The following is a 54,230-nucleotide window of genomic DNA, read 5'->3' as shown; positions in this document are numbered from 1 at the left end:
ACCATTTTCCGTTAAAATATCAAATGTATATTTAGCATCGCGGTTTAATCCCTCCAGCATTTTTTGTGATATTTCAAACTGGATAAAACCAATTTTCTTTTGTCTTAATAGTTCAATACTTCCCTGTAATACATCGCTTTCTGCACCTTCAACATCTATTTTTAAATAATCTATTCTGTCAATATTATTGTTTTGACAAAATGAATCTATATTTATTGCTTCTACAATTTCTGTATTCACAATAGGAACATATTTCCCAGAATCTGTAGGATATAGCATTTGTGTTAAACCAATACCATTCCACTCAGAAAACTCATCTGGAAATTCGTGAAATTCTATTTGTGTGTTATGCGAGAAAACGGCTTTCTGATATGAGTTAATGTTATGAGAATCTAAGTTTAGTAATCTTTCTTGTAGTTTATTGAATGTACGTAAAGTTGGCTCAAATGAATATACCTTTCCAGAAGCCCCTACCAACTTACTAAATAAAACTGAATAATTTCCTATATTAGCTCCTACATCAAACACTATCATTCCAGGTTTAACGAGTCTATTAACAAGATTTTGTTCAGCTATTTCATGAGCAGATAAACAAGTTTCTGGATAGTCAACTTTTTTAAAAATCGAATATCCATTCCTGATAAAACTATTTTGAATAACTAATTCATAATTTTTATCTGTCAGTAGCTCTTGATGGTTATGATAATTTTTAAAGGTTGTAATATCATCTAAAAAAATATATTTTGCACCGTAAACCTCACATAATTCGGCAATACCAGTAAATTCCGAACCATCAATTAAGACAACATCAAAATTTTCAATATTATTTTCTTGTTTGATTTTTCTGATGCCATTTCCAGAAAATCCACATTCTTTTACATAATCAATATCTTGCTCAAGCCAGCCAATAACACGATCCAATGGATAAATTTTAAGATTATTATCAGTATTGTAATAAAAATCTATAACTTGTTTTTTATCGGGAAAGCTTTCTACTGGCACAGATGATATATTATAAACTTTAACAAAATCGTCATTTTTATATCTATTTTCTAACTCCTGAAATCTAGGTTTTGATACCTCCATACAAAACAAAATAGGCTTGTTGGGATTTTGCCGCATTCCTGTAACAAAAGCTTCAGTGCTTCCTTCTCCTGAAGATGAACCAATCTCTAAAACTGTTTTAATATTTTCATTTCTAGCAATGCTCTGAATCACCGCATAGAATTCATCATTTTTAATTTCAGGAGCAATTAAGTTATTTAAGTCAGAATCAGTGATGGGATTATTCATAATTTCTAGTTTATGTAAGGTTTCTGATTATTTGAAATATTTTATTTTTCTCGTTTCTTTATATCTGCCAAAATAACTTGATAGTCTTGTCTATCAGGATGTTGCTTTACCAGTTTTTCTAATATTTCTCTTGCTCCTTTAAAATCTTTTAACTGCACACGTATTAATGACAACTTTTCTAAAGCAACTTGGTTGTTCGGTTCTCGCTGTAAAACTAATTCGTAGCCTTTCGCTTGTTCTTGTAGTGAAGGTTCAGCAGACTGAGTTGGAGTGACTTGTGGAGGATTCTGTATAGCACGTTGGATAGTTGAAACAGCCCCAAACGCTATAGAACCGAAGAAAGAAATAATTGACACTGTCGTCCAAATTCTTTTTTTTCGTTCAATCTGTCTTTTACGCGTCTCTAAATAGTCATCCCCTGATCTAGCCATGTTTGAATCTGAGTTGTGGTAAATACTGAGTTACAGCAAGCTTCTAGATAAGAGATTACCCATTACTTCACAGAAACTAACACCTCAATTAGATTTTTTTGATGCTGGTATAAAGCCAAATATTAAGATGTATGAATTTTGGGGGAAATAAAAACTTATTGATTACGGTTAATAAAATATACAAAACACAAATAGCTAATTACTTAAGTATTTACTTAGTTATCTGGTTTTTCAGGCTCAACATCAATAAAATTGATTTTGGCTAAACTTCTAGAGAAAAATTAAATATATATTAAGATTTGCCATAATGCGATAAAATCTCTGATGTTTGCGTTATTGTATATAATCGTTTGGATCTACAGAGAAAATATTCTGTCAGTGTTGTTTCAACATCTTGAATTAGCCAGTATTTTATGGGCTTGATAAAAGTTGTAAAAATTCTTGTAGATACGAAAAATAAGTCTTTACAGGCTGTTTTTCCTAGTATGCTGACTGCAAACTTGAAGGCGATCGCTCACCCCGTTTTGCATTGACTATAGTTGCTTGGCGCGGTTCAGGCTTTGTGGAGTAATTACCGTACAAAACCGAATTGACAAGCAAATTTATCGAGTTTGTTATGGTATAGTAAAAAAGTTAAGACTTGCTTTACCAAATACACTCTACGCGTTTTTGACAGTTGCAAAACGGAAAGCAGTTTTGATTAAGCATTTACCCAATAAAATTTTGAATTGAATCGAGGTTATGACTCAGCAAGTAATTCACCCAATGGTGAAATTGCAGCGTAACGTGCAATCACTCGTTGAATCCAATATTATCAAGCCAAGCGATAGCATTTGGAAAATTGCGCTGCTTTATGGAAACGATTGGCAGCATTGGAAACAGGAACTCTTAGACTTTGGTTTCACTATGCAAGATCCAATAGGGGATTTGCTAGCGGTGGAAGCATGGGATGAAGAATAGGGCATTGGGAATGGGGAATTGGGCATTGGTTATCATTCATTTTGATTTCTTATGACCTACTATTTATTTTCCAGTCCCCAATCCCCAATCCCTCACTGACAATTAGCCAAGGCTTGGGCGAGTTCTTTAGACGTTTGATAGCGATCGCGCGGTAAAGGTTCTGTGACACGCTCAATAATTTCTCTCAATTGGGGTGTGACAGTGGGGATTTGGCTAACATCGAAGCGGAAACCGCGCCCTTTTTGGCGATAAAACTTAAAGGGATTTTCGCCTGTCAGTAGAAAAATTAGTGTCGGGCCGATCGCATATAAATCGGATTGCGTCAGGGGCTGTCCCCGTTCTTGTTCTGGCGCGCAGTAACCTTCTGCACCTATGCGAGTACCTGGGGTTGTGCCAATTTCCTTGACTGCACCAAAATCTAGCACCACTATTTGATTATTGGCATTCCGCACCATCAGGTTAGCGGGTTTAATATCACGGTGAATTAATGGCGGTTCTTGAGAGTGGAGATAATCAAGAATATCGCAAGTTTGAATCATCCAGGCGATCGCTTGTTGGGGGATGACGGGGCCATAAGTATAGATGCGTTTTTCTAAATCTTGGCCGTGAACTAGTTCCATTGCCAAGTATTTCTTACCGCCTTCGACAAAAAAGTCATAATACTTAGGAATTCCCTCATGATTTAGGGATTTGAGGGTATGCGCCTCCCGATCAAATAATTCCTGAGCCTTAGCAATTTTCGCCATATCAGCATTCATTTGCTTCAGCACCAATAATTGCGGGTGTCCAGCAATCAACCCGGCTGCATCCCAAGCCAGATAGGTAGTACCCATACCTCCCTGTCCCAAAGTCCGTAAAACTTGGTAATAGCGGATAGTCTGCTGTACCGAAAGCGGTTGTCCACAATGGATACAAAATAAGTTTCCTGGGGAATTGCCCTCATGAGTGCAACTAGGTTGAGCCGCCTTTCTTTGTGAGGTGACTGGTAGAGGCAAATTTTCTGACAAACCACCTAATCCTGGTGACGGTAAATTAGGAGTTGGTGCTGCTTCCTCCTGAATTTGAAACTGTAAGATTGGCCCTCCCTGCGCTAGTTGCAGCAGGGAATTATGGGGTAATGAACTCTGAATTACTAGCACCCCATCAAGGAAAGTGCCATTTGTGCCTTTACTGATGATTTGCCATGAAGCACCATTCTTAGCAGAAGTGACTTGCCGAATTTCTAAATGATGCCTAGACACTAAACTATCAGTTAACACAACATGATTATCCGTCGCTCGACCAATCCGAATGACGGCGGAATTTTCAAAGCACCACTGTTTGATGGGCGTTTTTTGTTGCGGTTCTAGCAAAATCAGAGTAACCACAATACAACCTGGATGATATGGGGACTGGGGATTGGGGACTGGGGATTGGGGATTGGGGATTGGGGACTGGGGATTGGGGACTGGGGATTGGGGATTGGGGAAGAAAATTTCTCTTCTTCTCCCTGCCTCCTGCCCCCTGCTTCTTACTCCCTACTCCCCGTATTGGGGCGGACTTTTGCCCGGATAAGTATAGCAGTAATGTTGTCATGACCGTTGTATTGATTAGCCAAATCAATTAATGTTGTCACGCCTTGTTCTAAATTATTAGTAAAACTCAATAAAGGCAAAAGGTGGTTCTGCCAGTGAGTTTCTAGTAAATCATTATCGGAAAGACCATCTGACACCAGCACAAAAAGACTATCCTCATTAATGTGGAAAAATTCCACATCAGGATTAATTGCACTGTCATCACGCGGCCCCAATGCTTGAGTTAGTTGGTAAGCGTCTGGACGCGCGTAGGCAATACTAGCTTCTACACCTCTGCTAATTTCTCGTTGTCCCACTTCATGATCTAAAGTTAATTGTTCCAAACCCCGCTTCCGCGTCAAGCGGTAGAGGCGACTATCCCCCACATGAGCAACGGCGGCTTGATTACCTTGAATAAGTAACATTACCAAAGTAGTACCCATCCGTCCTACCCCAGAACGGGCATCTTGTTGATTTTTCTCGTAAATTACCCTGTTTGCTAAATAAACAGCTTCTCGAATCTTGCTTTCTGAGGGAAACTGATTACTATCCCAGTTTTCTTGAAAATACTGCCTGAGAGTTTGGACTGCTAGTTGACTAGCTACCTCACCACCGGCGTGTCCACCCATACCATCACAGAGAATATACAAACCTTGGGCTTGGAGAATTCGGTTTTTGGGCAAGTCTACCTTTTCGATTTTAGTCACAATGCCAAAGCAATCCTCATTATGCTGTCTTTGACGACCAACATCGGTAGAGCCAGCATCTTCTAAATTGCTTAACTGCATTGACAGTACAACAGTTGGTAAATCATCCCCTCTAGCTAAAGTATCTTCTGAATCGTCTATCTGTAAAAACGTCGGTGAAGCAGTGGGTAATACTGATTCAGCAAAAATGGGGGAAGAGCCAACTTCTAATTCTGTGGCGACATCTTGTAAACGCGATCGCAACTGTGCGATCGTCGGAATATTACCTTGCTCTAAATCTTCTAAAACTTGGATTAATGAACCAAATTGAGTACGCTGTGAACTTCTAAATAGCTGTTGCCAAACTCTACCTAAAGGTCTCAGAATAAAAGCCTCGGCTGAAAATTCCTCAAATGTTGCCGTTGTATCTGGCAATTCTGTTTCTATTGGCTGTAAATATAATCTCTGTAGTCCTAGAGTTTGGTCTTCATCCAACCGCAGATTCGATATATCTAACAAACTGTAATGACAATTCAGTGGTTCTAGCAAAGTCCACAGTTGAGTCATTTGATAACACCAGTGCAGAATCTGCAACGAACTGGTTGTTTCCTGTTTCCACGCATCTAGTAAATATTGCCAATGAGAACGGTCTTCAATCAATACAACCTGCATCTCATCATCTTCCCAAGCATCATGAATCTTGGGAATTTCTGGGTGATGGGGGGACTGTAGCGCAATGTAAGCTTCAGCAATTTTGGGAATCCCACTGATTTCATTCATAGATGCCATCACTCCCTGCTTCTGATTGGCTAATATCGCCTCAATTGGGGAAATTTGATAAGGTTGACGGTCTAAAACCCTAGTGGATACTTCCCCATTCTCAACTAATGGCGATGCCAAAAACTGATAGCGTTGTTCCTTCCCTAAATAAGTACCAATAGACAATTTGGGGGGTAAAGTCGGCGCATTATCAGGCGTTGGTTCTTGAGCATCGGGCATTGGGCATTGGGTATCGGGCATTGGGCATTGGGCATCGGGCATTGGGGATTGGGGAATATTCTCCCCTACTCCCACTACTCCCTCATCTCCTGTACTTTCCTCCTTCCCAATCCCCAATCCCCAGTCCCCAGTCCCTTCTACCCCCACAATAGCCCACCAAACAGTGCCACATTCGGCACCGCAGTTATGGCACTGTAGCAAATCTACACTCACATCGGTACTACATTGGGGACATACCTTGTGGGTTAGGGAAGTACCACATTTTTGACAGAAATTGTTACCGTTAGGATTTTCAAATTGACACTCAGGACAAATCAGCATGGTGGAAGTTCCTTAATTCCCGTTCCAAGGTGCTTCTAGCCACTAATATCCAAAGTGCCACAATCGGCCGCCCCTGCCTACAGTAGACCTACAAAAAATTGTGGTTTCACCCGTGAATTTTGGTGGCAGTATTAATTGTGACGCATATTAGCTAAATATTTCAGACATCGGCAAGGGAATTTATTAAATTTGGGGATTGGGGATTGGGGATTGGGGACTGGAAGGTAGACAAGGTAGATTTGTTTTTTATGCCCTATGCCCTATGCCCCATGCCCTATGCCCCATGCCCTATGCCCCATGCCCTATGCCCTAATGACCATTGACCACTAAAGTAAAACAAGTACGGTTTGACTGACTCTCAACAGTGATTGTTCCGCCTAATTGCTGGGTTAATTTCTGCACTAATGTCAATCCTAAGCCTGCGCCGCCTTGCTTGGTAGGATCATTGCTGGGGATGCGATAAAATTTGTCAAAAATGCGCGGTAATTCGTTGCTTGGAATCTCTACGCCGAAATTAATTACCTGGAGAAAAATTTTATTCCCTTTGAGTCCGACAGAAATAGTAATGGCTGCATCTGGAGGACTAAATTTACAAGCATTCGTGAGTAACTCTATCACTATGCGTTCTAAACTCAAGGAATTGCATCTAAGCGGTGGCAGAGGGGACGCAATTGTCAGACTGAGATTTTGCTGGCAAAGCCGAAAATGCTGCTGTTTAAATTTCTCTACTACTTGCCATAACCACTCATCAATGTGAATTGTTTCCAATAACCAAGGTTGGGAGTTGGTTTCTAGACGTTTTAAATCAAGAAAATTATTAATAAGATTTATTTCGCGATCGCACTCATTATTTAAAATTTCAAAATAGCAAGCCACTTTAGAGTTTTCTGTATTCCCTAAAAGTTGATTCTCCTTACGCAGTGCGATTCCCAACATCTGAATCGCCATTTTCATATTAGTTAAAGGTGTGCGTAATTCATGAGAAACCGCACTGATAAATTCTTCCTGTATATCTCGTTTCTTTGTTATTAATACTTCCTCTTCTAACCTCTGTTGATCGTCACTCACTAAATTGGGTATGGGACTTGATAACTCTTCCCAATTCCCAATTTCCAATTCCCCATGACCAATATAATTAGTCACATCTTCACACACCATCAAAATCACTGGGTCTTGGTAATCATCCGATATCAGTCTCCAGAGGATTTTGACCCATTTTATTGAACTATGAGGACAATCTAAGCGCACATCTGCACACTCGGACATATCCTTGCTTTTATTTGTCAATAAGTTTTTAAACTCATCAATCAATCTTGGTTGTTCCGACTGGGCAAATAATTGGAAAAATGGCTGTTTTACCAACTGTTCTGGTGTGTAACCCAGACTGCTAGCACCAAATTGGTTAATAGATAAAATTAATCCTGTGACATCTAAACTCAAACACACAGATGGAAGATGGTCATACAGCATCCCATACTGTGATAGTTTTGCTTTGTGATCAACTAACTGCTCATCCGTTTTCGTTTCTGAATCTAAGACTCCTTCAGACACACATTCCCAACAGGGAAATTTTTTAGACAAAATGTTGAGTTTGTGGTTTGGGGGAAGTGCTGTCTGACGACAATCCACTTCCCGTCTACGTTGATTCAGACTCATAGGTTTTAAACTGGTACTCCCAGGTTGACTTGGACTAATTGCTCAGAAAAAACGAAACGATACTGTTTTTAACTGCTTTTACGAAAAAATCAGTAAATCAAAAAGTTTTCTGTTTTTTCACCCTGGGAAACTTTTCAGCTTGGTATAGCTATGCTTTTTTGGATTTGACGGGTAAGTGATTGAGAAGTTTCACCTCTGATGGTGTGAGATCCCGCCATTCACCCAAAGCTAAACCATCCAAACGTAAATTAGCGATACTCACTCTAATTAAACGCAAAGTCGGAAACCCCACCGCCGCAGTCATGCGCCGCACTTGTCTGTTCTTACCCTCTGTTAACGTCATTTCTAACCAAGCGGTAGGCACATTTTTGCGAAATCTAATCGGCGGATGGCGATCGCCCACAGGTGGATCTTCTGGTAGTAAACTAACTTTGGCTGGTCTGGTGCGGTAATCTTGAATTTCTACCCCTGTTTGTAATCTGGTTATAGCATCTACATCTGGAATTCGCTCTACTTGCACCCAATAAGTTCTTTCATGGCCAAAACGCGGATGTGATAAACGATGCTGTAACCTCCCATCATTGGTTAACAGCAATAATCCCTCACTATCCCAATCTAACCGCCCCACTGGATACACATCCGGCACATTAATATAATCCTTGAGCGTTTGGTGTTTGGGGCTTTCCTGAGTAAACTGACTCAAGACACCATAGGGTTTGTGAAAAATAATGTATTTGTAGTCATTAGTCATCATTAGTCATTAGTCATTAGTCATTAGTTATTCTCTCCTGTGACTCTGCTAACTTGTCTTAGTGATGACTCGATTTTCAGCTTTTGTGATCTTGACACTCTCCGAAATTAAATTTCGGGGATTTTCAGCACCCTTCAGAAAGGCTACGTAGTATCAGTTGAGTTGGGTTTTAAATCCCCGACTGCAACTGTGTCGAATTTTAAATTTTGTAGCTTTAGCTTCCCACAGAAAATTTTGAATTTTGTAGGCGTAAGCCTTCCCGTAGGGTATTTTGAATTTTGAATTGTTAACCCCCTTGTTCCCAACCCCAAGCAAAATGGTAGAATCAACATCCATGCTAGGGGTGCTTGCACTAACAGGCTGAGATTACACCCTTAACACCTGAGTCTGGATAATACCAGCGAAGGGAAGCTGTTTATTGAGGAAATTTCATATGCGGAAAGAATGGGTTGCTAAACGGCGTGGACAAAGCAATGTAACTCAAATGCACTACGCACGTCAGGGTGTCATCACCGAAGAAATGCACTACGTCGCCCAAAGAGAAAATCTACCTGCTGACTTAATTCGTGAGGAAGTAGCACGGGGACGGATGATTATCCCCGCTAATATTAATCACACTAATCTAGAGCCAATGTGTATTGGCATCGCCTCCAAGTGCAAGGTAAATGCTAATATCGGTGCTTCACCCAATTCTTCCAATCTGCAAGAAGAAGTTGATAAGCTCAATTTGGCGGTAAAATACGGTGCTGATACCGTCATGGACTTGTCCACAGGTGGCGGTAACTTAGATGAAATTCGTACCGCCATCATTAACGCCTCACCCGTTCCCATTGGTACAGTCCCCGTCTACCAAGCTTTAGAAAGTGTCCACGGGAAAATTGAGAATCTCACACCAGACGATTTTCTCCACATCATCGAGAAACACGCCCAACAAGGGGTAGACTATCAAACCATCCACGCCGGAATTTTGATTGAACATTTACCCTTGGTGAGAAGCCGCATTACTGGAATTGTTTCCCGTGGTGGCGGTATCTTGGCGCGGTGGATGTTACATCACCACAAGCAAAACCCCCTCTACACCCATTTCCGCGACATTATTGAAATTTTCAAAACATATGATGTCTCCTTCAGTTTAGGGGACTCTCTGCGCCCCGGCTGTACCCATGACGCATCTGACGCAGCCCAGTTAGCAGAACTCAAAACCCTCGGACAACTGACACGCAAAGCCTGGGAACATGATGTACAAGTCATGGTAGAAGGGCCAGGACACGTCCCAATGAATCAAATTGAGTTTAATGTCAAAAAGCAGATGGAAGAGTGTTCTGAAGCTCCTTTCTATGTGCTGGGTCCATTGGTTACAGACATTGCTCCTGGTTATGACCATATCACTTCTGCGATCGGTGCAGCAATGGCTGGCTGGTATGGTACTGCTATGCTGTGCTACGTGACACCCAAAGAACACTTAGGATTACCCAACGCAGAAGATGTTCGCAATGGTTTAATTGCTTACAAAATAGCAGCCCACGCCGCCGACATCGCCAGACACCGCCCAGGCGCAAGGGATAGAGACGATGAACTCTCTAAAGCCCGTTATAACTTCGACTGGAATCGTCAGTTTGAATTAGCACTCGACCCTGAAAGGGCTAAAGAATACCATGATGAAACTTTACCAGCAGATATTTATAAAACTGCTGAGTTTTGTTCTATGTGCGGGCCAAAATTCTGTCCTATGCAGACCAAAGTCGATGCTGATGCGTTAACTGAACTAGAGAAATTCTTGGCAAAAGAGACTGTGACATCAGCTTAATTAATCTGATGTGATGGATAAAAAAAAGCCTGCGATCGCAGGCTTTTCTATGAAGAATATTTATAATATTGAATCGAAAAATAAAATCTAACTAGCCATGTCAATATTGCTACTATTTTCATCTTCATTTAGCTCAAATCTTGCATACAATTCACTAACAGATTGAGGCATGACAGTTTTTAATTTTGCTCGTTGTAAAGCTGTGAATAGACGCGCCGAATTAGCAGGAAAGCGCAGTAAATAAAGTGTTTCCAGTAAGCTTTGTAATTCAGTTTCAGCAATTAGAACAACATTATTACCATCCGGTCTGCTAATTTTTACTACTTCACTATTTTCAATAACATTACTACAAATATTTTCCAGATTTTTAGCGGCTTCTGCTATAGGACTCTCAATTGACATAATAATTGCAAACTCCACGCTAATTTTTAAATTTCAAAAATATTCCTCAATTTACAACTGTATTCGCAGCTTTATCTTGGGAGAGTCGCTAGGCGACCCTAAATTTCCCAATTAACTAGCTAATTCCCGATACCGTTCTTGAATGTCCTGAATGGTATAAACTGCCTCAAACCGTAAACCCAAGGACTGGTAAAATTCTGCGCCTCCTTGTTGTCTGTCTACTAATGAAATTACCTCATTGACTACATAGCCAGCAGCCCTCAGTCGGTCAACAGCCTTCATTGCTGATTGTCCAGTGGTGACGACATCTTCTAACACCACCACTTTTGCACCTTCAACTAAATTTGGCCCTTCAATATATGCTTTGGTTCCGTGACCTTTAGCTTCTTTACGAATAATCAAAGCGGGAATTGGTTGATTTTCATAGGCGGAAACTACACTCACGGCTGTCACAATGGGATCAGCTCCCAGTGTTAAACCTGCTACAGCTTGAGTATCTGAAGGTAGCAAAGATAAGAGAATACGCCCAATAGCTAAAGCACCTTGGGGATGGAGTGTTACCTGTTTACCATTAATGTAGTAAGAACTGGGTTGTCCTGAAGAGAGGACGAAATCACCCTCTTGATAGGCAAGTTGGCAAAATAAATCCAGTAGATTTTGACGTAGAGTGGCAATATCAGCACTAGCCGCCCACATATCCGATTCAGTAAGGGTTTCAGTAGAATACGTCATTACAAAACAGTGAAAGTTATGCTACACCAAAGGGTGAACTCATGAGAGTTCTGAACTTAAGCATAAGTTAAGTTTTGCCCAAAAATTGAGGAGCAACCAAGATGGGTATCAAATTTAAGTCCATTAGTGGATTATTAGTGATTTTAGCTACTGGTATTGTTATGCCTGCGATCGCTCATGCTGAAGAAGTACCCAATTATGAAAGTACGAGTGATACGTTTGAGCGTGCTTATTTCCGCCATGATCGCAACTTTTATCAAAATAACACTCCCAAGCGTCAGTTAGACTCATTATTAGGTATTGGTTCTAGTCCTCGTGACTCTTTTGCAGATAATGAAATCACTAGTGATGCAGAGTTGGTCAACACCCTTTATCACGATGTCCTCACACAACAGGCTATGAATGACCCTTATCTGCGGACACCTGATTTACCAAATCCTTACAATACATCAATACTGATGTCCCCTCGCTTGAATGCCAACAAGTTCAGAACCGGAACAGAATTCCGTTTCGATACTTCCCTATCTCGATAAAAGAGGAGTGCTGAGTGCTGAGTGCTGAGTGCTGAGTGTTAAACGCTGCACTACCGCTAACAGCACCGGCTAAACGCCACGCTACGGCTAACACAACTTAATACCTACAACTCAGCACTCATTAGAATCCAGGGTGCAGGAGTTGAACCTGCCTTGGGCGAATTATGAGTTCGCTGCCTCAACCGCTCGGCCAACCCTGGTTAGAATTAGATTGTATCCTATGTTTGGGTGATCTGTACAATCCTCAACATACTTGTTGACTTTTATATTACACAATTTATTTGTGCCACAGAGCGAACTATGATTATTTAAGTTATCTTAAAGTTTTCGGCATATAGGTTTAACACTCTTAATATACTCCAGCTAATATAGACCAGCATGATTTTGATAGTAGCTGATTAGCAATGAAAATAAATTCTACTGTAATTCTTACTCTAATTTTGTTAATCCTGATGTTGGGGTCGGGTTCTGTCAGTGCCTTTTTAGGATTTAACTTGGGCAGTTCGGCTCTCAAAGGTGTCACCACGCCAGATGGTCGTCCCACTAGCAAATTTGCCAGTGCTAAGTCCAATAGCTCCCAATCAGGAGAAGTGACCCTTTTAAAAGAGGAAGACATTCTCAAAACCGTCAAAGCACGAATTGAGGGGAAAGCTAAGGCTGCTCAATCAGATAAGTTAGCAGAAGACGACGAAGACATTGACGAAAATAAGCAGCAACAAAAGGAAAAAACCCAGAAAGTAGTCGAAGAAAAACCACAACCAGGCTTTCCCAAAACATCTGAAAGTGAAGGTGTAACCTTTGCGGTGCAATCTGCACGCTATTCCGGCGGTGATTTACTCCTGAAAGTGAAAATGCAAAATCAAGGTGCAGATTCTGTGCGTTTTTTGTATAGTTTCCTAGATGTCACTGACGATAAAGGCAGAACCCTCAGTGCTAGTACAGAGGGATTACCCCCAGAATTACCCGCTAATGGCTCATCATTTTCGGGTACTATCAGTATCCCAACAGCTTTACTGGATGATGTGAAGAAAGTATCTCTATCCCTCACAGACTATCCTGATCAGAAATTAAAGTTAGAGGTAGCAAATATTCCAGTCGATAAAAAGGACTAGATGAAGAGGCAGAGGAGCAGGGGGCAGAAAGTAGAGGGCAGGGGGCAGGGGGCAGGGGGAAATTTCCTATGCCCAATGCCCTATTCCCCATTCCCTATTCCCCATTCCCTATTTAGTAAGCGTATGAGCTGTGACGGTGAATGAATTTCCTAATTTGAGCTTGACTGATGTGGGATTGCGGTTATTGTCAGTATTACTACTGATAGTAATTAACGCCTTTTTTGTCACGGCAGAATTTTCTATGGTGACTGTGCGTCGATCGCGAATTCATCAGTTAGTAGAGTCTGGTGATATTCCGGCGATCGCAGTCGAAGCACTACAGCGTAATATTAACCGACTCCTATCAACAACTCAGTTGGGAATTACCCTTTCTAGCCTGGCTTTGGGGTGGATTGGAGAAAGTTCAATTGTGGTGGTTATTGGTTCATGGCTGCAAAATTTGCCCTTAACCGCCAAAATTAGCCATGCGATCGCCCATTCCCTAGCAATTCCTATTGCTTTTTTCTTAATTGCCTATCTGCAAATAGTCTTAGGAGAATTGTGTCCTAAATCAGTAGCAATGCTGCACTCTGAGCAGTTGGCGCGATTTTTAGGGCCTTTAGTCAAAGCGATTATCCGTTTTTTCAGTCCCTTTCTTTGGATTCTCAATCAATCTACTAGTTATTTGTTACGGCTATTTGGCATCAACTATACAGGACAAGGTTGGCGACCCCCCGTCACACCTGAAGAATTACAGTTAATTATCTCCACAGAACGAGAATCTACTGGCTTAGAAACCACTGAAAGAGAGCTACTCAATAATGTGTTTGAATTTGGTGATGTCACAGCCCAAGATGTTATGACTCCCCGTACTAGCATCGTCGCCTTATCTAAAGACGCTACTTTTGAGAACCTGCTGCAAGAGATGATTTCTACCGGACATTCCCGCTATCCCATTCTTGGGGAATCCCTAGACGATATGCGAGGAATTGTTTACTTTCGAGATTTAGCCAAACCCCTCGCCACCGGACAACTCACTTTAGACAGCCATATTCAAGCCTGGATGCGTCCCATTCGGTTTGTACCAGAAATTACCCCACTTAGCGAACTCTTGCCCATGATGCAGGCAGAAAAGCCAGCTATGGTCATAGTTGTAGATGAATTTGGCGGCACAGTCGGACTTTTGACTATTCAAGATGTAATTGCGGAAATTATTGGTGATGTGGGTGCATCTCCTAACAGTAACGACTTACTGTTTGAGATGATTGACCCCCAAACATTTTTAGTTCAAGCCCAGGTGAACTTAGAAGACCTCAACGAAGTTTTACACCTCAACTTACCTCTCGCCAAAGAATATCAGACCCTAGCTGGATTTTTACTTTACCAATTGCAGAAAATGCCCAGCATCGGTGAAATTTGCCGCTATGAAAATCTAGAATTCACAATTGTTTCCGTAGAAGGGCCACGCCTGCATCAGATTCAACTGCGACGTTTGGGGGAGTAAGCTGTTAAGCATATAAGAAAGCACATTGAGGCCGCAGAGGGGCAGGGGGCAGGGAGCAGGGGAGAGGGTTTACAGCTTTTGTCAGTATGAAAATGATGCAATTTAAATGACGATTAGCTTAAGAAGGCAAAAGGCAAAAGGCAAAAGGTATAAATAAGAGAATCTTTTACTTTTTTACTTTTTCCTTTTTTAAGCATAGGGTAGTGGGTCTTCTAGCCCTAATTCAGCGAAAGCAGCTAATCTCAAGCGACAAGAATCACAAACACCGCAGGCGACATCAGCACCGGCGTAACATGACCAAGTTAATTCCCAGGGTACTCCTAATGTGTTCCCAAGTTGGATGATTTCGGTTTTTTTCAGTTCTAGCAGGGGAGCAATAATTTTAATCGGTTCTCCTTCCCGCCCTTGTTTAGTTCCCAGTCGAAAAACTTCTTGCATCGCTTGGATATAATCAGGGCGACAGTCAGGATATCCTGAGTAATCTAGGGCATTGACTCCGATATAAACTCGCTGGGCGGCGATCGCTTCTGCATAGGCTAGGGCAAAACTTAAAAAAATTGTATTCCGTGCAGGTACGTAGGTGACAGGAATATTTTCTGACATTTCACTCAAAGAACGGGCTTGAGGTAGAGCGATCGCATCATCAGTTAAGGCTGAACCACCCCACTGTCTTAAATCAAAGTTCACTACCTGATGTTGTGCAACTCCGGCATTTTGCGCCACACGTAACGCTGAATTTAACTCGCGCCGATGTCGCTGTTGATAATCAAAGGACATCGAGTAACACTCACAGCCATCAGCCTTTGCGTGGTAAAGAATTGTAGAAGAATCTAATCCCCCAGACAACAAAATTACAGCTTTCATTTTCGTCGCAAATTTTCCTTGTAAATCACCAAATCCACATCGCTCTTAGCAAGTAGATGTATCACCTACCAAAGACCCACTCACAATCAAAGAAACACTTTTTCTTCCCCCATACCCTGACACTCCCACATTTCCATATACCGATGTTTCTTTAAAGTATCGTATTTTGGATGAGCATCCGTAAAAATCATTGGTCAAATCTATTTAAGGATGCCAATAATCAGGCAAGAATAATTTAAGTATGACCATAGTCACAATCTTAGAAAAATCTTTTTTTATGTAAGCGTTCCAGTATGATATTGTTATCAATCAATCTGTAATTTTCCTCACAATGGGATCGCTAATCTTTAACTCAGATAATTTATTGTCATATTATCTTTTAAACATTTCCACATAAAACCACTAGATTTTTCTAGGTCATAGAAAGGTGAATTTTAGTTTGTGTAGAGCAGAAACAACCGAGCAGTTAAGTAACGTCTATACAAAAGACAGCCAAATTACGGGAACTGATCGTAAACTTTGAAATTCTTCATAAACAAGGCCTCTATGTTACCATCTGGATGGTTTTAGACGGAACATAATTGGCTGTCAAGTATAAACGCCAACGGCCATAGCGTCTCTAAATTTGGTGGTTGAGGAGAGAACAATAGTGCAAAATAGCATGTCAGTGGCAGAAGCAAATTCATATACACAGCGCAACCAGCCACGACCGATTCGTATAGGTGTAATCGGCGTAGGTAACATGGGACAACATCACACCCGCACACTCAGTTCCATGAAAGATGTTGAACTAGTAGGCGTGGCAGATATTAATGTCGAACGAGGCTTAGAAACCGCCAGTAAATACAAGGTGCGTTTTTTTGAAGATTACTGTGACCTGCTCCCCCATGTAGAAGCGGTGTGCATAGCTGTTCCCACTCGCTTGCATTATGCTGTGGGCATTAACTGTCTTTTGGCAGGAATTCACGTTTTAATCGAAAAGCCCATTGCTGCTAGTATTTCTGAGGCGGAATCCTTGGTGAATGCGGCGGCTGAGTCTCAATGTATTCTGCAAGTCGGTCATATTGAGCGATTTAATCCGGCTTTCCGTGAACTGCACAAGGTGCTGCAAACAGAAGAAGTTCTAGCACTAGAAGCTCACCGCATGAGTCCCTACTCTGACAGAGCTAACGATGTTTCGGTGGTGCTGGATTTGATGATTCACGACATCGATTTATTGTTAGAACTAGCAGGCTCACCAGTAACAAAATTAACTGCTAGCGGTACTCGTTCCTTAGACTCTGGTTATTTAGACTATGTAACCGCTACCTTGGGATTTGCTAACGGTATTGTGGCAACTCTGACAGCCAGTAAAGTCACACACCGCAAAATCCGTCGCATCGTCGCCCACTGTAAAAACTCATTTACTGAAGCAGATTTTCTCAAAAATGAAATTTTAATCCATCGTCAAACACCTGCTAATTCTCATAACGATCATAAGCAAGTGTTATATAGACAAGATGGTTTAATTGAAAAAGTTTATACAACTAATATTCAACCTTTGAGTGCAGAATTAGAGCATTTTGTCAACTGTGTCCACGGTGGCAATCAGCCTTCCGTGGGTGGAGAGCAAGCACTGAAAGCTTTGAGATTAGCTAGTTTAATTGAGCAGATGGCTTTAGAAGACCGAGTGTGGAATCCATTAGATTGGCAATCTGAACCCAGAGTACAATCATTGACTCCCACAGTGTAAAAACATAAAAGGCAAAAGATCAAAGGTAAAAGGTAACAGTCAAAAGCTGACTTTTACCTTTTTTCCGTTTTGGAACCCCTAAACCAATAAGAGACTTCTAGCTAAAAAATATACAATCGCTTTGGGAAGCAGGGGAAGCAGGGGAAGCAGGGGGAGCAGGGGGAGCAGGGGAGGAAGAATACAATGATCATGTTTGCTCTGACCCATTGAATGATTTATTTTCTGGAAGTCTATAAGTTGAACTTTAAAATTGGGAAGGCGGACAACATGAAGTTAAACTGGGTAACGAAAACTGTCCAAAGTCATAATCACTAAATTTCATGTCATCGGATTGGATCAAAAATATTATTGAATCCTTGGGCTATTGGGGAATAGGACTGTTAATGTTTGTGGAAAACTTATTTCCGCCCATTCCTTCAGAGTTAATCATGCCCTTGGCAGGATATACCGCCAATTTACCAGGATCGAAGCTGAATATTGCGGGTGTTTTTGTCGCTGGGCTTTTAGGTTCTGTGGTCGGTGCGCTGATCTGGTATTATCCAGGAAAACTTTTAAGTGAGAAGCGTTTAAGAGAATTAGCCGATAAATACGGTAAGTGGATTACCGTATCTGGCAAAGATATTACCAAGGCTAAACAGTGGTTTGATACTCAGGGAAATAAAGCCGTTTTAATTGGTCGCCTAGTTCCAGGTGTTCGCACATTAATCTCCGTACCTGCTGGTATGAGCAATATGCGGTTGCTACCTTTCCTATTTTATACAACTATAGGTAGTGCGGCTTGGGTGGGTTTGCTAACATACTCAGGATACGCCTTGGGTAGTCAGTATGAGCTAGTGGATAAATATTTAGCCCCTGTATCCAAAATTGTACTTGGAAGTTTGGTTTTAGGATTTGTCTTTTGGGTACTCAAACGTAGGCGCAGAAATACCAGAAGTTGAAAAACAATTACCTTCAGTCAGCATATGGGGGTTACATTTGGTAAAAATTCGCCTACACTATGCCAAATAATGCTGAATAAGCGATCGCCTAAAATTTACTAAAATTTTAAAACTGGGCGTATTTGTAGTTACACTTGACGAAGCCCATAATTTCTGGTATCCCGCATATTTGTACAACAGGCATGGTAACTTTTTACAGTTAAGTAAGGACTAGGAGCTTGTATGACCGACCAACCTTCCGCCGCTACCCCCATGAATGCTGCCGCCATACCTCTAAACAGGGTGTCAGCATCTACCCCCATCAATAGCACTACCCCCCCTAAACCCACAAACGGTGTAGGGAAAGCAATTCTGAGCGTGGATTTGGGCAGAACCTCCACAAAAACTTGTGTGAGTCGTGAACCCAATAGCGTGATCTTCATACCCGCCAACGTTAAGCCAATGTCCATAGAACAAGTACGTGGCGGTGTGTTTGAAGCCCGCGCCACCGACCCACTGATGGACTTATGGCTAGAATATCAAGGACTAGGCTACGCCGTAGGTCAACTGGCAGCAGACTTTGGGGCTAACCTGGGAGTTGGCCAGTCCAAAGTGGAAGATGCACTGATTAAAGTTTTGGCCTCTGCTGGCTACTTCAAACTCAGAGACGAAATTTCCGTAGTTTTAGGCTTACCTTTCCACTCCTTAGAGCAATTTGAAAAGGAAAAAGCCCAATTAACTAGTCTAGTCACCGGGCCTCATGTCCTCAACTTCCGAGGCGAGGCTTTGTCCTTGAATATTTCCAAAGTTTGGGTAATGCCAGAAGGCTATGGCAGTTTGTTATGGTCAGAAGCACAACCCAAAAAGAGTGGTAGCACCCCAGATTTCACAAAAATCTCTGTGGCGATTGTTGATATCGGACACCAAACTATTGACTTTTTGATGGTAGATAACTTCCGGTTTGCCCGTGGTGCTTCCAAGAGTGAAGATTTCGGAATGAACAAGTTTTATGAATTGGTAGCAGCTGGAATTGAAGGCGCAGATAGTCAATCTCTGGCTTTAATTTCGGCTGTAAATAAACCCAAAGGCGATCGCTTCTATCGTCCCAAAGGTGCTAGCAAACCCACCAACTTAGACGACTTTCTCCCTAACCTCACTGAGCAATTTTCTCGCGAAATTTGCAGTCGCGTTTTAGCTTGGTTGCCAGAACGGGTCACAGACGTAATTCTCACCGGTGGTGGTGGAGAATTCTTCTGGGAAGACGTACAACGTTTACTCAAGGACGCTCAAATTAACGCTCACCTATCAGCTCCTTCCCGACAAGCGAACGCTTTGGGGCAGTATATTTATGGAGAGGCGCAATTATCCGCCAGTCGCTCTTCTAGGGCTTAAAAAGAATGTTCCAATGGTCAAAAAAAGTAGTTAAATCGGTTACGTTCAACCCAGAGGTCGCTGATGAAAGTTTGTTAGCGGTTGTAGAAAACTATCTAGAAAAACAACCGGACAAAACTTTCAGTGACCTCTGCAAAGAAGCCTTGTGGCAAACTTTATGCGTACCGGAATCTGTAAAACCTGGTCTCAAAACAGCAGCGACAGGCGCGGTTGAACAAAAAATCGATGACCTGCAACGTCAAGTAGCTGACCTTGAGGAACGTTTTTTTGCCAAAGAATCGAACCGCCTGGAGGGACTAGAACGCCAGGTATTGCAATTAACGCAGCAATTGGCGCATCTGGCAATCATGGTGACAGAAAGACCCGTAGTGTATTCTTCACCTCCACCCGCACCAACAGTAGAAGCAGTCAATCCTACTGCTTCTACTTCTCCTCCCCCTCCTCCTCCTAGCTATCCTGTGAATCCTCCAGAAGAGGTTGATCCTTTAATTAGTCGTTTGAGCCAATATCTTGATGATTTTTAACAGAAAATCATCAAGATTGAGCATTAAATGCTCCTATGAATGTTCCTTAATAGCCGAGACTATTAAGGAATATTAGTATTTGGTCAATAGTCAATAGTCAATAGTCATTAGAGAACAGGGAACAGGGAACAGGGAATAGGGAATAGGGAATAGAATTTTGAATTTTGAATTTTGAATTGATAAGTCCCCAGTCCCTTTTATTACCTGCCCAACTGTGCAAATGCTAGAATCCTCAAGTGTACTCTGAGGATACCTGAATGCCAGTTATAGCTAGTCCAATCAAGTTCGGCACAGATGGCTGGAGAGGCGTAATTGGTGATGAATTCACCTTTGAACGTCTAGCTTTGGTCGCGCCAGTTGCAGCAAAAGTATTATATGATACTTATTTTTCAACGGTGGGTAGCCGCACAATCATTGTGGGTTACGATCGCCGATTTATGGCAGAAGATTTTGCCCGTGTTGTGGCTAATGCTGTCACCGCCATTGGTTTTGATGTACTGCTGAGTGATAGCTATGCCCCGACTCCGGCTTTTAGCTGGGCGGCAAAACAACTCAATGCTTTAGGCGCGTTAGTCATTACAGCTAGTCATAATCCAGGAGCTTATTTAGGATTAAAAGTTAAAGGTTATTTTGGTGGTTCAGTATCGCCAGAAGTCACAAAAGATATAGAAGCACTATTATCAGTAGGCGTACCAGCAGCAGCCACTCCAGGTAAATTAGAGAATTTTGACCCTTGGCCGAGTTATATCCAAGGCTTAGAAGCAAAAGTCAATATCAACAAACTCAGAGAAGCGATCGCCTCTGGTAAACTCAACGTATTCGTTGATGTCATGCACGGTGCAGCTGCTAGCGGTTTGGGCAGATTATTAGGTGAAAAAGTCCAAGAAATCAATAGCAACCGTGATCCTTTATTTGGTGGTGGTGCGCCAGAACCTTTACCGAAATATCTGGATGAATTATTTGATTTAATTAAAGCTCATCGCGATCGCCATCCGTCAGATTTAACTGTGGGTTTGGTGTTTGATGGAGATTGCGATCGTATCGCCGCCGTTGATGGTAGTGCTAATTTCTTGAGTTCCCAAGTCTTAATCCCCATATTAATCGACCACCTCACCCTCAGACGCAACTTCACAGGCGAAATCGTCAAAACTGTCAGTGGTTCAGATTTAATTCCCAAGGTAGCAGAACTACACAACCTCTCAGTATTTGAGACACCAGTAGGATACAAGTATATAGCTGACAGAATGTTAGCTGCACCAGTATTGTTAGGTGGGGAAGAATCTGGTGGTATTGGTTATGGTAGCCATATTCCCGAACGCGATGCCCTTTTATCAGCATTGTATGTCTTGGAGGCGATTGTGGAGTCTGGGCAAGATTTAGCAGACTATTATCGCCATCTCCAACAACAAACAGGCTTTAATTCTGCATATGATCGCATCGACTTACCCCTAGCCAGTATGGAAGTCCGAGCGCGACTACTGCAACAACTAGAAACTCAACCCTTAACAGAAATCGCAGGTAAAGCCGTAATTGATTGTAAAGCGATTGATGGTTACAAATTCCGCCTTGCTGACAATAGCTGGCTAATGATTAGATTCAGTGGTACAGAACCAGTTTTGCGCCTCTACTGCGAAGCCTCCACCATTGAGGAAGTGCATAAAACCTTGGCATGGGCTAAAGACTGGGCAGAGTGAAATTTAGTCAATAGTCCATAGTCCATAGTCCATAGTTGTATTGACTGTTGACTATTGACTGTTGACTGTTGACTAATGACTAATGACTAATAACCAATGACAATACTAGTAGTAGCGACGAGTAACCCTGGTAAATTGCGGGAAATGCAAGCTTACCTTAAAGATACTGATTGGGAATTACAACTCAAGCCTGAAGAATTAGAAATAGACGAAACGGGAGAAACCTTTGCGGAGAATGCCTGTTTAAAAGCTTCCGAAGTAGCTAAAGCTACAGGACAATGGGCGATCGCAGATGATTCTGGTTTACAAGTCGATGCCCTTAATGGTTCGCCTGGTGTATATTCTGCCCGTTATGGTAATAGTGACGCTGATAGAATTGCCAGATTATTAAAGGAGTTAGGTAGCGAAGTTAACCGCAAAGCTCAGTTTGCATGTGTAGTGGCGATCGCTTCTCCCGATGGTAATATTGCTATGCAAGTCGAAGGTCTTTGTCCTGGCGAAATTCTTTATGCGCCCCGTGGTGATGGTGGTTTCGGCTATGATCCCATTTTTTACGTTCCAGAGAAGCAATTAACCTTTGCTCAAATGACACCAGAAATCAAAAAATCAGTTAGCCACCGAGGTAAAGCCTTTGCGGTTTTACTTCCTCAAATCAAAACATTGCTGAGTCCTGAGTCCTAAGTTTTGAATTGGGAGAGACGCTTTGAGTAATCGTAGTGAAGAAATATCACATTAACATTTCTTCACACCTTCCTTCAGACGAACTCAAAATTTCACCGAATAATACCAATTCTCCAAAATTAAGCAACAGATGGAAAGCTGGAAACCCAGATGGTATCTGACTTTCTGAATTGCGTTAGCGTAGCGGGACGTTAGTCCATTGCGAATTGCGAATTGCGAATTGCGAATTGCGAATCGGTATAACTTTATTTCTCTCTCAACTACTTCCACCCAGCACTCAAAACTCAGCACTCAGCACTCACAACTCACAACTCAAACAGCTTCTGTATTCTTTTCGCCAGTCCGAATCCGAACTACTTGCTCTACAGGGGAGATAAAAATCTTACCATCACCGATTTCGCCAGTACGGGCAGCAGCGATGATTTTATCAACCACCATATCGACTTGGTTGTCCTCAACTACGATTTCCACCTTGAGTTTTTGCAAAAACTCAACAGTATACTCAGAACCGCGATAGCGTTCTGTTTGTCCTTTTTGTCGTCCAAAGCCTCGAACTTCAGAAACTGTCATCCCCACAATTCCTGCATTGACTAAAGCAATTTTCACTTCGTCTAGCTTAAATGGACGGATAATTGCTTCTACCTTTTTCATGTCATCGACTCCTAATTTTTAGTAAGTGCGTTTATATATCTAACCAGATCAAATGTCTCATGTTTTCACAATTCATCTTAGTTTTAAGATAGATGTGAGAATTTGATGTTTTATAACTGCATCTGACCCAGATAAGCATTTATCAGATTAGCAGTAGAACCTATAAATTAATTGCTTAGTTCTTAAAATTTTGATATTAAGCTACTGTAGTGAAACACGCTGCAAAATTATGGTTTTAAGCCATTAAAACCACATAAATGTCTAATTTGATTAAATATGCTCAAAAATTTCCTAAGTGAGTGGTGAGTGATGAGTGCTGAGTGCTGAGTGGTGAGTGCTGAGTCATTAGTTGCTTCCCCTGCCTCCCCTGCCTCCCTCTTGTATCTCCTCTAACGGCTTTGATGTTGAAACAGGGGACGCACGACTAAGTACCCAGCCCCAAAAGCTGTCAACATAATCAACAGGATGCTGATTGCTAACCACCAACCATTCATTTCTTTAGGCTCTGGCTTGGAGTTAGGATAATAACTTACCTCTTGTTCTTCAATCACAACTGTTTCTGATGTGGGAGAGGTGATTTCTACTATAGGTACAGAGAAATCAGTGTGACTGACTTTGCTGGTTGCAGGTTCAGGTATGACGGGTTGACGAGAACGAGTAGCTTGTGGGCGTGGTTGTTCTTTAGGGGGTGCATCAGGGCTAGGAATATTACTGACTTCAGGGTGAGAAGTGGGGGTATGAGTAAAGTTTGGTGTAGAAGGATAATCTACTAATTTTTGTAGGTGTATAAAAGATTTAACTACTTGAGTAATTTCATGGCGCAGACGTTGGTTTTCTTGTGCTAATTGTTGATTTTTCGTAGTCAGCACATCTAACTTTGCCTGTGTTGCTTTTAATTCCGCCGCTAATTCCCGATACACGTATAATGGTACGGAAGTCGGATAATTTTGGGATGTTGCTTTTGGGGGATTGCCTGGAACAGAACCAGTGGTTGTTCGCATTGGTGGTTTGGTATAAAAATGAGTTTAATTTAGAGTATGAGCAATGTTATCAAAAGATAGTTGGCTTGGAAACAGGCAATTGGTGATTGGGCATTGGGAATAGGGAATTGGGTATGGGATATAAAATTCGCCAATGCTGAGTTTTGATTGAGGGTTATCCTGCCTGTATAAATGTTAGTTTGATAACAAAGGGTAAAAGTGTCCTACTGGGCCTTGACCTTTGCCTATATCTAAGGCGTAAGTGAGTGCATTAGTAACATATTTTTTGGCTTGTTGTACAGATTGCCATAAATCTTCACCTTTGGCTAAATTGGCAGCGATCGCAGCTGATAAAGTACAACCAGTACCATGAGTATTATGAGTATCTACTTGCTGTGTGGTTAAGGTTTCTAACTTCTGCCCGTCAAACCAAATATCAACACCACGGGCGTTACCTGATATTCCACCACCTTTGACTAGCACAACTGTCGCCTTTAAATTACGATGAATTACTTGTGCTGCTGCCCTCATATCATCTAACGTATTTACCGTTAAACCGCTTAAAATCTGAGCCTCGTAGCGATTGGGTGTAATAATAGCAGCTTGAGGTATGAGTTGTTCTCGGAGAGTTTTCACAGCGTCATCATCAATTAACTGCGCCCCTGTGCGTGATACCATCACAGGGTCAACAACTAAATTAGGGATTCCTAAAGCCTCAACTTGTTTAGCGACAGCAGCGATAATTTCTTGATTGAGTAACATTCCCGTTTTCGCTGCTTGTACTCCAATATCCTCAAATACGGCTTGAATTTGGGCTATAATCGCCTCTGGTGGCATAGCATCAACTCGCGCTACTCCCAACGTATTTTGAGCCGTCACGCAGGTTACAGCACTAGTTCCGTGGACACAATGAAAAGCAAAGGTGCGTAAGTCAGCTTGAATTCCTGCACCACCACCGCTATCTGAACCAGCAATAGTTAATGCAACTGGTATTTTGGATTTTATCTCAGCATTCATAAGCAAAAGTTAATTGAAATTACAGCTAATGCAATGGATTTATTTACTGTTAACACACCAATATCACCAGCCGTACCAATAGTTGCTAATATTCCCCATAGTGGGTTAAAAATTCCGGCAAATATAGCTCAACATCTTTCTCAAGCATATCTCCCTAACCAAGATTGGCATTTAGATAAACTGTATGATTTTCTCCCTCAATTGGGAGTAACAGTCATGCAAGCTAATTACAGTCGATATGTGGTTGATTTAAACCGAGAATTAAAAGAACCGATAGCAGGAAACTTCTGGTCATCTGTTGTACCTTTACAAACAGCATTTGATCAGGCAATTTATCAAGATAATCATAGTCTAGAAGACATACAAAATCGTATACAGAAATATTATCTTCCCTATCATCAAAAATTAGAAAACTTACTGAAAGAAAAAGTCCAGGAGTTCGGAAAAGTCTATTTGCTAGACTTGCACAGTTTTGGAGGATTAATTGATGATCAAATATGTTTGGGAAATTCTAACGGAAAAAGCTGTAAGGATTTTTTGATGTTAACAGTCGAATCGAGTTTTACAGATAGTAATTACCAAGTGGTAAAAAATAAAGTTTTTACAGGTGGTTATATTACTCGATTTTATAGTCAAATATCAGGAGTTGAAGCACTACAGATTGAGTTAAAATATCCCGTTTATTTAGATAAAAACCAACTAGATAAACCACAATTTCCTGATTGGGATATACCCCATTTCCATCAAGCCAAGGATAAATTTAGAGATGTCTTTGCTAAAATCACCAGTTCATTAAAAGGCTAAATATTATTAATTGAAACAGTATTTAAATTTAAATATTATCTCTTTCCTCTTCCCTATTCCTTCGTGATATTTTGCAACGCACCTTGTAAAAACTTACCCCATTCCGCCGCTAAAGAAATTTCTGTGAACGGAACTTTTACTGATTGATTAGCTTCATTAAAGGTAAATTCTAGCTCAATTGTCCGACCCTTCTGGGGAAGTGCATTTATATCTGTAACTTTTCCATCTATCAGCAGGTGAATATTTTGAACATCTAACAGTGAGAAAGTTTGCAGTTGGATCAGTCCCTTGGCTGTGGGTTTGCCCCAGGTGATGCTGTTGTCCTTTTGACCCAAGACAGCGTAAATATCGTATTTAGCGCGATCAAATTGCTCTGCCCAAGTACGATAAGCTTCGACCTTTTGATACTCCTTTGAGCCTTGCCAAGCCAGCCAGAAAAATATGATTAATAGGGGCAACCAGAAAAGACCACGTTCCATTGTTTAAATATTCCTCAGTCAAAGATTTAACTAAAAAAGGTGTAACTTAATTGCAAACTCAACCAACTAGGGGTGTAGATAAGTTATCGTAGTGAGCAAACTGGCAAAAAGCGGTGATGAGTTGGTATGAAAAAACTGATAATACTTTGCTTGTTTGTCGTCGGGTTGATATCTGCTGTGTGGGGGTTTCTGAGTTTTCAGGGACTAGCAGCAAAAGGTGAATTCGAGACAATTTTAGTGGATTTTCGGGAAGATATTCCCGCAGATGCGATTCAGAAAGATTTACAAGCGATCGCCCAAAAATACAACGTTACTCCTCAATTAGATAATAAATTCTCAGCGCAAGATAATGTTTATATTATCAAGGGCGATCGCGATCGGCTCAAAGAACTGCGGAAATCTCCCTTTGCTCAAGCTACAGAATTATTGAACCGAATTACGTCTACAAGCTAATTGAGCCGACATCTCAAGCAACTTGGTTAGGCGAAATTCTACGACCCCAAGAAGGTGAAGATTTTCAACCTTCATTAACTGCACCCAATGACGAATATTACAGCAAACAGTGGAATCTCCACAAAATCGGCGTGGAAGGTGCATGGAAAGAAACCAAGGGTAGCGGTGTCACCGTCGCAGTAATTGACACAGGCGTTACCAAAGTCCGCGACTTATACGAAACTAAATTTGTTAAAGGTTACGATTTCGTCAACGACAAAGAAGATGCTAGCGATGATAACGGACACGGTACTCACGTTGCTGGTACAGTTGCCCAAGCCACCAATAATAAATATGGTGTAGCGGGAATTGCTTACGAAGCCAAACTCATGCCCCTCAAAGTGCTGAGTGCTTATGGTGGAGGGACTGTAGCTGATATTGCCGAAGCCATTAAATTTGCAGCCGACAAAGGCGCAGATGTGATTAATATGAGCTTGGGGGGTGGTGGAGAAAGTCAACTCCTCAAACAAGCCATTGAATATGCCCATAGAAAAGGTGTAGTCATCATCGCCGCCGCCGGTAACGAAAATGACAGTTCTGCCTCATACCCTGCACGTTATCCCCATGTCATTGGGGTTTCAGCTTTTGGCCCTGATGGTGAAAAAGCCCCCTATTCTAACTTTGGTGCAGGTATTGATATTTCTGCCCCTGGTGGAACTGATGCCGGTGCAATTCTCCAAGAAACCATCAACGAACAAGGACAAGGCGTATTCTTAGGACTCCAAGGCACCAGTATGGCTTCTCCCCACGTTGCGGGTGTAGCAGCCTTAATTAAAGCCAAAGGTGTTCAAGATCCAGAGGAAATTTTAAAAGTCCTCCAACAGTCAGCACGGGTAATTAAAGAAGATAGTTTAAACTACTACGGTGCTGGACAACTCAACGCGGAAGCCGCAGTCAAACTCGCCACCCAAGGACAAATCAGTTTCCAAGATTTCTTCCGGTGGTTACGGGATAATGGCTATCTTAACCCTGGTTTTTGGATAGATGGTGGTGCAGTCGCCCTATTGCCAAAAGTCTTAATGGTACTAGGTTCCTATCTTTTAGCCTGGTTCTTGCGGGTTTACTTCCCCTTTGCTTGGAGTTGGTCATTATCTAGCGGTCTAATTTTTGGTAGTTCTGGGTTATTCTTCCTCAAAGGTATCTACATCTTTGACTTACCCCAGTGGCCATTCCGCGTTTTGGGCAGTTCCATTCCCGAATTAGGCAACAGCATACAAGGTACCGACGCTCTCAACCCGATTTTTGCTAGTGTATTAATTCCGGTAGTGCTAGTAGCATTATTACTAGGTCATCCTAGCTGGAAGTGGTTTGCGATCGGTTCCACTCTGGGTGTAGCCGCTTGTTTAGCAGTCAGTGCAGTTTTAGACCCAGTAGTTTGGGGTTTTAGTAACGATAACTTAGCTAGAATCTTCCTCTTTACTAACGCCTTACTCTGTTATGGACTAGCCAGATTAGCATTGAAAAACGAAGGACAAACAGCGTAAATGGGAATGGGGCATTGGGCATTGGGCATAGGGCATAGGGCATGGGAGTAAAATCTCCCAGTCCCCAGTCCCCAGTCCCCAGTCCCCAATCCCCAGTCCCCCGTTCCCCATTCCCTAAATCTTATGAGCATCACAGTCACAGGAACAATCGAACGCCGTCAACTCGGTATGGGTGCATGGGCGTTGGTTAGCGATGAGGGTGTCACCTATGAAATCCTCAAGGGTGCAGACCAAGAATTACTCAAGGCTGGACAAAAAGCCAAAGTTATAGGACAGGTGCGTGATGATGTCATGACGATCGCCATGATTGGCCCTGTCCTCGAAGTAAAATCATTTGAGGTACTTAGTTCTAATTAGTGTATTTACGAGTCATTACTAAATGGTGGAAAGGTCAATCTTTTTTAGAATAAATTGCACCTCCATAAACAGCAAAACCACCATAGACAAAAGCTGGGGTGATCAGAACAATCCACCATTTTCCTAACAGCCACCATTGATTAATCGGCATCTCTGGTTCAATACCTTGAACAATCAGAACACCTAAAGCCGTTGCTAAACCGCCCAGCACATGAATATAAATAGGGCATTTTAAGCCAGATTTCCACCACGCTACTAAAGCAGATATGACGATAAAAGCAACAACAACTGCTCGTATTGGACTCATATTTGGGTATCCACACCTTGAGTATTTCAAGCATCTTCAGCAATTTCAATAGTGAAATGCCTCATTTGGTTGAGTTGATACCTTATTAGTATTCCCAATTTCAATTAACCTGAATTCAGCTTATACTTAGAAAAGTTACGTGATGCAATGGAAATCGTTCTCCTTCAAGCAGCGTCCTAATTACTCCGACTACGGCTATAGTTTCAAAATACCCTGGTCAGCATCAAGGGTGGCGTACATTCCTACGGGAAGAACGGCGTTTTCTTCACCGTGACCAAAGGGTAAGTCTGAAACGATAGGAATATTTAAGCCAGCCAAGCGATCGCGCAATACTTCTTCTACACTAAAACTAGGTACATTAGCCGGGGGTTCACATTTGGTGAAGCTACCCAAAGCGATACCTTTGACTTTAGTTAACACACCACTTAAACGCCACTGAGTAAGCATTCTGTCAATGCGGTATGGTGCTTCGGTGACATCTTCTAAGGCTAAAATGACACCATTAAAGTCTGGTTGTAGGGGTGTGTGTAAAAGATGGGTAGCCACAGTCAAATTTCCTGGTAGTAATAAGCCACCGACTACACCACCACCCCAACCGCAACCCTTAAGAGGTGCAATAGGTCGTCCTTCCACCCAATTAAATAACCGTTCAATTGACCAAGAAGGTTCACTGGCTAGGGTTGTCAGCACAGCACCATGTAACCCGGATATACCTGCGTTGTAAAGACTCCACAACAAAGCTGTAATATCAGAAAAGCCAATTAGCCATTTGGGAGTCGATAAATTAGTGTCCCAAGACCAGTTTTCTAAGATGCGGGTACTACCAAAACCACCCCTAGCGCAGAGAATACCGCGACATTCTGGGTCATGCCAAGCCTCTGCTAATTGATGACGGCGATTTTCGTCTTTATGGGCAAGATATCCCCAATTGTAGTTAAGAGTATCGCACACTTCAACGCGATAACCACGCGATCGCCAAATTTCTATACTTGCTTGGAAAGCGTCAAATTCCCGCAATGCACCACTAGGGGTAATAACTTTGAGTAAATCTCCAGGTTTGAGAGGCGCAGGTAATGTTTTAGATTTCATTAATATCTAATATTAATTCTCGATTTTAAAAGTACAAAGTTGACTTTGCTTCCCATACAAAAGATTCTCCTCTGGATAGGGTAATGTTAGTAGCAGTTCTACATTATGTACATTAAAAGGTGGTTGGTCTAAAAACACTGCCGAGTTTTTCTCTAATCTAATTTCTGCACCTGTAGATATATCGATGTTAGGTACAGTATCTGTTAAGTTTTCAGGATAACTTTCCGTCACAAATACATATTTATATTGAGATATTTTAGCTAAAATGTTGTTAATATGTTCGTTAGATAAGTGCTGTAATACTTGGCGAATTAAACAGATATCTCCAGGAGGTAAATCTGATTCTATGGCATCAATACATAAAAATTCTACCTGAGCATTAGCAAATTTATGATTATGGTTTTCTATTAATTGGGGTACTATGTCTATCCCTGTATATTGATATCTAATTTGCACATTCTCTAAAGCTTGTAAAAGCTGCTGCCCTACACGAAAATCACCACAGCCTAAATCAACAATTTTGATAGGATTTAACTGTTTTTCGACAACAAACTTAACAATTAATTGGCTATAGGGAATAGCAAAAATTTCATCTGAGCCTTTACCAGAAAAAAACTCTCCTGTATTGCCGCCCCAAACGTTATTCACATAGATATTAGCGAAAACATCACTAGTAGATGTTTGACTATCTTGCACCATATAAAGTAATAAATACTCAGTGAATAACCTAAAATTTACACTGAGTATTTAACTTTGTCTAGTTATTTGCCAATTAAATCCAGCCTTGCTTGTGCCTCTTTTAAACTGGCTTCTGGGGGTGCGCCTAGCATTGTAGCTTCAATAGCGCGTCCCAGACTATCAGACAAGCGACTGTAACCAGGAATAATTGGTCTTGTATTTGATACAAACAATTGCTCTAAAAAGGTTTTCATCACTGGTTTTTGTTTGATGTATTCCTGATAGGCTTGACTTTGGGCAGACTTTAAATTGATGGGTAAAAAACCGGAACCAATACTCCATTCAGTTTGGAATGGTTCACTAATGACGTATTCTAAAAATTTCCAAGCTGCTTTTTCTCGTTCGGGAGTAGTTTTCATAATGAACATATTGCCACTTGCAAGTACAGTTGCAGGGTGTCTATTCATAGGGATGGGCATGACATCAAAATCAACTTGACTTTTCATGATGAATGTCCAAGGCCCTGTTAATTGCATTGCGACACGACCAGCAATAAAATCATCTTCTTCATATCCCCGTTCTGGTGCAGAGAATTTAGTTGAGCCGTCTTTAATTAAATCTTGCCAAAATTTTAAGGCTGCGATCGCACTCTCATTCACTAAATCAGGTCGTCCATCTTTAACTACTGTGCCATCACTACTAAAGAGAAAGGGAAACCAAATAGAAACCGTCCACTCTCCTTTCCCTAAAGGCATTGATAGACCATACTGATCAGGACGTTGATCACCATTGCGGTCTATGGTAAGTTTTTTCGCCGCTTCTCGCAATTCTGACCAAGTTTTTGGGACTTGACTAATTCCCGCAGCTTGAAACAAATCTGGTCTGTAAAAAAGTCCCACATTCCCCACAAACAGAGGAACTGACCAAATATGACCATCTAACTGCATCTCGCCAAAGCAGTTAGGGACAATTTCTGATTTCAGGGGTGATTTGTCTAGCCATTCATCTAAAGGTCGAATAGCCCGATTTCCACAAACTGACCTGTAATTTGGGGATAAAAAAATAAAATATCTGGTGGTACATTCCCGGCGACTGCTGTGAAAACCTTGGGTAATTGCTGGTCTAGTTGACCTGCATACAGTGATTCTATCTGAATGTCAGGATGGGTTTGATTAAAACGGTCTACTAATTTTTGAAACACATCCCTGTTAGGGGGTGGGTTGACAGCGTGCCATAGGGTAAGATGAATGACATTATTGTTAGTTGGCGGGACTGTTTGACAACCACCGATAGTCAGTAAACATAGACTCAATAAAATACTCAAAGCAGCAGAAATAACTTTCATAGTTTAGCCAGCAATTAATATCAAAAATTAAGCCAAAAACTAATTAATAATTAATGTTTCCCCATTCCCCATTCCCTATTCCCCATTTTCCACTTTCAAAATTTTAGTTAACAAATGACTGAAATTTTGCGCCACAATGGGAGCAGCAAATTCTGCCACCTTCGTGCGTCCAGCTTGACCCATCGCTGCGGCTTTAGCTGGTGATAATAATAATTCACACAGTTGACTCGCTAAATCTTCTGCATCCAAAGGAGTCGCTAGCAAACCTTGTACACCATGTTCAATTACTTCTGGTGTGGAGGAAGCACGACTAGCAACGATGGGTTTAGCAGTAGCCATTGCTTCAGCAAATACTATACCAAACCCTTCTTGCAGACTGGGTAAACAAAAGACTTGACAGCGAACATATTCCCGCACTAAATCTTCGCGGGATACGTAGCCCAAAAATGTCACGTTTTCCTGTAAATCTAGTTGTTGAGCCAATTGACGCAAATTTTCCCATTCTGGCCCCTTACTCGCAATTCGCACTTCCACATTGGGTATTTGACGGCGGACTATGGCGGTGGCGCGAATGAGGGTAGCTACATTTTTACGCGGATACTGTACCCCCACACACAACACCGTCGGACGTTCACTGACTATGTTATCTGTGGTTTTGCAGATATCCGCCACTGCTGCATCCCATTGCTGTAAATCTATGGGTGGTGGTACAGGGTGGATTTGGCCATTATATTTATAAAGTTGAGCGAGTCTATTGACAGAGTATTGGCTAGTTGTCACCACTATCTGGGCGCGATGCACACTCACGCGTTCTGCTTTTGACATTAACTCTAAAGATTGACGCACCAAACCCTGCTCAAACTTAGCCTCATCGGCAATAATACCGTGAATATAAGCGACAAAAGGTGGTTTTACACGGTGGGCGATGGTGTAACCATCCATATCTAATCCCACGACGACATCATAGTTATCGAAGCTAGAGGGGTTAAGTTGCCAATTCCACCAGAAACGATGCGCCACATAGCTGAAAGTCCCCTTAGACATCTGTGCTGGGGCAAAAATATCAACTGTGTGACCTTGCGATCGCAAATTATTCACAAGGTGAATATTACCAACAAAAGTACCACTGCCTAGTTTGACATTCTGGGGCGTGGCTGTAATAAACGCTAGCTTCATCTTGTACCGTGGGCGAATCATCTTGCTGCACTACAAGATTATCGCGCACCAGATGCCTTCTCTACTCCTCTAGGAATCCAATTTAATTTGGCTCCCGGCTCTCCTGCTTTTTAATTATGCTGTATCAATCTGTTTTTGAGCAGTAAATTTGAAATTCACTACTACCTTTTAACAGCAAACAATTATGATCGACACTATTGATGTTTATTAAATTATTATAGGTAATATTAGATAATATTTTGAACAACAAGCAGATTGATATAGTAATAGATATCATGAAGCTGACCTTGATAACTGTATGATGAGCATATCTTTGCGGATTTTCGATAGATTTTGACTGCATACACACAGTTTTAGGCAACCAGAAATGATTATCAAAGTCATAGTAACTCATGGGAACTTATCCATTAACTCAGCAAATCCCAGCCGGGGAGATGGCAAAATTAATAAAAATAGGGAAAGAGTTAACTTTCCCTGAATTAGTGAATAGCTTTTAGCTATATTCAATTGCCACCCAATACGATTAAAACTCTATATGTAAAATTATACTTCCTACAAAAGTCACAAATTTATCCATGACTAAAGTCATGATGTCAGATCCCACTTCCTTAATCCCCCTGGCAGGGTTAGAGTATGGTTTACTACCAATATCTATAAATTCAAAAACCTGTACTCAAGCTGACTTTCTTAATTGTGATTATTTATCAATAATCCGTAAGTTGTGGATAGTGGAGAATTGGCATTACTTGATCTATCCATTTTGTTCAGTTATTCACTTAGTCTGGGATACTATTATTCATGAATGATGCAAAATGACCATATTTGGGAACACTAAACCTGGAAGTCATCAAGATTTTATGAATATGTTCAATATTCCGGGATATCATATCAGCGAACAAATCTATAATGGTTCTAAAACCTTGGTTTATCGAGGTGAAAGGACAACTGACTTATTACCCGTAGCTATTAAACTTCTAAAGAATCCTTATCCGACTTTTAGCGAACTGGTACAATTTCGCAATCAATATACCATTGCTAAAAATCTTTGCTCACCTTTAATTGTCGATAATTATAGTCTGGAGCCATACCAGAACAGTTACGCTCTGGTAATGGAGGATTTTGGCGGTATTTCGTTGAAAGAATATTTCAAGAGTGTAGGGAAGTTAGATGTCAAGTCTCTACAGGAGTTTTTGGAAATTGCGATCGCCTTATGTGATGCCTTAAATATACTCTATCAAAATCATATTATTCATAAAGATATTAAACCTAGCAATATTTTAATTAATCCTGTAACTAAACAAGTAAAATTAATTGACTTTAGCATTGCATCTTTGTTACCACGAGAAACTCAAACACTGGTTAATCCCAATGTCTTAGAAGGAACACTAGCTTACATTTCTCCTGAACAGACAGGGAGAATGAATCGCTGTGTTGATTACCGGACTGATTTTTATTCTTTAGGTGTCACATTCTATGAATTGCTGACAGGTAATTTACCTTTTACAGCCAATGATCCGATTGAATTAGTGCATTGTCATATTGCGAAAACACCACCTGATTTTAAACATCTGGAAAATATTCCGTCGGTGTTGTCGGATATCGTGATGAAATTAATGGCAAAAAATGCCGAGGAACGTTATCAAAGTACAACGGGGCTGAAATTTGATTTAGAAAATTGCTTAAATCAGCTATCAACAACTGGTAGGATAGAAAGCTTTGCAATTGCACAACGAGATATAGGCGATCGCTTCCTCATCTCTGATAAACTCTATGGTAGAGAAACCGAAGTCGCCACCATCCTAGAAGCCTTTGATAGAGTTAGCCTTGGTGCGACAGAAATGATGTTAGTGGCTGGGTTTTCTGGAATTGGCAAAACGGCTGTAGTCAATGAAGTCCATAAGCCCATTGTCAGACAACGCGGCTATTTTATTCGAGGTAAGTTTGATCAATTTCAACGGAATATTCCTTTAAGTGCCTTTGTTCAATCCTTCAGGGATTTAATGGGACAATTACTAACAGAAAGTGACTCGCAAATCCAAGCATGGCAAAGCAAAATTTTAGCAGCTTTGGGAGAAAATAGCCAAGTCATTATCGAAGTGATTCCCGAATTAGAAAAAATCATCGGACAGCAACCGCAAGTACCCCAGTTATCAGGAAATGCGGCTCAAAATCGGTTTAATCTGCTGTTTCAGAAATTTACTCAAGTTTTTACTAGTGTTAACCATCCACTGGTGATATTTTTAGATGACTTACAATGGGCTGATTCTGCATCCTTAAAATTAATGCAGTTATTAATGGCTGATACAGGTCATCTATTCATCATTGGTGCATATCGTGATCATGAAGTCAACCCAGCACATCCATTGATGTTGACTGTCAACGAAATTGCCCAAACCGCAGCAACTATTAATAGAATTAATTTAGCACCACTCAATTCCGACCAAATTAATGATTTAGTGGCTGATACTCTAAAATGTGAAAAGAATTTAGCCAGTCATCTTTCTGCACTTGTATTTAGAAAAACTCAAGGGAATCCATTTTTTACTAGTCAATTTCTCCAAGCGTTGCATCAAGATGGATTGATTTATTTCAACTATCAATCCGGCTGTTGGGAATGTGACATCACACAAGTGACGCAGCAATCTATTACAGATGATATTGTGGATTTTATGGCATTGCAGTTAAAAAAACTGCCAACATCCACCCAAAATATACTGCGGTTAGCAGCTTGTATTGGTAATCAGTTTGATTTAGCTACCTTGGCAATTGTGGCGGAAAAAGCAGAATTAAAAACATCCCATGATTTATGGCCAGCCCTACAAGCAGGTTTAATTTTACCTCAGAGTGATGTCTATAAATTCGCCATAGGTGATCATCATCTCTCGTTGAATAACAAAGATTATACAATTTTTACCTATAAATTTTTACATGACCGTGTGCAACAAGCTGCCTATTCTTTAATTCCTCCAGAACAACGAGAAACCACACATTTACTAATTGGCAGACTTTTACTACACAATACACCAAATATCGCCATAGAAGACAAGATTTTTGCTATTGTTAATCAATTAAATATTGGCAAAAACCTCATTACTAACCCAGAGGAAATTCATCAACTCATTGAGTTAAATTTCCAGGCAGGTATCAAAGCAAAAACTGCTACTGCCTATATAACAGCAGTTGATTATTTAACTATAGGTTTACAACTTCTACGTGCTGGCAGTTGGCGAAATCAATATGATTTAACTTTAGAATTATACGAAGCAATTACCGAAGCTTGTTATTTGAGTGGCAATTTTCAAAACATGGAAATATATGCAGATATTGTCATTCAAAATGCGACAAATTTCCTCGAACAAATACCTGTTTATAATACTAAAATTCAGGCTTGTATGGCACAAAGCCGCCATTTAGAAGCATTAAAACTAGCATTGATGGTGTTGCGATCGCTGGGGATCGAACTACCAGAACAGCCTGAACAAAAAGATATTACACAAGCTATAGCACAAGCAAATTCACTCCTCCAACAGCAACCCATAGCTAACCTATTACAACTGCCAACCATGCAAGATGCAAAAATGTTGGCAGCAATGCAAATTTTATCCAATATTATTTCTGCTGCTTATCAAGCTGCACCCAGCTTCTTCAAGCTAATTGTGATTAAACAAGTAGAATTATCAATTCTCTATGGTAACGCCCCAGAATCAACCTATGCCTATGCTACTTACGGACTCCTTACCTGTACTGTTTTAGGAGATATTAATCTAGGTTACGCATTAGGAAAAGTTGCCTTAGAGTTAACCGATAAATTAAATGCTAAAAAGTTAAAAGCCAAAACATTATTGGCCTTTAATTGTTTTGTCCGCCACTGGAAAGAGCATTTACGAACAACCTTAACTCCCCTAATAGAAGCCTACACTTGCGGGTTAGAAAATGGTGATATCGAATATGCGGCGATGTCTGCTTATGTTTTTGGCAGATATGCTTATTTAAGTGGTCAAGAATTAGATAAGTTAGAAAAAACCATATCTAACTATGGACAGGTGATTTCCCAACTCAAACAAACTACCTATGCCAACTTTAATAATGTTTATCATCAATCGGTCTTAAATCTACTAGGTGATAACGATGATCCCTGTTGTTTGACTGGGGCAAAATATGACGAAACAAAAATGTTACCTTTACATTATGCAGCCAATCAAGTCAGCATCATTTGTCAAGTACATTTTTGTAAGTTACTGCTATGTAATTTGTTTGCCAATTACCAACAAGCACTAGAAAACGCTGCCATAGTAGAAAAATATTTAGCCAGTATCAATGGCTTAATTTTGATCCCAAATTTTTACTTTTATGATTCTTTAACTCGTTTGGCTTTATATCCCCATGTATCGTCATCCGAACAACAAGATTTTATCACCAAAGTCACAGAAAATCAGGTAAAACTCCAATCGTGGGCAGAGTTTGCACCGGCGAATCATGAGCATAAGTTTACTTTGGTAGCGGCACAATATCACAAAATTTTAGGGCATAAAAGTGAAGCGATGGAAATGTACGATCGCGCTATTTCTCTAGCTAAAGAACACGGTTATCTGCAAGAAGAAGCACTCGCTAATGAACTAGCTGCTAAATTCTACCTAGATTGGGGAAAACAGCGCGTCGCGGAAGAATACATGACAGAGGCTTATTATAGTTATGCGCGTTGGGGCGCAAAAGCCAAAGTTGTTGATTTAGAACAACATTATCCCCAACTTTTGACAAAAATTCTCCAACAGACAACTACAAAACTCTCATCATCGGAAACTGTCAGAGCCAAAGAAAATTTCTTGACACAGAAAACCTTTTCATCGGGAAACAGCAGTACCATCTCTGTCACCCTCGACTTGAATGCAGTTTTGAAAGCTTCTCATAATCTTTCTAGTGAAATACAACTTGATAAATTACTGATTACCCTTGTAGAAATTGTCACTACTACAGCCGGTGCAGATAAATGTGTATTGATGTTACTCGATGAAGACCAACTCAAAATCGAGGCTGTCAGCAATGTCACACAATATTCCATCGTTTTACAGTCCCAGCCATTATCCGAAAGTGAAGAAGTACCTATCAGTTTAATCAATGTTGTCAAACGGACTTTACAGCCCAGTGTAGTCATAGATGCTAGTTCACATCCCTCGTTTTTAGCCGATCCCTATGTCTTAAAACATCAACCCAAGAGTTTGCTATGTGTGCCAATTTTGCATCAAGGTAAATTATTGGGTGTGTTGTATTTGGAAAACAACTTAGCCACAGGCGCGTTTACCAGCGATCGCGTCGAACTATTGAATCTATTATGTACGCAAGCGGCTATTTCTCTACAAAATGCCCGACTCTATCAAAATTACCAAAATTATGCCCAGCAACTGTCAAATTCTCTGGCCCAATTGCAAGCCAATGAAACCCGCTTCCAAAATTTAGCCAATAATATTCCGGGGATGGTGTATCAATTTCGTTTGGGTGCAGACGGTTCAGTCTCAACGCCCTACGTGAGTTCTGGCTGTCTAGATTTGTACGGTGTCGAGCCAGAATTAGTGATGACGGGAAAGTTTAGTATTTACGCTTTACACCATCCTGATGATCACCCAGCTATTGAACAAGCAGTTCTCCATTCTGCTCAAACACTCACACCATTTGAGCAAGAATGGCGAATTGTCCTTCCTTCAGGAACTGTCAAATGGATTCAATCTGCGGCTAGGCCAGAAAAACAACCCGATGGCGCGATTCTTTGGGATGGGGTAGTAATTGATATTAGCGATCGCAAACAAGTAGAAGCCTCTTTAGCCAAAGAACGAGAATTTTTAAATGCGATCATTGACAATATTACTGATGGCATTGTTGTTTGTGATGCTAGTGGTAAGTTAATTCTCTTTAATAAAGCAACTCGTGAGTTTCATGGTTTACCGGTAGAAGCCATCACACCAGAACAATGGGCGCAACATTTTGATCTTTATCAGGCGGATGGTAAAACCAAACTATCAACCACAGAAATACCTTTATTTCGCGCCTTTCAAGGGGAAATAGTCGAAAACGCCGAAATGGTGATTGCACCAAAGCATGGTTTGCAGAGAATCCTGTTAGCTAGTGGACAAGCCATCATTGATGCTGCGGGTAACAAAATTGGTGCGGTAGCTGTAATGCGAGATATTAGCGATCGCAAGCAAGCCGAACTGGCTTTACAACAAAAATCTCAAGATTTAGAGCAAGCCCTGGCTAATTTGCAAAACGCTCAATTACAAATGATCCAAAGTGAAAAAATGTCTGCTTTAGGTAATTTAGTCGCTGGTGTGGCTCATGAAATGAATAATCCCTTGGGTTTTATTGCTGCCACGCTCAAACAAGCTAAACCCACAATTACTGATATGATTGAACACTTGAGATTATATCAAGAAAATCTCACAGAGGAAAATGCAGAAATTCTCGATCATGCTGAGGAAATTGACTTGGAATATAGCTTGGAAGATTTACCCAAAATGATTGATTCCATGACAATGGCTTGCGATCGCCTGAAAAATATCAGCACCAGTCTTCGCACATTCTCCCGTGCTGATAGAGATTACAAAGTACCATTTGATATTCATCAAGGCATTGATAGCACCGTTTTAATTTTGAAACATCGTCTCAAAGCTAATGAACAGCGTCCAGCCATTGAAGTGATGACTGAATATGGAGAATTACCACGAATTGAATGTTTTCCTGGTCAATTAAATCAGGTATTTATGAATATTTTAGCTAATGCCATTGATGCTTTAGAAGAATCTAATCACCAACGCACTCAAGAGGAAATTAAAGCTAATCCCAACCGGATTTCTATTAAAACTGCTGTAGAAAATGAATTTGTGAAAATTGCCATTTCAGATAACGGCATAGGGATGAGTGAATCAGTCAAACAGAAAATATTTGACCATCTATTTACGACCAAATCCGTAGGTAAAGGTACAGGTTTGGGATTAGCGATCGCTCGTCAAATTATCGTAGAAAAGCACAATGGCAAGCTAAGTGTAGATTCTACATTGGGTCAAGGAACAGAATTTATCATTACATTACCTCTGACATAAAAGAAACAATTTTATCCCCTACACCCCTAAACCCCTAAACCCTTACACCCCTAAACCCCTACACCCTGTAATGCTTGAGATTCAAACTTTTGTATAAGATGCCTGTTGCTGATACACTAAAATCGATGAAAAATGATGATTTTTTGTCTGTTGTAAAAGGGGCATTTCTTGCCAACATTGACGACAAAAAAAATAAACTGCATGGCTACGAACATGGCGTAAAAGCCTATGAGAGCAGCAAGGGCAAGTATTCATGATTTTTTAAATTTATTAAAATGTAATTGCAAAACCTGTATTCTATAGTTATGTAACATTTCTATTAGTTCCATAACTGTTTTTATAATTATTGTTTTCTTAAGTAATTTCTTCAGTGTAAACACTTAAAAATAGCATAAAGTTATATGAAGCCAATAATTTATTAAGTAGAGTTCCTTATATAAATAGCTGAGGGATCAAAATTAGCAGATTGAAGATCAGAAAAAACCTCAAATCATTTTACAGCCTAACTATCAGCATCGTGGTTGGATAAGTATGATTGCTGATACTAAGCCTCAGTAACAGCTATTTTCTGAAAATGCAGCGATCGCGCCAAAATAGTGTCAGCATTCTGAAGTATCTTGATTTTGAAGGACAAATCAACAATTCCAGAAACTACTGCTGATCAATGTGTCAATTATTAGGAATGAATTGCAATGTGCCGACGGATATCTGCTTTTCTTTTGAAGGCTTTTCGGCGCGAGGAGGAAAAACGGATGATCATAGTGATGGTTGGGGGATTGCTTTCTTTGAAGGAAAAGGATGTCGGATATTTTTAGATGCTAAACCTTCGATTAATTCGCCAATCGCAGATTTAGTCAGACGCTATCCCATCCACTCTACCCATGTAATCGCTCACATTCGCAAGGCTACCCAAGGAGAAGTCGCTTTACAAAACTGTCATCCCTTTCGCCGGGAACTGTGGGGGAGATATTGGGTGTTTGCTCACAATGGTAATTTGCCTGATTTTGAACCTGAACCGCAAGGTTTTTATCAAGCTGTAGGTAATACTGACAGTGAAAAAGCTTTTTGTGTAATTCTCGAAACTATCAGACAAAGTTTTCCTCAAGGTAAACCCCCTCTAGAGAAACTATATCCTGTGCTGCAATCAGTCACAGCCGAATTAGCAGCTAAAGGTATTTTTAATTACTTACTCTCAGACGGAGAACATTTTTTTACCCACTGTTCTACAAAACTGAGTTACATAGTCCGTCAAGCACCCTTTGCAGCAGCTCACTTGATAGACCAAGATATGACAGTAGATTTTCGGGAATTAACTACACCCAGCGATCGCGTCGCCGTCATCGCCACTACTCCCCTAACAGATAACGAAGTCTGGACACCAATTCAACCAGGAGAATTGTTAGTGTTTCAAGATGGTTTACCCCTGAAAATATCGTAGGGAAAACAGAAGGAAAAATTGCCTCAATTTCCCCACAATATAATTACGCAGTCTGCGATCGCTTCTATCGTTAGGCAAATAATAGCTTTCAGTCTCAAGTAGATCACTGACAGTTGACATCTAAAGGCATTATAGAAGTTGATATCTGATATAAAAGAAAAATTTTCAAATGACCATTTACTTTTATAAAGTTTGGCAACCTTTTGGTTGTTTTTCTAACTTTTCTACCCACGGTATTGAAATTCAAGGCACTTACTGGTCAACAGTAGAGCATTACTATCAAGCACAAAAGTTTGTTGGGAGTGTAGATGCGGTAATTATTCCCGTCATCCGTGCGGCTAAAACTCCAGAAGAAGCCGCAGCTTTAGGACGATGTACTAGCCGCAGACTGCGTTCTGACTGGGATTTAGTCAAAATCTCAGTGATGCGAGAAGCTATATTGAAAAAATTTCTCACCCATCTTGACATTCAAGCCACTCTTTTGAGTACAGGGAATGAAATCTTAGTAGAAAATTCCCCCACTGATTATTTTTGGGGTTGTGGTGTAGATAAAACTGGTCAAAACCATCTAGGTAAAGTTCTCATGAGTGTCAGGGAAGAAATTCGCCATCTCCAACTAAGTAATGCCATGTCTCCAACCAGTTGTCCTCAAGAGTACAAAGTTTAAAATCAAAGCAGCCACATTGATGGCGATTAATGCAATGTACAGCAGCTAATTACTAAGCAAATAGCTCTTGATATTTTGCGACTAATTTACTTTTAGTCATAGCTTTAGCTGGAATTTTGTCTAACTTCATTAACTTAATGATTGCTAAGTAGAACGGTGTAGATAATTCAAGGTTTGTAGAGAGAACTTTAGTCCTCTAATAAGGACTGAAGTCCTTACTACGAAATAGATTCCAATCTTTTTACATTACTTCACATATTTTGTTTTTTTCAAGTCGTTCTACTTAGTGATGATACCAGTGAAAGCAAAAATTAATAACTAATAAGCTGTTGGACATTTTAATAGCCTTATATGGGTGGTCAAAATTATGAAACCACAATAGTTATGAGCAAGATTCGCAACTTTTGAAAAAGCATAATTTCTGGTATATTTAAACCAAAAATCAATACAAAAATTCATATAATTATACGCAAAAGTAAAATTTATATCCTGGGAAATGAACAAAGTGTGAGGATTGGATTAACTCGATATTTCGATTTGTCTGCTAAAGTTTAAATTTTGGTAATCAACAAGGTTTGAGTTTATCCAAATTAGATATTTTCACCGAATTCATTAAAATCATCAACGAGTAAAATCAAGATAATTATTAATAAGTTATTTGCCATTAGTCTCCATACAGAAGCATGGGTAAAAATCTCCTAGTTTTAAATGGGGAAAATTGTTTCTAAAGGTTAATCTTGTTTAGGTGTAACATTTAATGGAATTTACGGATAAACCCCATAGTTTGCCGCCAATTTTTGATCAAGAAAGTTTACTGCATAGGATTACTAACCGGATTAGGCGATCGCTAGAACTTAACGAAATCTCAAGGGCTACCGTTGACGAAATCCGCGAGTTGTTAGGTACAGACCGAGTTATGGTCTATCAATTTGATGCTGATGGTAGCGGTGAAGTCATAGCAGAATCCTTATTGTCTCAAAATTTACCATCTCTATTGGGTTTACATTTTCCGGCCGATGATATTCCTCAAGAAGCCAGACAGATGTTTCTCTGGGCAAGACAACGCACAATTGTAGATGTTTCCACCGGCAAAATTGGGTTATCATTACTCAACTCACCAGACCAATCGCAAACTTTACTAGGTGAAAATATCTACTACCGCTCAGTAGACCAATGCCATATAAAATACTTGCAAGCGATGGGTGTGCAGTCTTCTTTAGTCATCCCGATTGTTTTATCTGATCTGCAAGAACCATCTAAACAACAGAAACTCTGGGGACTGCTAGTATCCCATCACAGTCAACCACGTCATATTTCTGTTCAGGAATTGAAATTAGTTCAGCAAATTATTGACCAAGTAGGGATTTCCATCGCCCAAAGCCTACTTCTGGCTGCAACTCGCGCCCAGCAACACCGAGAAGCAGTCATTAACCATATCAATCACCTCTTACACAAGCAGCCCAAAATTCAATTGCAAGCAGCCCTAGAAGCCACTATTAAGGCTTTAGGTGGTATTGGTGGCAGACTTTATCTCGAAAAAAGTAAAGAACTATATACTTACGGGGCGCAACCAAATCTACCCAAGGAATTAAACAACTATTTGATTGAACAGCATCCGATGTGGATTACCTGGATGGCTGAGTCGAAACCGGATCATGTTTGGGCAATTTCTGATCTCTACAAAGAAACTCAGTTGCCAATTTTAGCTTTTGCGTTTCAGTCTACTACTATTCGCGGTCTATTGGTCATCCCCCTTCACTATCGCCAAAGATTTATCGGAGTCATCAGTATTTTTCGCCCCGAATGGGATACGGAAATTCTCTGGGCGGGAAGATGTGAACAAAATCAACGTCAAAAACTCCCACAGCTATCTTTTGAAGCCTGGCGTGAATTGCGAAAAGGCCAAGCACCCCAATGGAGTGCAGCCGAAATTGCTTTAGGAAAAAGTTTGGCTTCAGATTTTGCTGTGGCGATTCAACAACTACACACTCACCAACAACTAGAGTTATTGAACTTGGATTTAGAATGTCGGGTTCAAGAACAAACGGCTGAGTTAGAAAAATCATTTCTCATCACCAAAGCGATTCAGCAAGTTACAGAACAAATCCGCCGCAGTTTGGATTTACCCACTACCCTACAGACTATAGTTTCAGAGGTGCGTTTCCTCCTCAACTCAGACCGAGTTTTAATTTACCAACTCATAGAAGAATCAAATGGCGAAGTGATTGTAGAGGAAGTTCATGGTAATTGGGATTCGGTGTTAGGGATGAAAATGCCATCGGGATGTTTTCCTGATGAATATGCGCGTCTTTTTTTCCGTGGTAGGGTCAGAGTAATTAATAATGTTGACACAGATTCTTTAAGTGATTGTCACCGCGAGTTCTTACAGAGTTTGCAGGTCAAGTCAAACTTGATTGTTCCCATTAATATGAGTCAACAGCCTTGGGGGTTACTCATTGCTCATCAATGTGATGCACCAAGATATTGGCAAGAAGCAGAAATAAATTTATTACAACAGCTAGCAGATCAAGCAGCGATCGCTATTTTTCAAGCCCAACTCTACCACAAAACTTGTCAAGCGGAAGCCGAAGCCAAAGCTCAAGCCACGCATTTAGAAAAAGCTTTATTTGACCTCCAAGATACCCAAACAAAATTAATTCAACATGAGAAAATGTCCAGCTTAGGACAGTTAGTGGCAGGTATTGCTCACGAAATTAACAATCCTATCAACTTTATTCACGGCAACCTCTGCCATGCTAGCGACTACACACAACAATTACTAGAACTGATCAGCCTTTATCAAAAATACCATCCCCAGCCCCACAGCCAAATTACCCAATCCCTAGAAGACATAGATTTAGATTTTTTAGTAGAAGATTTACCCAAAATTCTAGCTTCTATGCAATCGGGCGCAGATCGCATCCGTTCCATCATTTTATCCTTACGTAATTTCTCTCGTTTAGATGAAGCAGAGCGTAAGTTAGTTGATATTCATGAAGGGATCAATAGCACTTTATTAATTTTACAACATCGACTGAAATCGCATCTGTATAACTCTGAAATTGAAGTTATTAAAGATTATGGTGATTTACCACTAGTAGAATGCTATGCCGGCCAGATGAATCAAGTATTCATGAATATATTTGCTAATGCCATTGATGCTCTAGAAGAATATGCAGTAAAGCATCTAGACACACCTAAAATTTATGTTTGCACGCAAATTTCTCCAGATAAATCCCATGTTCTCATTCGCATTGCTGATAATGGCCCAGGCATGAAACTAGAGGTAAAAAACTGTATTTTTGACCCATTTTTTACTACTAAATCTGTAGGCAAAGGCACAGGTTTAGGATTGTCAATTAGTTATCAGATAGTGGTCAAAAATCATGGCGGAGTCATGGAATGTGTATCCGAAATCGACAAAGGTACAGAATTCTGGATTGAGATTCCTGTCAAGCTCAAGACCAAAATAGAGACTGATTTAAATCCCATTCGCACTATTCCACAGAAATTATGATCTGACTAATTCGCTTGTAGTCAGGGCTTTAGCCCTGTTTTTATCCAGTTTCAACCGTAACAATATCCTTTACAAAACTTCAATTAATAACAAGTGTTTACTAATCTGAAGAAATATGATGCTTGATATCTTCAATGGAGATATCAGAAAGCTTTCTAGTCTCCCAGACCTGATTCAATTAACAGCAAGCGTAAAGTTTGTTTGCAGCTAGTTCCATCCTATTGTAGAAGTGCTAATCTATTAATTGAAGCTACAAAGCTTCCCTGGCAGATTTAACAGCTAGAGTGTAGTTAGTAAAAGAGGTAAAAACGCTGTTTAATTTCATATCTGTCTCGTTAACAACCGACAACACCCAACGCGAAAGTTGATATTTCCTCAATTATTCACCAATGGGGGCAATTTAACTGATTTCATTCTTGACTAAAAAGGTGAAACAGATTATATCCCTGGTTAAGATTAGCAATGAGAGGAAGTAGTTAGAACAAGTAGATGGTTGGGTGTTGTTGTGTTGAAATAGTATTTAATTATGGACAATATTTTGGTCAGAAATAACCATCAAATAAATAGTAAAGTTTAATAACATAAATATTCTAGATAATTTATTCATGCTAATTTATTAATTGAAGCTACAAAGCTTCCCTGGCAGATTTAACAGCTAGAGTAGAGTTAGTAAAAGAGGTAAAAACGCTGTTGATTTTTATATCTGTCTCGTCAATCACCGACAACACCCAACGCGAAAGTTAATACTTCCCCAATTATCCAAAAAAGGGGGCAATGTAACTGATTTTCACCTCTCGTTGAGAAAAGTGAAACAGTCTATATCCCCACCTAAGTTCAACCAGGAGAGGAAGTAATTAGAACTAGTAGATGTTGGGTGTTGTTGTATTGAGAAATTATTTTAGAGGCTGTTTGAAAACTGGTTGGCTGTAAGTAGTTGATATATTACCAGGGACTTTTCAAACAAAATCTGATTCTCTCTATTGAGAAACACTATCTAGGCTCATATTTGATGTTTGAACGGATATTTAGATACGTAGATAAGTAAGTCGGTGCAATAAAACCAAACTATGTGAAGAAAAGTAAATAAGACTCAAACTCTTTCTCCTCCTGCCCCCGTTCGGCTGACGCTCACGGCGGAAGCCTGCCCCCTACCTTATTACCTTGGATAGATGAAGTATATTTAATTACTATCTGTCTAGCGATGGATGTTTAATTTCCAAAAATAATTAGAAAATACCTATAGTTTCTACGAATCTAGAAACAAATATATTTCTAATTTCTTGACATATAAATTTGCAACTCACTATGGTAAAAACACCACCATCACTATATTCCGCCGGACAATATCAAGTAGAAAATGCTAATGCAGAGGTAGAAGCTTTAGTAGAAGCACCCGCATCAGAAATTAATTTAGAATTTCTGTATACGAGGGATATTGAATTTCGCCAAGAAACGATTTATTTTGTTGTGGTAGATCGCTTTTATGATGGCGATCGCGATAATAGTGAAGGTCATAACCCTGAACTTTACGATCCTCAAGGAGAAGATTGGGGTAAGTATTGGGGAGGGGACTTACAAGGAGTTATCGACAAATTAGATTATTTAAAAGATATGGGAGTGAGTGCAATTTGGCTGACTCCCTTGTTTGAACAAGTCGAGGAATTATTTGTTGGTAACGCCGCTATGCACGGCTACTGGACAAAAGATTTTAAAAGAATTAATCCCCGCTACATTGGTAAAGGCGAAAACCCTTCTTTAAATAATACGCAGTCTACAAAAGATACCACCTTTGACCGCTTAATTGCAGAACTGCACAAGCGGAAAATGAAGCTGATTTTAGATATTGTTTGTAACCACAGTAGCCCTGACACTCAAGGTAGTAAAGGGGAATTATATGATGATGGCATCAAAATCGCTGACTTTCATAACGATGTCAACCATTGGTATCACCACTACGGTGAAGTGCAGAACTGGGAAGATGAATGGCAAGTCCAAAACTGTGAATTAGCTGGTTTAGCGACGTTTAACGAAAACAATGTCGAGTATCGTAACTATATCAAGCTAGCAATTAAGCAATGGCTAGATCGGGGTGTAGATGCACTGCGGGTAGACACCGTCAAACATATGCCGATTTGGTTCTGGCAAGAATTTACTAGTGATATGTATAATCACAAACCAGAAGTATTCATTTTTGGTGAGTGGATTTACAGTCATCCTAGTGACGATCGCTCTGTGGAATTTGCCAACAATTCCGGGATGACAATTCTAGATTTTGGCTTGTGTGTAGCTATTCGCGCCGCCCTCGCCCAAGGTGCAGAAGGTGGATTTCATGTAATTCAAGAGATATTCGACCAAGATGATCGCTACAACGGGGCAACAGAATTAGTTACCTTTATCGATAACCATGATATGCCCCGCTTTCAAAGCCTTAACCCTGATCCGGCAATGTTGAAGGTAGCGATCGCCTTAATTATGACATCACGGGGTATTCCTTGCATTTATTACGGTACAGAACAATATCTGCACAATGATACCGATGGCGGTAATGACCCCTACAACCGTCCGATGATGGAAAATTGGGACACAGATACAGACATTTATCGATACATCAGATTACTCTCCGGCGTGCGGCGATTAAATCCTGCCGTATCTATGGGTAGCCATTGGGCAAAATACCTCACTCCTGATGTTTACTGTTACGTCCGTCGTTATCGTTCCTCTGTTTGCTTTGTCGCCTTAAATCGAGGCGAAGATGTCACAATACCAGAAGTCCCAACAGACTTACCAGACGGTGAACATACTTGTGTCGTGACTCGCAATAAATACGAAGTCAAAGACGGTAAGATTTACGATCTGCAACTAGAAGCACGGGGAGTAATTGTTTTAAGTCATGTAGGCGAAAGAGTCAAAGCCCAAACCATCATTCGCGCCCAACTAAACGGGGTACATACCCAACCTGGTGAAACCATTGTTGTTGTCGGTGACTGTCCAGAATTAGGGAATTGGGATATTAGTAAAGGCTATCCTTTGGAGTACATCAACTCCAATACATGGTTTGGCGAGATTCCCTTCAACGAAAGCGCAGGTAAACTCATCAGTTACAAATATGCCATGTGGCGCGAAGGGCAATCACCCCTGCGAGAAAACACCCTCAATCGTCGCTGGGTAGTCGCCAAAGAAGGCACAGTCAAATGGCGTGACACCTGGGTATCGGGGAGGGAGTCTTAGGAGGCAGGGGGGCAGGGGTACAGGGGGCAGTGGGAAGAAGAAGTAATGAGTAATGAGTAATGAGTAATGAGTGCTATTAGCGGTAGCGCGGCGTTTAGCCGGTGCTGAGTAATGAGTGCTGACTAATGACTAATGACTAATGACTAATGACTAATGACTAATGACTGTTGACTCTTGTGAGACACCGTGTAAAATTATACGCAAAGAAATAAACATAGACAGTTAAGAAGCGTCCTATGTCAATCATTGCGCTCAGAGCATGGTATCTCCAGGACTATGAACCGATTTCAGAACTGGAAAAACGTCCGCCGGACATTCGCTTGAGTAAGAAAAGTCTGCTGAGATCCGCTTTACGTGCAGATTTTTTGGAAGATAGTGATGAGGTGAAAAAATCTACTTGGTTTGGACGCTATCTGGAAGGGGAAAATATCGAATTCTATGTTGAAGGTAGCGGCGGTTATTGTGTCGCCAACATTGACTTGATTAGTCATGAAATTTATTTTACTAAGCAGGCAATATTGGCACAGTTAGAACCGACGATTTTTTTTCTCTTATCAAGTTGAGTATGCTGCTTCTGGTGATGTTCTCAAGGAAGGGTTACAACAAAGTCTAGCAAATTTAAATTCGCGATCGCGTCTGCCTTTAACTTTAGTCGAATCATATCGTCCTAGTAATGCGCCTATCCGCCTCAACCGTACTGTGATGCGGAAAATTCGCAGAAGTTTGTTATTTATCGCTGACACTACACCCATCGCTAGCATTGATACAGAAGGCACTCCGCAAGTAGTTCCTAGTCCAAATGTTTGTGTAGAACTTGGCTATGCAATTCAAAGTAAGCGTACAGAACAGATATTATTAGCACAAATGCAACGCCAAGAGATGGAAGGGCAATTTCCTTTTGAATTACCTACTCAGCAAATTCTACAATTTAAGGATGCCAAAGAGTTAAATAAAATTCTGACTAAATCAATTGAAATGCAGTTAGCCAGATTTAAGTTGTTTTTTTGAATAAATGTACAGGTTTATTTTGCAGTTCTGTGGCAATTAATTGCACGCGTTCTACTACATCCATCATGTATTGATAATCGGGTATTTGTCCATTGGGAACATAGCCAACTTCTTGTGCTGAAACCCCAGGAAACTCACCCATGACTTTGCGAATTAATGCTTGGCGATCGCTTCCCACCCCTGGACTAATTAACACTGCACCAGGAGGGACGTAGTGAGGATCTGTGTACAGTATTTTGAGTCCGGCTTGAGTGCTGGGTGAACTGTAGAGGCTATATTCAGCGAGTGAAATTGCGCCGGCTGCTACTTTTCCCTCTGTCACCCACTCTAGTAAGGTTTTGGGAGTGGGCGCAAATAAGATTTCTGCTAAAGTCAGTCCATACAGATTATACAACGGAAAATAATATCCAGTTGCTGACCCTAGTTGACCCAACGCCACTGTTTTACCTTGTAACTGCTTTAAATCAGTGATGGGACTATCTTTGGGAACTACGAAGACTGAGCGTAAATTATTCACTCCCAACAAGGGGAAAATCGGCACATACTGAGAGCGCGCGATCGCGACTGCGGCTAATCCCGGCGGCGCAAATACCAAAGACCAAGCTTGAGCCTGCAACCGTTCAATCGCTTTATTTTCGTTAAATGTCGGCTCTAGTTGAATACTGGCTTTAGTTTTCTCTGCTAGATAACGCTTAAACTTCGCATATCTATTAATAACTTCTGCATCACCATCATAATCAATCACGCCAATGGTTAATCTACCTTGGTAAGTCGAGTTAGAAGAGCATCTAGCAACTGCCAACCCTAGAAGATTTAAAAGTAAAAAACGACGGGAAAATCGCCACATTATCGCTATTTTAGGCTGAATTTTATCTAAACTAAAATCATACCTAAACTTAGGACATAGAACAATTTTAACATTTATTTACTTTTTACGAACCATTTCAATGTCTTAAATCTGATAATATGTTCTATTATTTTTGAAAAATTTTTATTATAAAATATGTTAAACAACCTAAAAATAGGGACTAAATTTAACTTAATTTTAGTATTAGTATTTATCATCAGTATTGCTGTAAGCGGTGTTATTTTATCAAGTGTTTTACAACAAAGGGCGCAAAGAGAAGTCAGTTCTCAAGCCTTATTGTTAATGAAAACCATGAACTCAATTAGGACATACACACAAGAACGCATCAATCCTTTATTAGCACCACAATTAGAAACCGCAACAGCCTTTATTCCAGAGACAGTTCCGGCTTTTTCTGCAACAGAAGTATTTGAAACCTTTCGCAAAACAGAAGGGAATGAAAATTTTCTTTATAAGGAAGCCACACTCAATCCTACTAATTTGAGAGATAAAGCTGATGAGTTTGAAACCCAATTAGTAGAAAAATTTCGCAGAGATACCAAGCTTCCTCAACTGGTAGGATTGCGTTCTTTACCTGAAGGTGAAGTATTTTATATTGCTAGACCACTTGCAATTACCAAAGAATCTTGTTTAAGATGTCATTCCACACCAGAACTAGCACCCAAGAGTCAGTTAACCACCTACGGACAAAAAAATGGTTTTGGCTGGAAACTCAATGAAATTGTAGCTGCTCAAATTATTTCTGTTCCTTCCAAAGAAATTTTTAATCACGCCCGTAGTAGTTTGTCATTGATTATGGGTTTGTTAATTGCTATTTTCGCAGTGGTGCTACTGTTAATTAATTTCCTGATCAAAAAAACTGTGATTCAACGCATTAAAAAGATAGAAAAAATCGCTCAAAAAGTCAGCACAGGTGACATGAGTGCTGATTTTGATGAAACAGCAAAAGATGAAATCGGTGGTTTAGCCGCAGCATTTAATCGGATGAAATCCAGCCTGAAAATAGCTATGGATATGCTTAATCAGCAAGGGTACTGATTTTGGGGAGTAATGAGTGCTAAGTAATAAGTAATGAGTAATAAGTAACAAGTAATAAGTAATGAGTAATGAGTGCTGTTAGGGGTAGCGCGGCGTTTAGCCGATGTTGAGTGTTGACTAATGACTAATGACTAATGACTAATGACTAATGACTAATGACTATTGACTATTGACTATTGACTATTGACTAATGACTATTGACTATTCAATTTCAAAAGACTGAATCATTCTTTCTGCTAAGGGTAAAAATTTATCATAATCATCTACTGTTGCTGTGTAGGTAATCATGTAGGTTTGCTCATCTTGCAGAGTCCAAATTTGCAGGTTTTTGACCCTATTAGCTCCATTTTTGCCAGTGAAAACTAATTGATATGCTCTTTTATTGGCAAGCGTAGACGGACTTATACTGACAATATTAACCTCTGAAACAGTGTTTTTAATCTCTTTAGTGAATAAGTCTTTAGATTCGTCTAATGTTCCGGCAAATTTACCTACATTAACTGTTAATTTATCCTGGAATATATCAGCATCACTTTCTTTAGGTGATAGAAATGTTACTAGTTCTTGAGTGAGAATATTTCCTAAATCTTGTCTTTCCCAAGTTTGAGGGTATTTTATCTTGATGCCTTCGTTATTATTGGCATAATCGAGAAAATTGTCTTTGGGAATTACCGTTTGGAAGATGAATAAAATGGCTGGTATAATCGCAGCAATAATTCCTACACCAACTAAAACTTTTATTGGTAAAGATTTAGATGATATTTTTTTAATCGCTTGCAAGGCTTCATCTGCTGAACGGTAACGTTGACGGAAATCATAACGCACCATTTTATTCAGGAAATTAGCTAATTTATGGCTAATTTTTGCTTTTGTTCGCCACTCAATTTCACCCGTTTCAGGGTGTCTTGGTAGTCCTTGACTACTAGCATTAGGAAAATCTATCCCTCCTAAAGCTTGAATTCCAATAATACCCACTGCATAAATATCACTGCTCAATTTAGGTACTTGATTAGCCTGTTCACTGGGCATATAACCAGGTGTACCAATAGCAACAGTAACATTTGTTTGTCCATCAACAGTGGTTTTCTGTACACTAACTTGTTTGACTGCACCAAAGTCAATCAATACTATCTTCCCATCGGAAGTTCGGCGGCGAATATTGGCTGGTTTAATATCACGATGAATAACATTTTGCTGATGCACAAATACTAAAACTTCTAGAATCTCTTGTAAAAGTTTGATAACTTCAGCCTCAGTTAATGGTGGTTTAACAGGAGGTAATTCTTCACAAATATCGTGTCCAGGAATGAATTCTTGAACTAAAAAAAATTCTTGATTTTCTTGAAAATGAGCCAATAACTGGGGAATTTGGTCATGTTTTCCCAACTTTTCTAAAGTGACTGCTTCTAGCTCAAATAAACGTCTAGCTTCTTGTAAGGTATATGGATCATTTGATAGTGGCTTAAACTGTTTAACAACACATTGAGGATTTCCGGGACGTTGGATATCCTGAGCAATAAAAGTTGTACTAAAACCACCACCTCCCAACTGTGTGAGAATTTGGTAGCGTCCACCTACTGTTTTACCCAGCATTAAATTTACCATTTCCCCTAGAAGTAATCACTTAACTAACGCTTTAATCTTGATTTTTACACATAGCTTGTAAGTTCTTGTTCTCATAGCAATTATTTTGAATTTTTTTTGGAGAAAGTTTAAATAAGGATTTAATTTTAGGTGACAATTCATTAATTAATGGTTTAATTATATCTATTTGTGTTGAAGTTAAGATTTCACGAAACTTAACTCTATTCCTATATAAGTAAATAATCTAACAATGAGCTTATGAGTCTGAGCCTGTGCATGATTGTGAAAAACGAAGCAACTACGCTACCCAAATGCTTGAGCAGCGTGAAAGATGTTGTGGATGAAATGGTAGTATTGGATACAGGCTCTATAGATCGCACCCCTAATATTGCTCAAGAATTTGGTGCGA

42 protein-coding genes, 1 tRNA gene, 3 pseudogenes and 1 riboswitch are annotated in these 54,230 nt (G+C 40.3%); of the genes and pseudogenes, 24 read left to right on the top strand and 22 right to left on the bottom strand.

What is annotated here, in order from left to right; translation table 11 throughout:
• Positions 1-1,293: FkbM family methyltransferase (locus tag CV014_RS20435; RefSeq protein WP_236143704.1), on the bottom strand; the 1,293-nt coding region annotated here is incomplete at its 3' end.
• Positions 1,294-1,334: 41 nt separating this feature from the next.
• Positions 1,335-1,724: a tetratricopeptide repeat protein gene (locus tag CV014_RS20430; RefSeq protein ID WP_236143703.1), complete on the bottom strand. Its 390-nt coding sequence runs from the start codon at positions 1,722-1,724 to the stop codon at positions 1,335-1,337.
• Between the two features lie 741 nt (positions 1,725-2,465).
• On the opposite strand from CV014_RS20430, the gene CV014_RS20425 reads away from it, so the two are divergent.
• Entirely contained in the window at positions 2,466-2,684 is a 219-nt protein-coding gene (locus CV014_RS20425) for a DUF4327 family protein (RefSeq protein WP_236143702.1), read from the top strand.
• 92 nt (positions 2,685-2,776) lie between these two features.
• On the opposite strand, the gene CV014_RS20420 is transcribed toward CV014_RS20425, so the two are convergent.
• Together CV014_RS20420 and CV014_RS20415 are read right to left on the bottom strand one after the other, a co-directional pair.
• Positions 2,777-4,051, bottom strand: a complete 1,275-nt coding sequence (locus tag CV014_RS20420) for an FHA domain-containing serine/threonine-protein kinase (protein ID WP_236143701.1) — start codon at positions 4,049-4,051, stop codon at positions 2,777-2,779.
• A gap of 143 nt (positions 4,052-4,194) precedes the next feature.
• The gene (locus CV014_RS20415) at positions 4,195-6,243 is read right to left on the bottom strand and encodes a serine/threonine phosphatase (RefSeq protein WP_236143700.1); all 2,049 of its coding nucleotides are present in this window, start codon (positions 6,241-6,243) and stop codon (positions 4,195-4,197) included.
• 203 nt (positions 6,244-6,446) lie between these two features.
• Here CV014_RS20415 and CV014_RS20410 point away from each other — a divergent pair, with 203 nt between their 5' ends.
• The gene (locus CV014_RS20410; RefSeq protein WP_236143699.1) at positions 6,447-6,566 is read left to right on the top strand and encodes a histidine kinase; all 120 of its coding nucleotides are present in this window, start codon (positions 6,447-6,449) and stop codon (positions 6,564-6,566) included.
• Here CV014_RS20410 and CV014_RS20405 read toward each other — a convergent pair.
• Together CV014_RS20405 and CV014_RS20400 are read right to left on the bottom strand one after the other, a co-directional pair.
• On the bottom strand, positions 6,553-7,899 hold the full coding sequence (locus tag CV014_RS20405; protein ID WP_236143698.1) for a PAS domain-containing sensor histidine kinase: 1,347 nt from the start codon (positions 7,897-7,899) through the stop codon (positions 6,553-6,555). The genes CV014_RS20410 and CV014_RS20405 overlap by 14 nt on opposite strands.
• A gap of 148 nt (positions 7,900-8,047) precedes the next feature.
• The gene (locus tag CV014_RS20400; RefSeq protein ID WP_236143708.1) at positions 8,048-8,650 is read right to left on the bottom strand and encodes an rRNA large subunit pseudouridine synthase E; all 603 of its coding nucleotides are present in this window, start codon (positions 8,648-8,650) and stop codon (positions 8,048-8,050) included.
• Positions 8,651-8,979: 329 nt separating this feature from the next.
• A riboswitch (TPP riboswitch) is annotated at positions 8,980-9,076 on the top strand.
• Between the two features lie 7 nt (positions 9,077-9,083).
• Here CV014_RS20400 and thiC point away from each other — a divergent pair.
• Entirely contained in the window at positions 9,084-10,457 is a 1,374-nt protein-coding gene (thiC, locus tag CV014_RS20395; RefSeq protein ID WP_236143697.1) for a phosphomethylpyrimidine synthase, read from the top strand.
• A gap of 87 nt (positions 10,458-10,544) precedes the next feature.
• Here the strand turns inward: thiC and CV014_RS20390 are convergent, their stop codons facing one another.
• Positions 10,545-10,859, bottom strand: coding sequence for a type II toxin-antitoxin system Phd/YefM family antitoxin (locus CV014_RS20390; RefSeq protein ID WP_236143696.1), 315 nt, complete (start codon positions 10,857-10,859; stop codon positions 10,545-10,547).
• Between the two features lie 111 nt (positions 10,860-10,970).
• Positions 10,971-11,591: an orotate phosphoribosyltransferase gene (gene pyrE, locus CV014_RS20385; RefSeq protein WP_236143695.1), complete on the bottom strand. Its 621-nt coding sequence runs from the start codon at positions 11,589-11,591 to the stop codon at positions 10,971-10,973.
• A gap of 101 nt (positions 11,592-11,692) precedes the next feature.
• On the opposite strand from pyrE, the gene CV014_RS20380 reads away from it, so the two are divergent.
• A complete protein-coding gene (locus tag CV014_RS20380) occupies positions 11,693-12,124 on the top strand; it encodes a hypothetical protein (RefSeq protein WP_236143694.1) in 432 nt (143 codons plus the stop codon).
• A 127-nt stretch (positions 12,125-12,251) separates the two neighbouring features.
• Here the strand turns inward: CV014_RS20380 and CV014_RS20375 are convergent.
• Positions 12,252-12,324: transfer RNA gene (locus CV014_RS20375), tRNA-Ile, on the bottom strand.
• 204 nt (positions 12,325-12,528) lie between these two features.
• On the opposite strand from CV014_RS20375, the gene CV014_RS20370 reads away from it, so the two are divergent.
• On the top strand, positions 12,529-13,236 hold the full coding sequence (locus CV014_RS20370) for a hypothetical protein (RefSeq protein WP_236143693.1): 708 nt from the start codon (positions 12,529-12,531) through the stop codon (positions 13,234-13,236).
• 136 nt (positions 13,237-13,372) lie between these two features.
• Complete coding sequence (locus tag CV014_RS20365) at positions 13,373-14,719, top strand: hemolysin family protein (protein ID WP_236143692.1); 1,347 nt, start codon at positions 13,373-13,375, stop codon at positions 14,717-14,719.
• A gap of 189 nt (positions 14,720-14,908) precedes the next feature.
• On the opposite strand, the gene queC is transcribed toward CV014_RS20365, so the two are convergent.
• The gene (gene queC, locus CV014_RS20360; protein WP_236143691.1) at positions 14,909-15,583 is read right to left on the bottom strand and encodes a 7-cyano-7-deazaguanine synthase QueC; all 675 of its coding nucleotides are present in this window, start codon (positions 15,581-15,583) and stop codon (positions 14,909-14,911) included.
• Positions 15,584-16,232: 649 nt separating this feature from the next.
• On the opposite strand from queC, the gene CV014_RS20355 reads away from it, so the two are divergent.
• The 6 genes from CV014_RS20355 (at position 16,233) to rdgB (ending at position 22,523) form a co-directional block, all read left to right on the top strand.
• A complete protein-coding gene (locus tag CV014_RS20355) occupies positions 16,233-17,315 on the top strand; it encodes a Gfo/Idh/MocA family protein (RefSeq protein ID WP_236143690.1) in 1,083 nt (360 codons plus the stop codon).
• A gap of 320 nt (positions 17,316-17,635) precedes the next feature.
• On the top strand, positions 17,636-18,253 hold the full coding sequence (locus tag CV014_RS20350; protein ID WP_236143689.1) for a DedA family protein: 618 nt from the start codon (positions 17,636-17,638) through the stop codon (positions 18,251-18,253).
• A gap of 222 nt (positions 18,254-18,475) precedes the next feature.
• Entirely contained in the window at positions 18,476-19,624 is a 1,149-nt protein-coding gene (locus tag CV014_RS20345; protein WP_236143688.1) for a ParM/StbA family protein, read from the top strand.
• A 5-nt stretch (positions 19,625-19,629) separates the two neighbouring features.
• Entirely contained in the window at positions 19,630-20,148 is a 519-nt protein-coding gene (locus CV014_RS20340; RefSeq protein ID WP_236143687.1) for a plasmid segregation centromere-binding protein ParR, read from the top strand.
• 257 nt (positions 20,149-20,405) lie between these two features.
• A complete protein-coding gene (locus tag CV014_RS20335) occupies positions 20,406-21,842 on the top strand; it encodes a phosphoglucomutase/phosphomannomutase family protein (protein ID WP_236143686.1) in 1,437 nt (478 codons plus the stop codon).
• 96 nt (positions 21,843-21,938) lie between these two features.
• The gene (gene rdgB, locus CV014_RS20330) at positions 21,939-22,523 is read left to right on the top strand and encodes an RdgB/HAM1 family non-canonical purine NTP pyrophosphatase (protein ID WP_236143685.1); all 585 of its coding nucleotides are present in this window, start codon (positions 21,939-21,941) and stop codon (positions 22,521-22,523) included.
• Positions 22,524-22,835: 312 nt separating this feature from the next.
• On the opposite strand, the gene CV014_RS20325 is transcribed toward rdgB, so the two are convergent.
• The 3 genes from CV014_RS20325 to thiD all read right to left on the bottom strand — a co-directional run bounded on the left by CV014_RS20325 (position 22,836) and on the right by thiD (position 25,171).
• Positions 22,836-23,174 (bottom strand): P-II family nitrogen regulator, encoded by a 339-nt coding sequence (locus CV014_RS20325; RefSeq protein ID WP_017749852.1) that lies wholly within the window; start codon positions 23,172-23,174, stop codon positions 22,836-22,838.
• A gap of 389 nt (positions 23,175-23,563) precedes the next feature.
• A complete protein-coding gene (locus CV014_RS20320; RefSeq protein ID WP_236143684.1) occupies positions 23,564-24,175 on the bottom strand; it encodes a hypothetical protein in 612 nt (203 codons plus the stop codon).
• Positions 24,176-24,349: 174 nt separating this feature from the next.
• Complete coding sequence (gene thiD / locus CV014_RS20315) at positions 24,350-25,171, bottom strand: bifunctional hydroxymethylpyrimidine kinase/phosphomethylpyrimidine kinase (RefSeq protein ID WP_236143683.1); 822 nt, start codon at positions 25,169-25,171, stop codon at positions 24,350-24,352.
• A 33-nt stretch (positions 25,172-25,204) separates the two neighbouring features.
• Between thiD and CV014_RS20310 the strand changes: the two genes are divergently transcribed.
• Entirely contained in the window at positions 25,205-25,975 is a 771-nt protein-coding gene (locus tag CV014_RS20310; RefSeq protein WP_236143682.1) for an N-formylglutamate amidohydrolase, read from the top strand.
• A 53-nt stretch (positions 25,976-26,028) separates the two neighbouring features.
• On the opposite strand, the gene CV014_RS20305 is transcribed toward CV014_RS20310, so the two are convergent.
• Entirely contained in the window at positions 26,029-26,454 is a 426-nt protein-coding gene (locus CV014_RS20305) for a hypothetical protein (RefSeq protein ID WP_236143681.1), read from the bottom strand.
• A 126-nt stretch (positions 26,455-26,580) separates the two neighbouring features.
• Here CV014_RS20305 and CV014_RS20300 point away from each other — a divergent pair.
• Positions 26,581-28,430: pseudogene (locus tag CV014_RS20300) on the top strand (S8 family peptidase).
• On the opposite strand, the gene CV014_RS20295 reads toward CV014_RS20300, so the two are convergent.
• A complete protein-coding gene (locus CV014_RS20295) occupies positions 28,398-28,541 on the bottom strand; it encodes a hypothetical protein (RefSeq protein WP_236143680.1) in 144 nt (47 codons plus the stop codon). The pseudogene CV014_RS20300 and the gene CV014_RS20295 sit on opposite strands and share 33 nt — an antisense overlap.
• 12 nt (positions 28,542-28,553) lie before the next feature.
• Between CV014_RS20295 and CV014_RS20290 the strand changes: the two genes are divergently transcribed.
• Positions 28,554-28,787 (top strand): hypothetical protein, encoded by a 234-nt coding sequence (locus CV014_RS20290; RefSeq protein ID WP_236143679.1) that lies wholly within the window; start codon positions 28,554-28,556, stop codon positions 28,785-28,787.
• A 34-nt stretch (positions 28,788-28,821) separates the two neighbouring features.
• Here the strand turns inward: CV014_RS20290 and CV014_RS20285 are convergent, their stop codons facing one another.
• The 5 genes and pseudogenes from CV014_RS20285 to CV014_RS20265 all read right to left on the bottom strand — a co-directional run bounded on the left by CV014_RS20285 (position 28,822) and on the right by CV014_RS20265 (position 33,382).
• Entirely contained in the window at positions 28,822-29,094 is a 273-nt protein-coding gene (locus CV014_RS20285) for a hypothetical protein (RefSeq protein WP_236143678.1), read from the bottom strand.
• Between the two features lie 195 nt (positions 29,095-29,289).
• Positions 29,290-30,183 (bottom strand): S66 peptidase family protein, encoded by an 894-nt coding sequence (locus tag CV014_RS20280; RefSeq protein ID WP_236143677.1) that lies wholly within the window; start codon positions 30,181-30,183, stop codon positions 29,290-29,292.
• Positions 30,184-30,195: 12 nt separating this feature from the next.
• A complete protein-coding gene (locus CV014_RS20275) occupies positions 30,196-30,882 on the bottom strand; it encodes a class I SAM-dependent methyltransferase (RefSeq protein ID WP_236143676.1) in 687 nt (228 codons plus the stop codon).
• A 62-nt stretch (positions 30,883-30,944) separates the two neighbouring features.
• Positions 30,945-32,185, bottom strand: a pseudogene (locus CV014_RS20270) (ABC transporter substrate-binding protein); the annotation flags it as partial.
• Positions 32,186-32,281: 96 nt separating this feature from the next.
• A complete protein-coding gene (locus CV014_RS20265) occupies positions 32,282-33,382 on the bottom strand; it encodes a glycosyltransferase family 4 protein (protein ID WP_236143675.1) in 1,101 nt (366 codons plus the stop codon).
• 812 nt (positions 33,383-34,194) lie between these two features.
• On the opposite strand from CV014_RS20265, the gene CV014_RS20260 reads away from it, so the two are divergent.
• From CV014_RS20260 to CV014_RS20230, 7 genes and pseudogenes are all read left to right on the top strand, one after another.
• Positions 34,195-40,473 (top strand): ATP-binding sensor histidine kinase, encoded by a 6,279-nt coding sequence (locus CV014_RS20260; RefSeq protein WP_236143674.1) that lies wholly within the window; start codon positions 34,195-34,197, stop codon positions 40,471-40,473.
• Positions 40,474-40,571: 98 nt separating this feature from the next.
• Positions 40,572-40,730 (top strand): hypothetical protein, encoded by a 159-nt coding sequence (locus CV014_RS20255; protein ID WP_236143673.1) that lies wholly within the window; start codon positions 40,572-40,574, stop codon positions 40,728-40,730.
• 407 nt (positions 40,731-41,137) lie between these two features.
• Complete coding sequence (locus CV014_RS20250) at positions 41,138-41,911, top strand: class II glutamine amidotransferase (protein WP_236143672.1); 774 nt, start codon at positions 41,138-41,140, stop codon at positions 41,909-41,911.
• 169 nt (positions 41,912-42,080) lie between these two features.
• The gene (locus CV014_RS20245; RefSeq protein WP_236143671.1) at positions 42,081-42,578 is read left to right on the top strand and encodes an NADAR family protein; all 498 of its coding nucleotides are present in this window, start codon (positions 42,081-42,083) and stop codon (positions 42,576-42,578) included.
• 757 nt (positions 42,579-43,335) lie between these two features.
• The gene (locus tag CV014_RS20240) at positions 43,336-46,095 is read left to right on the top strand and encodes a GAF domain-containing sensor histidine kinase (RefSeq protein WP_236143670.1); all 2,760 of its coding nucleotides are present in this window, start codon (positions 43,336-43,338) and stop codon (positions 46,093-46,095) included.
• 1,305 nt (positions 46,096-47,400) lie between these two features.
• On the top strand, positions 47,401-49,323 hold the full coding sequence (locus CV014_RS20235) for an alpha-amylase family glycosyl hydrolase (RefSeq protein WP_236143669.1): 1,923 nt from the start codon (positions 47,401-47,403) through the stop codon (positions 49,321-49,323).
• Between the two features lie 236 nt (positions 49,324-49,559).
• Positions 49,560-50,331: pseudogene (locus CV014_RS20230) on the top strand (hypothetical protein).
• Here CV014_RS20230 and CV014_RS20225 read toward each other — a convergent pair.
• The gene (locus tag CV014_RS20225; RefSeq protein WP_236143707.1) at positions 50,315-51,181 is read right to left on the bottom strand and encodes a phosphate/phosphite/phosphonate ABC transporter substrate-binding protein; all 867 of its coding nucleotides are present in this window, start codon (positions 51,179-51,181) and stop codon (positions 50,315-50,317) included. The pseudogene CV014_RS20230 and the gene CV014_RS20225 sit on opposite strands and share 17 nt — an antisense overlap.
• Before the next feature lie 153 nt (positions 51,182-51,334).
• Between CV014_RS20225 and CV014_RS20220 the strand changes: the two genes are divergently transcribed.
• The gene (locus tag CV014_RS20220) at positions 51,335-52,237 is read left to right on the top strand and encodes a c-type heme family protein (protein ID WP_236143668.1); all 903 of its coding nucleotides are present in this window, start codon (positions 51,335-51,337) and stop codon (positions 52,235-52,237) included.
• Positions 52,238-52,438: 201 nt separating this feature from the next.
• Here CV014_RS20220 and CV014_RS20215 read toward each other — a convergent pair whose 3' ends face one another.
• On the bottom strand, positions 52,439-53,842 hold the full coding sequence (locus CV014_RS20215) for a protein kinase domain-containing protein (RefSeq protein ID WP_329608411.1): 1,404 nt from the start codon (positions 53,840-53,842) through the stop codon (positions 52,439-52,441).
• Positions 53,843-54,079: 237 nt separating this feature from the next.
• On the opposite strand from CV014_RS20215, the gene CV014_RS20210 reads away from it, so the two are divergent.
• Positions 54,080-54,230, top strand: a 151-nt coding sequence (locus tag CV014_RS20210) for a glycosyltransferase (protein WP_236143705.1), incomplete at its 3' end; no start/stop codon positions are given.

This window comes from Nostoc sp. CMAA1605, from assembly GCF_021596505.1.
Lineage (GTDB): Bacteria > Cyanobacteriota > Cyanobacteriia > Cyanobacteriales > Nostocaceae > Trichormus.
The sequence above is the reverse complement of the archived record's forward strand: the minus strand, read 5'-3'. Positions and strand labels throughout refer to the sequence as shown.

Excerpts from the sequence above, each read along its gene's own strand:
- CV014_RS20430 (WP_236143703.1), bottom strand. The coding sequence starts at position 1,724 with ATGGCTAGATCAGGGGATGACTATTTAGAGACGCGTAAAAGACAGATT.
- CV014_RS20425 (WP_236143702.1), top strand. The coding sequence starts at position 2,466 with ATGACTCAGCAAGTAATTCACCCAATGGTGAAATTGCAGCGTAACGTG.
- CV014_RS20415 (WP_236143700.1), bottom strand. The coding sequence starts at position 6,243 with ATGCTGATTTGTCCTGAGTGTCAATTTGAAAATCCTAACGGTAACAAT.
- CV014_RS20405 (WP_236143698.1), bottom strand. The coding sequence starts at position 7,899 with ATGAGTCTGAATCAACGTAGACGGGAAGTGGATTGTCGTCAGACAGCA.
- CV014_RS20400 (WP_236143708.1), bottom strand. The coding sequence starts at position 8,650 with ATGACTAATGACTACAAATACATTATTTTTCACAAACCCTATGGTGTC.
- thiC (WP_236143697.1), top strand. The coding sequence starts at position 9,084 with ATGCGGAAAGAATGGGTTGCTAAACGGCGTGGACAAAGCAATGTAACT.
- CV014_RS20390 (WP_236143696.1), bottom strand. The coding sequence starts at position 10,859 with ATGTCAATTGAGAGTCCTATAGCAGAAGCCGCTAAAAATCTGGAAAAT.
- pyrE (WP_236143695.1), bottom strand. The coding sequence starts at position 11,591 with ATGACGTATTCTACTGAAACCCTTACTGAATCGGATATGTGGGCGGCT.
- CV014_RS20380 (WP_236143694.1), top strand. The coding sequence starts at position 11,693 with ATGGGTATCAAATTTAAGTCCATTAGTGGATTATTAGTGATTTTAGCT.
- CV014_RS20370 (WP_236143693.1), top strand. The coding sequence starts at position 12,529 with ATGAAAATAAATTCTACTGTAATTCTTACTCTAATTTTGTTAATCCTG.
- queC (WP_236143691.1), bottom strand. The coding sequence starts at position 15,583 with ATGAAAGCTGTAATTTTGTTGTCTGGGGGATTAGATTCTTCTACAATT.
- CV014_RS20350 (WP_236143689.1), top strand. The coding sequence starts at position 17,636 with ATGTCATCGGATTGGATCAAAAATATTATTGAATCCTTGGGCTATTGG.
- CV014_RS20345 (WP_236143688.1), top strand. The coding sequence starts at position 18,476 with ATGACCGACCAACCTTCCGCCGCTACCCCCATGAATGCTGCCGCCATA.
- CV014_RS20340 (WP_236143687.1), top strand. The coding sequence starts at position 19,630 with ATGTTCCAATGGTCAAAAAAAGTAGTTAAATCGGTTACGTTCAACCCA.
- CV014_RS20335 (WP_236143686.1), top strand. The coding sequence starts at position 20,406 with ATGCCAGTTATAGCTAGTCCAATCAAGTTCGGCACAGATGGCTGGAGA.
- rdgB (WP_236143685.1), top strand. The coding sequence starts at position 21,939 with ATGACAATACTAGTAGTAGCGACGAGTAACCCTGGTAAATTGCGGGAA.
- CV014_RS20325 (WP_017749852.1), bottom strand. The coding sequence starts at position 23,174 with ATGAAAAAGGTAGAAGCAATTATCCGTCCATTTAAGCTAGACGAAGTG.
- CV014_RS20320 (WP_236143684.1), bottom strand. The coding sequence starts at position 24,175 with ATGCGAACAACCACTGGTTCTGTTCCAGGCAATCCCCCAAAAGCAACA.
- thiD (WP_236143683.1), bottom strand. The coding sequence starts at position 25,171 with ATGAATGCTGAGATAAAATCCAAAATACCAGTTGCATTAACTATTGCT.
- CV014_RS20310 (WP_236143682.1), top strand. The coding sequence starts at position 25,205 with ATGGATTTATTTACTGTTAACACACCAATATCACCAGCCGTACCAATA.
- CV014_RS20305 (WP_236143681.1), bottom strand. The coding sequence starts at position 26,454 with ATGGAACGTGGTCTTTTCTGGTTGCCCCTATTAATCATATTTTTCTGG.
- CV014_RS20295 (WP_236143680.1), bottom strand. The coding sequence starts at position 28,541 with ATGGGGAACGGGGGACTGGGGATTGGGGACTGGGGACTGGGGACTGGG.
- CV014_RS20290 (WP_236143679.1), top strand. The coding sequence starts at position 28,554 with ATGAGCATCACAGTCACAGGAACAATCGAACGCCGTCAACTCGGTATG.
- CV014_RS20285 (WP_236143678.1), bottom strand. The coding sequence starts at position 29,094 with ATGAGTCCAATACGAGCAGTTGTTGTTGCTTTTATCGTCATATCTGCT.
- CV014_RS20280 (WP_236143677.1), bottom strand. The coding sequence starts at position 30,183 with ATGAAATCTAAAACATTACCTGCGCCTCTCAAACCTGGAGATTTACTC.
- CV014_RS20275 (WP_236143676.1), bottom strand. The coding sequence starts at position 30,882 with ATGGTGCAAGATAGTCAAACATCTACTAGTGATGTTTTCGCTAATATC.
- CV014_RS20265 (WP_236143675.1), bottom strand. The coding sequence starts at position 33,382 with ATGAAGCTAGCGTTTATTACAGCCACGCCCCAGAATGTCAAACTAGGC.
- CV014_RS20260 (WP_236143674.1), top strand. The coding sequence starts at position 34,195 with ATGACCATATTTGGGAACACTAAACCTGGAAGTCATCAAGATTTTATG.
- CV014_RS20255 (WP_236143673.1), top strand. The coding sequence starts at position 40,572 with ATGCCTGTTGCTGATACACTAAAATCGATGAAAAATGATGATTTTTTG.
- CV014_RS20250 (WP_236143672.1), top strand. The coding sequence starts at position 41,138 with ATGTGTCAATTATTAGGAATGAATTGCAATGTGCCGACGGATATCTGC.
- CV014_RS20245 (WP_236143671.1), top strand. The coding sequence starts at position 42,081 with ATGACCATTTACTTTTATAAAGTTTGGCAACCTTTTGGTTGTTTTTCT.
- CV014_RS20240 (WP_236143670.1), top strand. The coding sequence starts at position 43,336 with ATGGAATTTACGGATAAACCCCATAGTTTGCCGCCAATTTTTGATCAA.
- CV014_RS20235 (WP_236143669.1), top strand. The coding sequence starts at position 47,401 with ATGGTAAAAACACCACCATCACTATATTCCGCCGGACAATATCAAGTA.
- CV014_RS20220 (WP_236143668.1), top strand. The coding sequence starts at position 51,335 with ATGTTAAACAACCTAAAAATAGGGACTAAATTTAACTTAATTTTAGTA.
- CV014_RS20215 (WP_329608411.1), bottom strand. The coding sequence starts at position 53,842 with ATGGTAAATTTAATGCTGGGTAAAACAGTAGGTGGACGCTACCAAATT.